Raw genomic sequence first — 57012 nt, 5'->3', positions numbered from 1 at the left:
GTGAGCGGCTGACCGTGCCGCCGGGTGCGCTGGGTCGGCTCGACGAGCTCGGTGAGTGGCTGTCGGCCGCGCAGGCCTCGGTCAAGGTGCGGGCGATCGAGCAGCCGAAGGTGGTGCTGTTCGCGGGCGATCACGGGGTGGCCTCGCTCGATGTGTCGGGGCGCCCGGCGGGCACCGCGCACGAGCTGGTGCGCGCGGTCCTGGACGGGGCGAGTCCGATCGCGGTGCTCGCCCGGTCGACGGACGTGCCGGTCCGGGTCGTGGACGCGGGCCTGGACTGCGACCCGGAGCTGCTGCCCGCCGAGGTGGTACGCCACCGGGTGCGGCGCGGCAGCGGCCGGATCGACGTCGAGAACGCGCTGACGGTCGAGGAGACCGAGGCGGCCGTCCGGCTCGGGATCGCGATCGCCGACGAGGAGGCGGACTCGGGCACCGATCTGGTGGTCCTCGGGGATCTGAGTGTCGGCGGGACGACGCCGGCCGCCACGCTGATCGCGGCCCTCTGCGGGACGGACGCCTCCGTGGTGACGGGCCGGGGTGGCGCCGGGATCGACGATCTGGCGTGGATGCGGAAGTGCGCGGCGATCCGGGACGCGCTGCGGCGGGCCCGGCCGGTCCTGGGCGATCAGCTGGAGCTGCTGGCGGCGGTCGGCGGGGCGGATCTGGCGGCGATGACCGGTTTCCTGCTCCAGGCGTCGGTGCGGCGGATGCCGGTGATCCTGGACGGGGTGGTGGGCGCGGCGTGCGCGCTGGTGGCGCAGCGGGCGGCGTTCCGGGCGCCGGACTGGTGGCTCGCGGGTCAGGTGAGCGGGGAGCCGGCGCAGGCGAAGGCCCTGGACAGGATGGCGCTCAACCCTCTGCTCGATCACGGCGTCCATGTGGGTGAGGGAACCGGGGCATTGCTCGCACTCCCCCTCGTCAAGGCCGCGGCGGCGTTCGCCGCGGAGCTGCCCGAACGTCCGGATCCGACCACTCCGGACGACGAGGGCGCTGCGGAGGCCTGAGAGCGGGGAGACGGGAACGATCGACTCCGAGGCGGTCACGCGCGACGCGCGCGTGGCCGTCTCCGGCGTCTCCGTGCGGCAAGGACTGCCCCATATGATCGCTTTTCATGGGAGAAGTCCGCTTGTCTGCCGAAGCAGCACCCCGGGGCACGACCGCCCGTTCACGGCGCAGCGCCGCGTTCGCCGTCTGGTACCTGCGCGTCGTCACGTTCATCAATTTCCTGAGCGCCGTCTGGGTCTCCTTCGGGCAGGACCTGCGCCGCCACAACGAGGACAACTACTTCACCCCGTACATGCTCACGGCGGGCTTCGCCTCGGGGGTCTTCACCCTCTTCCTGGCGATCACCATGCGACGGCGCAAGCGCGCGGCGTGGATCCTCAACCTGGTGCTCGGCGGTCTGTTCCTGCTGCTCTTCGCCCTGGTGATGTTCTTCCCGGAGATCCGGCAGCACGCCCAGAACTGGATCTCGCTGGTCCTGACCGCCGCGTTCGTGCTCGCGCTGCTGCTGGGCCGCAAGGAGTTCTACGCCAAGGGCGACCGCTCCAACCCGTGGCTCGCCGCGGTCGTCGCGGTCGGCGGACTGCTCGTCACCTCGCTGCTCGCTGCCGTCCTGGTCACCGTCACCAACACCTCCACCGCCCACTCCACCTTCCTGGAGCGCTGGCGGTACGGCGTGATGCGGCTGATCACCCTGGCCACCGACGACTCGCGGTTCGCCGGGATCACCACCCCCGGCTGGGTGGACGTCACCATCAACGTCCTGTCCACGCTGCTGCTGTTCGCGGTGCTGTTCGCCGCCTTCCGTTCCCGCCGGGCCACCGACCCGCTGACCGAGGAGGACGAGGAGCGGCTGCGGGCCCTGCTCGACAAGCAGGGGGACCGCGACTCGCTGGGCTATTTCGCGCTGCGCCGCGAGAAGAGCGTCGTGTGGTCGCCGAGCGAGAAGGCCGCCGTCACCTACCGGGTGGTCGGCGGGGTGTCGTTGGCCTCCGGCGACCCGATCGGCGACCCCGAGGCCTGGCCGGGTGCCATCGAACCCTGGCTGGCCGAGGCGCGCGAGCACGGCTGGATCCCGGCGGTGATGGGCGCGAGCGAGGAGGCCGGGGTCATCTACGCCCGGCACGGCCTGGACGCCCTGGAGCTGGGCGACGAGGCCATCGTGGAGACCGACGAGTTCACCCTGGACGGGCGGGCCATGCGGACGGTCCGGCAGGCCTTCAACCGGGTCAAGCGGGCCGGGTACGAGGTCAGGATCCGGCGCCACGAGGACATCCCGGCCGAGGAGATGGCCGAGCTGCTGCGGAAGGCCGACGACTGGCGGGACGGAGCGACCGAGCGCGGCTTCTCGATGGCGCTCGGGCGGCTCGGGGATCCGCGGGACGGACAGTGCGTGATGCTGGAGTGCACGGACGGGGACGGTGAGCTGCGGGCGGTGCTGTCCTTCGTCCCCTGGGGGCCGAAGGGGCTTTCGCTCGATCTGATGCGCCGGGACCGGGAGTCCGAGAACGGCCTGATGGAGTTCATGGTCATCGAACTCCTCCAGCGCGCCAAGGAGATCGGGATCACTCAGGTCTCGCTCAACTTCGCGATGTTCCGGTCCGTCTTCGAACGTGGCTCGAAGCTCGGGGCGGGACCCGTACTGCGCATGTGGCGTTCGCTGCTCAGCTTCTTCTCCCGCTGGTGGCAGATCGAGTCGCTGTACCGCGCCAACGCCAAGTACCGACCGATCTGGGAGCCCCGATTCATGCTCTTCGAGAAGAGTGCGGACCTGCTGCGCATCGGCCTCGCGGCCGGTCGCGCGGAGGGGTTCCTGGAGGCTCCGGGGCTCCCGAAGTGGCTGCACCGCAGGCATCTGGAGAGCGGCCGTTGAACCGCGCCCTCCGGGAGTTCGCCCGTCGCGAGTGGGGCCCGCTGTTCCTCACCGTACGGAGCGCGCTTCTCACGAAGAAGTGGCGGGCGGTCCCCATGACGCTCGCCGCCGTCTGTCTCACCGCCCTCTTCCAGCTGGTGCAGAACCAGGACTGGGGCTATCAGCCGGTCCAGAACATCGGCTCCGTACGGGCCGAGGACCCGTTCTGGCTGGCGCTGCTCCGGACTCCGCTCTCGCTGTTCGTGCCCGCGCTCGACCTGCCCGTGTGGGGCGCCCTCGCACAGGTCCTGCTGGTCTTCGGGATCGCCGAGACCTGTCTCGGGCGGTGGCGGACACTCGCCGTCGCCTATCTGGCCACCCTCTGCGGGACGTTGTACGCGCGCGTGGGCATCGCGCTCGGCCCGGACACCCCGCTCGGGCTGCCCGCCACCGACGCGCAGGTCGTCGACACCGGGCCGTCGGCGGCCGTGGTCGGCCTCGCCGTCTACGTCTGTTGGCGGTACGGGGCCCGGTGGACGGGCACGCTCGTGGTGGTGGCGATGGTCGTCGAGGTGATCATCAAGCCGAACCTGGCGGGCAAGGAGCATCTCGCGGCCATCGCCGGCGTCCTCGTCCTGATGGGGATCCAGGCCTGGCGCGAGCGCGGTCAGGAGGGCGTGGAACCCCGTCCGGGGACCCGCTCCTGGAAGCCGCCGATCAAGTCCTGAGTACGGCGCCGGATCCTGTTCCAGCGCTTGTCGTGGCGGTACGTACGGAGCCGGGAGCGGGCCCGTGCCCGGTGGCGGCGCCCGTAGAACCGGCGGGACCACCAGGAGCCGGGGCGGGCGAGCCGGACGGCGCCGACGATCGCCACGAACGGGATCAGGGTCCCCATCACCGCCATCCGGAACTTCCCCTTCACCAGCGTGATGAGGATGAAGAGGAAGTTCACCACCAGGGTGAGGATGAAGGTGGCCCGGTCCTGGCGTTCGTCGGCGGTCATGTCGTCGACACCGAGCGGCGAGAAACCGCTCAGGGTGAGCCCGACCAGGGCGGCGGTGAGGACGACCACCTCGACGCTCTTGCGGCCCTCGTCGCTCCAGTACACGTCGTCGAGATGGAGGATCAGCGCGAACTCGTCCAGGACGAGCCCCGCGCCGATCCCGAAGACGACGGCGAAGACGGCCCCGCCGATCCCGTGCCGGTCGCTGCCGACCGCACCGAAACCGCCGATGATCGTGAGGACCACGCCCGGCACGACGTGATGGATGTGGAGACCGCCGGAGGAGACGTTTCCGAACGGCCCCTTCCCCGCCCGGATGAGACGGACGATGGTCCGCGTGACCAGGAACGTCACGATGAACGAGGTCAGCGCGAGAAGCATCGGGAGCTTGCCCGGCTCGACGATGTTGCGGGAGAACCAGTGACCCATGCCACCCCGTTCCGATTTGCGCGATATGCGCAATCTACCGTCCGGAGGCGGCGATTACCCTGCCCCGATGGACGGCCTGCGTTTCGCCTTCGGCACCCTCACCGTGTTCCCCACCCGCATCACCCGTTGGGACCGGGACACGGCGCGCACCGGCATGCTCTGCGCCCCGCTGGCCGGTCTGGTCGTCGGACTCTTCGCCGCCGGGCTGGGCGGCGCGTTCCTCGCGCTCGGCTCGGGCCCGCTGCTCGCCGCCGTCGTCTCCACCGCCGTGCCCGCCGTCCTCACCCGCGGCCTCCACCTCGACGGCCTCGCCGACACCGCCGACGGGCTCGGCAGCGCCAAGCCCGCCGAGGACGCGCTGCGCATCATGAAGCAGTCGGACGTCGGCCCGTTCGGCGTCATCGTGCTGCTCCTCGTCCTGTTCGCCCAGGTCGCCGCGCTCTTCGAGCTGTACGGGGAGAGCTGGGCGCACGGCGCGGTCGGCGCCGTCCTCGCCGCGACCGTCGCCCGCCTCGCCCTCACCCACGCCTCCCGCCACGGCGTCCCCGCGGCCCGCCCCGAGGGCCTCGGCGCGATCGTCGCCGCGACCGTCCCGGTCCGGTCCGCGACGCTCTCGACGGCGGTCGTCCTGGTCCTCCTCGCGGCGACGGGCCTGCTGTTCTCCCCGTACGACGCGGTCCACTACGTCCTGGCGGCGGGCGCGGCGCTGGGGGCGGCGGCGGCGCTGCTGCGCCGGTGCGTACGGCGGTTCGGCGGGGTGACGGGGGACGTGTTCGGAGCGGTGGAGGAGACGGCGGCGACGACGGCGCTGGTGGCGCTCGCCCTGGGGTGAACGTCCCGTGCCCCCGCAGGCTCAGCGGGCCGGCTCCGGGAGGTGCGGGAGGGTGCCCCAGGGGTGCGCGCCCGTGCCGGGGACGGCACAGTGCACCGGGGTGACCGGGCGGACGCCGGGCGGAGCCGCGTACACGAGGTGGCAGTAGTGGGGGGCGACCGGCAGGTCCAGCGTCCGGTACGTGTCCCAGGGGCCCTCGAAGGTGACGAGGAGGTCCGCGAACTCCTCGTACCCCGGGTCCGGATGGGCGCCGTGGTTGAGCACCAGGGTCACGGCCCCCGCCGCCCGGGCCGCGACCGCGACCCTGCGGTAGTGGGCGAGGGCGGTGGGCGCGGTGGAGACCTGGTCGAGGAAGGCGCCGTCCGTGCCGTACCAGTCGCGGTGACGGAGCAGATCGGTGACGACCTCGGCGTGCGGGCGGCGCCCGTAGTCCGTGTCCACGTAGCCGAGGAGCCGGACCCCGGCCGCCCGTAGCCGGTCGGCGGCGTCGGCGAACGCCGGGTCGGGGGCGTCGCCCGCGCCGCTCGCCGGGTTGACGACTACGCCGTACAGGGACGGCGCCGCCTCGACGAGGGCCGACCAGGCCTCGGGCCGGTCGGCCGGGTGCTCGTAGAACGGCACCAGGAGGAAACGATTCACGGGCCCGGTCCCCTAGACGCGGTGGGCGGTCGGTCGTACCAGCAGGACGCAGGTGAGGACGGCGAGCACGGCCGCCGCTCCCCCGGCCGCCGCCGGGCCCGCCGCGGGTTCCAGCGTCTGCGCCGCCGCCGCGAGCAGACAGACGGCGGCCGCGCTGAGCACCGCCCCGAAGGCCTGGAGCAGCAGCCCCAGCCAGAGCACGGTCCCGATCAGGAGCAGCGTGACGAGGCGCGGGAGCGTCGGCCAGGGCGCCCCGGGCCAGGCCAGGGTCACGGCGACGGTGAGCGCGACGAGGACGCCGAGGTAGCCGCCGAGACAGAGCACGAGGGTGCCGGTGACCGCGCGGCGGAACTCGCGTGCGGTGCCCAGGGTCCGCAGCCGGGTGAGGCTCTCGCCCCGGAAGCGGTGCAGCAGCCACTCGGCGGGCCCCATGGAGAGCGTCAGCGCCACGACGGCCCCCGCGCCGCTCACCAGGGTGTCGCCGATGCCCGCCTGGAGCACGAGCAGACCGCTGCCGAGGCCGAAGAGGCCGTACGGGAGGGAGGCCGCGCGCGGGGGTCCGCCGCGTCCCGCCGCGCCCGGCCGGGCACCCGGCCGGAGGACGAGCCCGGCGAAGGTGACGCTCGCGGTGAGCGCGGTGAGGAGGAGGCCGGCGCGCAGCAGGTCGGGCAGGTCCCAGCGGAAGGCGGGGACGGCTCCGGCGAGCGGCATCAGGGCGCAGAGCAGGGCCCGTTCGCGGCCGAGGACGAGAGGCACGGTCGCGGCGGCGAGGTAGACCGCCTGCCCGGCGGCGAACAGGGCCGCCGGTGTCTCGCCGGGCGCGGCCGCCGCGAGGGCGACGACCGTACCGGCGAGGGCGCCCGCCGGGGCCCCGAGGAGCAGGGCGCGGACGGCGGCGGGCCGGTCGCCGAGGCCCAGCCAGGTGTACGCGCGGTGGGCGAGGGCCTGGTTCCAGACCCAGCCGGTGACGGCGCCCGCGAGCAGCGGAACCGTTCCGCCCGGGAGCCCGAACCGGCCCTGCTCCACGGCGAGCAGCGGCGCGGCGAGGACGTACGCGAGGCCGGGCAGCGCGAAGACGAGCCCGCGCAGGAGACAGCCCGCGAGCCCGGTGTGCCAGGCGCCGCCGGGCGGCACCTCCGGGGCGGGGTGGCGCCGCTCCACGCGCGCGTAGAGGTCCTCGGCGAGCTCGAAGGAGTCGGCGCGGCCGTAGGTGAGCCGGATGTGGTCGTCGGTCATGCCGTCGGACTCGAGGACGGCGGCGATCTCGTCGGGGTGCACGGCGACGGCGACGAACCCCCCGAGCCGCTCGGCGAGCTCGTCGAGCGGATCACCGGCGAGTTCGCCTCCGGCGGGGTGCGGGGAGCCTCCGGCGGGGTACGGGGAGCCTCCGGCGGGGTACGGGGAGCCTCCGGCGGCGTACGGGCGGATGCCGTGTGCGGCGGCCGGGCCGGGGGTGACCGGCGTGCCGACGGCGGTGGCGGGGCCGGGGGCGGCCGCTGTGCCGGGAGCGGCCACCACGCCCGAGGCAGCTACCACGCCCGAGGCGGCCACCCCGCCGGGAGCAGCCACCACGCCAGGGGCGGGCACCACCCCAGGCGCGGCCACCGCGGCAGTGGCCGTCGCCGGCCAGGCCGCCGTCGTCGGCACACCGGCCGCCGCCGTCCCCGGCCCGGTGGCCTCGGCCGTGATGCCGGAGGCCGGTCCGGTGGCCGGGGGCGCTGTGACGGGGGCCGGGGGCGCCGTGTCGGGGGGCTGGTTCCCCGGGCGGGTCGGGGTGTGTTCCCGGCGCGGGCGGGGGATCGCCGGGAGTGGGGTTTCGGTGGTCGGGGGTTTCAGCCACAGGGAGCCGCTCATGCCGGGGTGCCTCCCGCTACCAGGGTCGGGGTGATGCGGCGCGGGGCCGGGAGTCGGGCCGGCCAGGGCTTCGGCCGGACCTGGGGACGCGCCTCGGGGCGTACCCGGTCGCCCGCCAGTTCGCGGTAGATCTGGCGGAAGCCGTCCACCGAGCGGTGCAGGGTGAACCGGTCGATGACCCGCTGCCGGGCCCGTCGGCCGAGTTCGGCGCGACGGGCCCCGTCGCTGAGGAGGGCGGTGACGGCGGCGGCCATCACGGCCGGTTCGCGGGGCGGGACGACGATCCCGGTGTCGCCGACGGCCTCCCGTACCCCTCCGACGTCGGTGGAGACGGTGGCGCGGCCGCAGGACATGGCCTCGATGAGGGAGAACGGGAAGCCCTCGCTGATGGAGGAGAGCATCACGACGCTGCCGGCCGCGTACGCGCTGGGCACGTCGGAGATCCGGCCCTCGAAGGTGATCCCGTCGGTGACGCCGAGTTCGGCGGCGAGCTTCTCCAGGCGGGTGAGGTAGTCCTCGTTCCCGGCGGGGACCGGGCCGAACAACCGGAGCCGCAGCGCGGGAAGTTCGGCGCGGCAGATGGCGTACGCCCTGATCAGGGTTTCGAGGTCCTTGATGGGGTCGACGCGGCCGCACCAGCTGAGCGTGGGGGTCTCGGGCTCGGGGCCGGCCTCGGGGAAGAGGGCCGGGTCGACGCCGTTGTAGACGGTGCGGATGCGGTCGGCGGGGGCGCCGCCGCGCTCCTCCCAGCGCCGGTTGTACTGGTTGCAGGGGGTGATGAGGTCGGCCTTGCGGTAGCCGAGGGTGTTGAGCTCACGGTAGAAGCCGAGCATGAGGGCCTTGACGGGCCAGCGTTGTGCCTCGGTGCGGTAGCCGAGATAGCGCTCGCGGAGGTAGATGCCGTGTTCGGTGAGCAGGAAGGGCACCCCTTCGAAGTGCTGTGCGGCGAGCGCCGGGAGGGTGGCGAGGCCGCTGGAGACGGCGTGGGCGACGCCGTCGGTGGATATCCGGGCGGCCAGCGGCCGCAGGGCGTGTTCGAGCAGGTCGGTGGCGGTGAGGGCGTCGTGGACGGTGGGCCGGGCCGCGAGCGTCGGCAGATGCGGCATGGTCCAGATCCACATCAGGGAGCGCAGGGCCGGCTCCGAGCGCAGGGCGGCGGTGAGCCGTCCCTGCCGGGCCAGTTCGGCGAGTTCGTACAGGCTGGTGCCGAAGTCGTAGCCCGCCTCCGGGTCGAGGAGGGCGAGCAGCAGGCGCTCGTAGGTGTCGAGGAAGCGGCGGCGCTCACGCCCCCGCAGGGGCCGGCGCGCTCCGGCGAACAGGCCGGGCGCGGTCGGACCCTGCGGGAGTCCCCAGAGGGCGTAGGCGGTGTGCCGGGTGACGTTGGACGGCAGCTCCCAGGTGACGGGTTCGCGGCCGCTGCCGGTGAGGGCGAGGATCTCGAAGTCGACCTCGGGCATGCCGCGGACGAGCTGGTCGCACCAGGTGCTGACGCCGCCGTGGACATGCGGGTAGGTGCCTTCGGTGAGCATGGTGACATGACGGCCACTGCTCGGCATGTGCGGTTCCCCCCAGAACGTGCTGGTCAGGCGGTCGGGAGCGTGAGTGTGACGCTGGTCTGGAGCGGTTCGGGCGCGGTCCAGGCGGAGCGGGTCCCGGCGTACGGCGCCCCGAAGGCGGCGGTGCCGAGGAGGAGGCGCTTGCGGGTGCCCTCGGGGGCGGTGACGGGCACGGTGACGCCGGCGGGGGCCTTGACGGTGACGGCGGTGCCGATGCGGTAGGCGGTGACCTTTCCGGCGGCGAGGGCCTGGTCCCAGGCCGCGCGGCGGGTCAGTTCGGTGCCGACGTCCCGCTGGGCCGGGTTCACCAGGGGCGCGCTGGGTGCGAACAGGCCCCGGTAGTCGGCGAGTACCCGGTCGAGGACGGGGTAGAGCAGGCGCTCCTCGGCGAGGTTCGACTGGTGCACGTAGTGCGGCCGGGGGTCGTTGCCGAGGACGTGGGAGAGGGCGATACGGGCTTCCTGCGGCACGATGTGGTCGGCGTAGCCGGTGGCCGTGGGGAGCGGGGCGGGCAGGCAGGTGGAGGCCGGGTTGGACTCGCAGATGCCGCTGCCGCCGTCGGCGCGGGAGGTGTAGACCCAGTTGTACTCGTCGGTCATCTCGGCGGCGGTGCCCACGTTGTAGTACACGTTCATGGGGTGGCGGGGCACGGTCTTCGCGGCGCCGGAGGCGGTGCCGAGCGCCCGTTGCTGCGGTTCGCGGGAGTTGTCGCTGGCCGTCCACTTGACGCCGTTGTCGGCGAGGGCGCCGGCCAGGTTCGGGTTGTCGACGGGCTGCTGGGGCAGGGTCTTGAGGCCGGAGTGCTCTCCGGTGACGAGTTCGGAGCGGTCGACGGAGATGCCCTTGCGGACGGCCCAGTTGTGGTTGTCGCGGATCTGGGCGGACAGCTCGGCGCGGCTGACCCAGAGGGTCTTGCCCGAGGCGTCCTTGGCGCACTGCCAGGGGACGACGGCGTTGTCCTGGACGCAGCCGAGGAAGGGATGGGTGTACGTGTGGTTGATCCACCGGTACTGGGCGCGGTCGGCGACGAGCCGGTCGGTGAGCGGGTCGGTGCCGCCGTGTTCGGCCTTCCACTGCTCGCCCTGGCCGCCGTTGTAGACCATGTCGAGGGTGAAGCCGGAGGACTTCTGCCAGGCGGCGGCGTACTGGGCGTCGGCGACCGTCATCCGGATCGGGTCGGCGCCCTCTCCGTCGTCGCCGACGCAGTCGAAGTCGCCGGGGGTGCAGTCGAGTCCGGTGTCCCAGCGGGCGTCGGGGGCGAAGACGTCGTCGACGTGCACGGAGAGGTAGTTGCGGCTCTGGCCGAGGTGGACGCCCTGGGTGAGCCATTCGACGATGCCGCGGGCGAGGGCCCGGAACTGCCGCTGGTACTGGTTGTAGGCGAAGGTGACGACCAGTTCGCGGCGCCCGTCGGCGGTGTACTCGCCGACGAGGCTGGCCCGGCCACCCCCGTCGACGGGCACGTCGACGTAGCTGGTGAAGCCGGCCCGGGGGCGGCCCGCGTAGCCGTAGCTCTCGGCGATCGAGGGGTCGTTGTCCTCGAAGGTGAGCGCCCCGGCCAGGTACCGGAAGGGGCCCGCCTTCCCTGCGGCGGTGATGCCGGCGGTGGTGCCGTCGAGGACGCCGGACCAGCCGCCCTCGTTCGTGTAGTCGAGGCCGACGCCGGGGTGCGACCACGTGTAGGCGTCGACCTGTGGGACGCCGAAGGTCCGCTCGTACGCCTGGAGGGCGGTGTGCTCGGCCGAGTCGGGGCCGAACGCGGTCTCGTGGGGCAGGACCACGCCCTGGTACTTGGCGCGGGGGCGGCCGTCGAGCGTGTCGCTGAGGAAGGCGGTGTCGAGGACCGGCCGGTTCGGGTCGTTCAGGTCGATCCTGCGGTACGGGACGCCGGCGCCCTTCAGTTCGGCGGTGATCGCACCGACCGCGCTGCCGCCGTCGTCGACGACGAGGACGGTGAGGTCGACCCGGGGCACGGGGGCCGCTACGGCCTGCGCGGACGGGACGACGGTGGCGAGCAGCGCGGCGGCGGCGAGTGCCGCGACGCGGGCGGTACGCGGAGCCGTACGGGGCGCGGTGCGGGCGCCGCCACGGGTGCGGGGCGCGCTTCTGGGCGTACGGATTCGGCCGGAGTCCATCAGGTGGTGTCCCCCCTCGGCAGGTCCCCGCGCACCGGGGGCCGGGGCGGCGAACCTGTGGAGATGATGCAGATGGTGCGAAGACGAGTGGGTCGTCCTTGCGTGACTGAGGCGAGTGTGAACGAGCACTCCGAGCCAGAACGGTAAACATGAAAGAGACACCACGGATGAGTGAATCGGCGCCGCCGTGAGCGAACCCGTTGAGCGAGCGTAGGCTCGTTCTCGGCGCTCTCCGGGCCGAAATACGATGCGGCGGGCACGGTCGGCCCATCCCTCGACCGCCACAGAACTCAATGGAAGCGAGATTTCACCACCGTGACTGCTCTCACTCTCAGCACTGCCGGCGCGGCGACGCTCCGCGCCGACGCCCTCGTCATCGGCGTCGCGAAGTCCGGGAAGACGCTCGTCGTCGCCCCGGGCGCCGAGGCCGTCGACAAGGCCTTCGACGGCCGGCTCGCCGCCGTCCTGGAGACGCTGGGCGCCTCGGGTGCCGAGGGTGAGGCGACCAAGCTGCCCGCCCCGGCCGGCCTCAAGGCCCCCGTCGTCCTGGCCGTCGGTCTGGGCTCCGCCCCCGAGGACGGCGCGTCCTACGGCGCGGAGACCCTCCGCCGGGCCGCCGGTGTCGCCGCCCGCACCCTGAACGGCTCGAAGAAGGCCGCGTTCGCGCTGCCGATCGACGCCGCCGAGGACGCCGCCGCCATCGCGGAGGGCGCCCTGCTCGGCGCGTACGCCTTCACGCAGTACCAGGAGAACGGCAAGGACGCGAAGAAGCCGCTGGGCGAGGTCGCCCTGCTCGGCGCCAAGCCGCGCGACAAGGCCCACAAGGCCGCCGCCGAGCGTGCCCTGGCCGTCGCCGAGGAGATCAACCGCGCCCGCGACCTGATCAACATGCCGCCGAACGACCTGACCCCGGCCGCCTTCGCCGCCGCCGCCCAGGCCGCCGGCAAGGAGCACGGCCTCAAGGTCCAGGTCCTCGACGAGAAGGCGCTCGCCAAGGGCGGCTTCGGCGGCATCCTCGGTGTCGGCGTCGGCTCGCAGAACCCGCCGCGCCTGGTCCGCATCGGCTACACCCACCCGAAGGCGGAGAAGACCCTCGCCCTGGTCGGCAAGGGCATCACCTACGACTCGGGCGGCATCTCCCTGAAGCCGGCCGGCCACAACGAGACGATGAAGTGCGACATGAGCGGCGCGGCCGCCGTGTTCTCGTCCGTCGTCGCCGCGGCCCGCCTCGGCCTGGAGGTCAACGTCACGGGCTGGCTCGCCCTCGCCGAGAACATGCCGTCCGGCTCCGCCACCCGCCCGGGTGACGTGCTGCGCATGTACAGCGGCAAGACCGTCGAGGTCCTGAACACCGACGCCGAGGGCCGGCTCGTCCTCGCCGACGCGCTGACCCGGGCCTCCGAGGAGCACCCGGACGCGATCGTCGACGTGGCGACCCTGACCGGCGCGATGGTCCTGGCGCTCGGCAACCGCACCTTCGGCATCATGGCCAACGACGACGACTACCGCTCCGCGATCCACGAGATCGCGGAGGAGGTCGGCGAGGCGTCCTGGCCGATGCCGCTCCCCGCGGACCTGCGCAAGGGCATGGACTCCCCCACCGCCGACATCGCCAACATGGGTGAGCGGATGGGCGGCGGCCTGGTCGCCGGTCTCTTCCTCCAGGAGTTCGTGGGCGAGGGCATCACCTGGGCCCACCTGGACATCGCGGGCCCGGCCTTCCACGAGGGCGCCCCGTACGGCTACACCCCCAAGGGCGGCACCGGCTCCTCGGTCCGCACCCTGGTGAAGCTGGCCGAGCGCACGGCGGCCGGCGAGCTCTGAGCGGGCACGTGACGGCGACGGCCCCGGGCTGCGTGCCCGGGGCCGTCGCTGTTCGCCCGCGACGAAATCCGTAGGTTCGTACGCGCTGGTCCACCCGCCGTACGGACGATCGGCCGTCTCAGAGCACGGCCCCGCGTCCCGCCATCCGTCAACAAGTGCGAAGATGGGTTCTCGGCAGGACAGGGCCCCCACCACAGGGCCGAAAATAAGCGGCCGAACACCAGCCGCCGCCTGGTCATCGAGGACCGGCGACGAGCGCACATGCATGGAGGACGTGACGTGGCGAACGACGCCAGCACCGTTTTCGACCTAGTGATCCTCGGCGGCGGTAGCGGCGGTTACGCCGCGGCGCTGCGCGGAGCGCAGCTGGGCCTGGACGTCGCACTGATCGAGAAGAACAAGCTCGGCGGCACCTGCCTGCACAACGGCTGCATCCCGACGAAGGCCCTGCTCCACGCCGGCGAGGTCGCCGACCAGACCCGCGAGGCGGAGCAGTTCGGTGTCAGGGCCTCTTTCGAGGGCATCGACATCAAGGCCGTGCACAAGTACAAGGACGACGTGATCTCGGGCCTGTACAAGGGTCTGCAGGGTCTCGTCGCCTCCCGCAAGGTGACCTACATCGAGGGCACCGGCCACCTGTCCTCCCCGACCTCCGTCGACGTCGACGGTCGTCGCGTCGAGGGCCGTCACGTCCTCCTGGCCACCGGTTCCGTGCCGAAGTCCCTCCCCGGGCTGGAGATCGACGGCAACCGGATCATCACCTCGGACCACGCGCTGACCCTGGACCGGGTCCCGGAGTCCGCGATCATCCTCGGCGGCGGTGTCATCGGCGTCGAGTTCGCCTCGGCGTGGAAGTCCTTCGGCACCGACGTCACGGTGATCGAGGGCATGAAGCACCTCGTCCCGGTCGAGGACGAGAACAGCTCGAAGCTTCTTGAGCGCGCGTTCCGCAAGCGCGGCATCAAGTTCAACCTCGGCACCTTCTTCCAGTCCGCCGAGTACACCGACAACGGCGTCAAGGTCACGCTGGCCGACGGCAAGACCTTCGAGGCCGAGGTGCTGCTGGTCGCCATCGGCCGCGGCCCGGTCTCCGCCGGTCTCGGTTACGAGGAGCAGGGCGTCGCGATGGACCGCGGCTACGTCCTGGTCGACGAGTACATGCGCACCAACGTGCCGACGGTCTCGGCCGTGGGCGACCTCGTCCCGACGCTCCAGCTCGCGCACGTCGGCTTCGCCGAGGGCATCCTCGTCGCGGAGCGCCTGGCCGGCCTGAAGGCCGTCCCGATCGACTACGACGGCGTGCCCCGGGTGACGTACTGCCACCCCGAGGTCGCCTCCGTCGGCATCACCGAGGCCAAGGCCAAGGAGATCTACGGCGCGGACAAGGTCGTCGCCCTGAAGTACAACCTGGCGGGCAACGGCAAGAGCAAGATCCTCAAGACCGCGGGCGAGATCAAGCTCGTCCAGGTCAAGGACGGTGCCGTGGTCGGCGTCCACATGGTCGGTGACCGCATGGGCGAGCAGGTCGGCGAAGCGCAGCTGATCTACAACTGGGAGGCGCTGCCGGCCGAGGTCGCGCAGCTCATCCACGCCCACCCGACGCAGAACGAGGCGCTCGGCGAGGCCCACCTGGCCCTGGCCGGCAAGCCTCTGCACTCCCACGACTGACGCTCACGTCATCACAGGGCGCGACGACCACTTCCCGCAATTCGTTAGGAGCAACTGAAACCATGTCGGTTTCCGTAACCCTGCCGGCGCTCGGCGAGAGCGTCACCGAGGGCACCGTCACCCGCTGGCTCAAGGCCGAGGGTGAGCGTGTCGAGGCCGACGAGCCGCTGCTCGAGGTCTCGACCGACAAGGTCGACACCGAGATCCCCGCCCCCGCCTCGGGCATCCTGGCCTCCATCAAGGTCGCCGAGGACGAGACGGTCGAGGTCGGCGCCGAGCTGGCCATCATCGACGACGGCACGGGCGCCCCCGCTGCGGCTCCGGCCGCCGAGGCCGCCCCGGCTCCGGCCGCCGAGCCCGCCGCGGCCGCTCCGGCGCCGGTCGCCGAGGCCCCGGCCGCTCCGGCCCCCGCGGCCGAGGCTCCGGCCGCCGCCGCACCTTCTCCCGCAGGGGTCGGCGCCACCGGCACCGACGTCGTGCTGCCCGCACTCGGCGAGTCCGTCACCGAGGGCACCGTCACCCGCTGGCTGAAGTCGGTCGGCGAGACCGTCGAGGCCGACGAGCCGCTGCTCGAGGTCTCCACGGACAAGGTCGACACCGAGATCCCCGCCCCGGCCTCCGGCGTTCTCCTGGAGATCGTCGTCGCCGAGGACGAGACCGCCGAGGTCGGCGCCAAGCTCGCCGTCATCGGTGCCGCGGGTGCGGCTCCGGCCGCCGCTCCGGCTCCGGCCGCCCCGGCCCCGGCCGCCGCTCCGGCTCCCGCCGCCGCTGCTCCGGCCCCGGCCGCTCCGGCTCCGGCCCCCGCTCCGGCCGCCCCGGCCGCGGCTCCGGCCCCGGTCGCCCAGGCCCCGTCGATCGCCCCGGCGGTCGTCACCCCGGTTCCGGCGACCCCCGCGGCCGCCCCCGCCGAGGACGGCGCGTACGTGACCCCGCTGGTCCGCAAGCTCGCCACCGAGAACGGTGTCGACCTGGCGGCCGTCAAGGGTTCGGGCGTCGGCGGTCGTATCCGCAAGCAGGACGTCCTCGCGGCCGCCGAGGCCAAGAAGGCCGCCGCCGCTGCCCCCGCCGCCGCTGCTCCGGCCGCCGCCAAGGCTCCGGCGCTCGAGGTCTCCCCGCTGCGCGGTCAGACCGTCAAGATGACCCGCATGCGCAAGGTCATCGGCGACAACATGATGAAGGCGCTGCACGGCCAGGCCCAGCTGACCTCGGTCGTCGAGGTCGACATCACCAAGCTGATGAAGCTGCGCGCCCGTGCCAAGGACGCCTTCGCCGCCCGTGAGGGCGTCAAGCTGTCCCCGATGCCGTTCTTCGTGAAGGCGGCGGCCCAGGCGCTGAAGGCCCACCCGGTCATCAACGCCCGGATCAACGAGGACGAGGGCACGATCACCTACTTCGACGCCGAGAACATCGGTATCGCGGTGGACTCCGAGAAGGGTCTGATGACCCCGGTCATCAAGGGTGCGGGCGACCTCAACATCGCCGGCATCTCGAAGAAGACCGCGGAGCTGGCCGGCGCCGTGCGCGCCAGCAAGATCACCCCGGACGACCTGGCCGGTGCGACCTTCACCATCTCCAACACCGGTTCGCGCGGCGCGCTGTTCGACACGATCATCGTGCCCCCGAACCAGGTCGCCATCCTGGGCATCGGCGCCACCGTGCGCCGTCCGGTCGTCATCAACCACCCGGACCTGGGTGAGACGATCGCGATCCGCGACATGACGTACGTCGCGCTGTCCTACGACCACCGTCTGGTGGACGGCGCCGACGCCGCCCGCTACCTGACCTCGGTCAAGGCGATCCTCGAGGCCGGCGAGTTCGAGAACGACCTCGGCCTGTAGGACGTACGCCGAAAGGCATACGCCGAGGCAACGTAACGAGCCTCACCTGCGGCGCCCCCGTCCGGAAGTGTTTCCGGACGGGGGCGCCGCCGTATTGTCTTTAGAGTCAACACTCCCCGAGGAGCCGCTTCATGACCGTCCCCGTCGTCCACTCGCTGCGCGAGCAGATCCGCGAGCACATCGTGGAGGGGATCGTCAGCGGCCGCTGGAAGCCGGGCGAGCGGATCGTGGAGCGCCGGATCGCGACCGAGCTCGAGGTCAGCCAGACGCCCGTGCGCGAGGCGCTGCGCGAGCTGGAGTCGCTGCGGCTGATCGAGTCGGCGCCGAACAAGGGCGTCCGGGTGCGCAATCTGACCGCCGCCGACCTGGAGGAGAGCTATCCCGTACGCGCCGGTCTGGAGCAGATCGCGGCCGAGCTGGCGGCCGGGCGGCTCGCGGCGGACTGCTCGGCCCTGGAGCCGCACGTGGCGGCCCTGTACGAGGCGGACGCGACCTCCGACGGCACGGCCCAGGTGCGGCACACGGTGGCCTTCCACCGGGAGCTGGTGAAGGCGGCGGGGAACGCCGTCCTGCTGCACACCTGGGAGACGCTCGGCATCGAGGTCTTCACGGCCCTGTCGATCCGCTGGCTGGGCACGGTCCAGAAGTCGTACGCGGAGGAGCACCAGGAGCTGGTGGAGGCCTTCCGGCGGGGCGATCCGAACATCGGCGCGCTGGTGAAGGCACACGTTCTGGGCTGCGCGCCGCGCGCCTGACCCCCTCTTTCGGCACGGACAGTTCACGGACAGTGAGCGGGCCCACCCTCCGGCGGGCCCGCTCCTTCATGCCCGCTCATTCGTGCGCGCACCCCCTCAGAAAGCGGCTCCTCCCCGCCCTCACCTGCGAAAACAAGGCACCGGGTGCCCCGTTTCGCGGCACCCTGTGCCGACTTTCTCGATCTGAAGAGGTTTTCCCCTTCAACCCTTTGATCGATCATCGATCGCCGGTTTACAGTCTTCGGCGGGCCGCTACCCGGCCCTTCGCCCTGTCCTGCCAGACAAGGCACCCCATCTCCACCCCCACCTGTCCGGAAGGCGGCGATCATGACCGATCCCGTAGGCAAGATTCCGAGCGAGCTCGACCAGCTCCCGGACCGTGACACCGAGGAGACCGCCGAGTGGGCGGCCTCCCTGGACGCCGTCACCAAGGCCGCCGGCCCCCACCGGGCCGCCTACCTGATGCGCCGTACGCTCCAGCACGCCGAGGGCGCGGGCCTGGCCCTGCCCAAGCTGCTGGAGACGGACTACGTCAACACCATCCCGACCTCCGCCGAGCCGACGGGCGCCGCCTTCGACGGCGACGAGGCCATGGAGCGCCGGATCACCGCCTGGAACCGCTGGAACGCGGCCGCGATGGTCACCCGCGGCTCGAAGTACGGCGTCGGCGGTCACATCGCCACGTTCGCGTCGGCCGCCTGGCTGTACGAGACCGGCTTCAACCACTTCTTCAAGGGCAAGGAAGCCGACGGTTCCGGCGACCAGCTCTACATCCAGGGTCACGCCGCCCCGGGCATCTACGCCCGCGCGTTCCTGGACGGGCGCCTGAACGAGGCCCACCTCGACAACTTCCGGCAGGAGTCCGGCGGCAACGGTCTGCCCTCCTACCCGCACCCGCGCCGCCTGCCCTGGCTGTGGGAGTTCCCGACCGTCTCCATGGGTCTGGGCCCGCTCTCCGCGATCTACCAGGCGCGCTTCAACCGCTACCTGACCAACCGCGCCATCAAGGACGTCTCCGCCTCGCACGTGTGGGCGTTCCTCGGTGACGGCGAGATGGACGAGCCCGAGTCGACCGCTGCCCTCGCCCTGGCCGCCCGCGAGGGTCTGGACAACCTGACCTTCGTCATCAACTGCAACCTGCAGCGCCTCGACGGCCCGGTCCGCGCCAACTTCAAGATCGTGCAGGAGCTGGAGGCCCAGTTCCGCGGCGCCGGCTGGAACGTCGTGAAGTCGCTGTGGGGCAACGCCTGGGACGAGCTGTTCGCGCTCGACACCACCGGCGCCCTCGTCCGCCGCCTCCGTGAGGTGCCGGACGCGCAGGTCCAGACGTACCAGACCCGCGACGCCGCCTACATCCGCCAGGACTTCTTCGGCAAGGACCCGGCGCTCGTCGCGATGGCGCAGCTGCTGAGCGACGACAAGATCCTGGAGTGCTTCCACCTCTCGCGCGGTGGCCACGAGCCGCGCAAGGTGTACGCCGCGTACAAGGCCGCCGTCGAGTTCAAGGGCGCGCCGACGGTCATCCTCGCGCAGACCGTCAAGGGCTTCACCCTCGGTGAGGGCTTCGCGTCGAAGAACGCGAACCACCAGATGAAGAAGCTCACGAACGACGAGTTCAAGAACATGCGTGACCTTCTTGAACTGCCCATCTCGGACGCGCAGTTCGCCGACGGCCAGGTGCCGTACGGCCACCCCGGCGCCGACTCCCCCGAGGTCCGCTACCTCCAGGAGCGCCGCGCGGCGCTCGGCGGTCCGGCCCCGGCCCGTCGTACCCACGCGATCGCCCCGCTGCCGGCCCCGGCCGAGAAGGCCTTCACCGCCTTCGACAAGGGCTCCGGCGCGCAGTCGATGGCGACCACGATGGCCTTCGTCCGCCTGGTCAAGGACCTCATCCGTGACAAGGAGACCGGCAAGCGCTGGGTCCCGATCGTCCCGGACGAGGCCCGTACCTTCGGTATGGAGTCGCTGTTCCCGTCGCTCGGCATCTACTCGCCGAAGGGCCAGACGTACGAGCCGGTCGACCGCGACCAGCTGATGTACTACAAGGAGGCCGTCAACGGCCAGATCCTCAACGAGGGGATCACCGAGGCCGGTTCGATGGCCGACTTCATCGCCGCTTCCACCGCGTACTCCACGCACGGCGAGGCGATGATCCCGTTCTACATCTTCTACTCGATGTTCGGCTGGCAGCGGACCGCCGACCAGATGTGGCAGCTCGGCGACCAGCTCGGCCGCGGCTTCCTCGTCGGTGCCACCGCGGGCCGTACGACCCTGACGGGTGAGGGTCTGCAGCACGCCGACGGCCACTCGCCGGTGATCGCGGCCACCAACCCGGCGGCGCTGACGTACGACCCGGCGTTCGCCTACGAGGTCGCGGCCATCGTCAAGGAGGGTCTGCGCCGGATGTACGGCGAGGCCGCCGAGGGCGAGGACCAGAACGTCTTCTACTACCTCACCGTCTACAACGAGCCGATGCCGCAGCCCGCCAAGCCGGCCGGCATCGACGAGGGCATCGTCAAGGGCCTCTACCGCTTCAACACGGCGGAGTCCGCGGGCCTCGACCTCCCCGCGAACGCCTCGCGCATCCAGCTCCTCTCCTCCGGTACGGCCATCCACTGGGCCCTGGAGGCGCAGAAGCTGCTCGCCGCCGAGTGGGGCGTGGGCGCCGACGTGTGGTCCGCGACCTCCTGGACGGAGCTGCGGCGCGACGCCCTGGAGGCGGACGCGGCGCTGCTGCGCGGCGAGGAGCAGGTGCCGTACATCCGCAAGGCGCTGGAAGGCATCGAGTCCCCGGTCCTCGCGGTCTCCGACTACATGCGTCAGGTCCCGGACCAGATCGCGCAGTGGGTCGAGCAGGACTGGTCCTCGCTGGGCGCCGATGGCTTCGGCCTCTCGGACACCCGTGACGCGGCCCGCCGCCACTTCGGTGTCGACGCCCAGTCGATCGTCGTCGCGGCCCTCGCGCAGCTCGCCCGCCGCGGCGAGGTCCCCGCCTCGGCCGTGAAGGAGGCGCGCGAGCGCTACGGCCTGTAGGCCCTTGCCCGGTTGTCGGTGCGGGCGCGCATGATGGGTTCATGCGCGCCGCCCGGCTGATCAAGATGGTCCTCCTGCTCCAGTCCCGTCCTTCGATGACGGCGGCCGAACTCGCCGCCGAGCTCGAGGTGTCGGAGCGCACCATCACCCGCGATGCCCTCGCCCTCTCGGAGGCGGGGGTTCCGGTGTATGCGGACCGGGGCAGGGCCGGTGGGTACCGGCTCGTCGGCGGCTACCGCACGCGGCTCACGGGCCTGGCGCGCGGCGAGGCCGAGGCGCTGTTCCTGTCCGGACTGCCCGGCGCGCTGCGGGACATGGGTCTGGAGGACGCGGCGTCGGCGGCCCGGCTGAAGGTCTCCGCGGCGCTGCTGCCCTCGCTGCGGGACGCCCCGGACTCGGTGGCGCAGCGCTTTCTGCTCGACGCGCCGGGCTGGTACCAGGAGCCGGAGACCCCGGAGATGCTGCCGCCGATCGCGCGGGCGGTCTGGGACGACCGGATGGTCTCGGCCCGCTACCGGCGCGGTGACCGTGAGGTGGACCGCGAGCTCGCCCCGTACGGCCTCGTCCTGAAGGCGGGCGTCTGGTACCTGTGCGCGCGGTCCGGTACGGCGTTCCGCACCTACCGGGTGGACCGCTTCGCGGCCGTCGCACTCTCCGCGGAGCGCTTCGTACGGGACGAGGAGTTCGCCCTGCCGGAGTTCTGGGCCGCGCGCGCGGCGGAGTTCGCCCGGTCGATCCTGCGCGCCGAGGTCGTCGTACGGCTCTCGGAGGCGGGGGCCCGGAGACTGCCGTACGTGACGGACCGCGCGGCCGCCGAGGAGGCGCTCGCGGCGGGGACGCGGGACCCGGACGGCCGGGTGACGGCGACGCTCCCGGTGGAGAGCGAGGAGGTCGCCTTCTCCCAGCTGCTCGCGCTCGGCGCGGAGGCCGAGGTGCTGGCCCCGGCCTCCCTGCGGGCCCGCTTCGAGGAGGCGGCCCGCGCGCTCGCCGGGCTCTACCGGTAGTCGGTCACGTCCGGCTTTCCCGTCTCGCCGGCGAGGATGAAGCCCCAGGCGTCCGGCCGCGAGCCGTCCGCGTCCGTGAAGCCGTACTCCCCCGCCAGCTGTCCGCTCGACAGCGACTGCCCGTTCCAGCGGTGCCGGTCGGGGTCGGCGGCGAGAGCGGCGACCGCCCGCCCCACGTACACCGGTGACTCGGCGATCGCGAAGTCCGGGATCTTCGCGACGGCGTCGCGCCAGTTCTCCTCGGTGACGCCGAACCCGGCGAGCATCTGCTCGGACCTGAGCCAGCCGGGGGTGACGGAGACCGCCGTGCCGCCGTACTCCTCCAGTTCCTTGCCGAGGCCGAAGGCCATCCGGATCGGGGCGTTCTTGGCGAGGTCGTAGAAGAGGTTCTCGCGGAAGCGGGTGCCGTTGTACTCGGACGTGCCGTCGGTGATCTCGACGACGAGGCCGCCCCTGTTCCGGATGAGCAGCGGGATCGCGGTGTGGGAGGTGATGGCGTGCGTCCGTACCCCGAGCTCCAGCATCCGCAGGCCGCCGGTGAGGTCGTTCTCCCAGGTCTTCTTGCCGAAGGCGAGGAGGTGCTCGCCGCCCCACACGTCGTTCACGAGGACGTCGAGCCGCCCGTGCTCCCGGTCGATCCGGTCGACCAGTGCCTTCACCTGCTCGACCTCCAGGTGGTCGGTGGGGACGGCGATGCCCTCGCCTCCGGCGGCCGTCACCAGTTCGGCGGTCTCCTCGATGGTCTCGGTGGACCGGCCGACCTCGCTGAGCTTCTCGCGGGTGGTCCGCCCGGTGACGTACACCGTCGCTCCGGCCGCGCCGAGCTGGACGGCGATGCCCCGTCCGGCGCCCCGGGTCGCCCCGGCGACCAGGCAGATCCGTCCGCGCAGGCTGTTCGTCTGGTTCGTCCCGTTCTTCTCCGTCGTCATGCGCATCAGACTCGCAGGAAAGTACGACATCTTCTGTCTGGATTCATTTCGGGTTTTCCGGGTGCGTCGCACCCCCCGAACCACGATGCTGGTCCCGTGATGGACGAGACGGAGTTCTGGGAGATCATCGATGCCAGCCGCGAGGACGCCGAGGGCGACCCCGAGGAACAGGCCGACCTGCTCGTGGAACGGCTGACCCGGCTGGACCCCGACTCCGTGCTCGACTACGCACGCCATTTCGAGGCCCGCTACAACCGCGCGTACCTCTGGGATCTGTGGGGCGCGGCGGCGGTGCTCTTCGACGGGGCCGGCGACGAGACCTTCGACTCGTTCCGCTGCTGGCTCATCGGCCAGGGCCGTGAGGTGTACGAGGGCGCGGTGCACGATCCCGACGCGCTCGCGGAACTGCTCGGCGACTTCGACCTGGAGATCGACGGGGACGGCGAGGAGATCGGTTTCGCGGCGGACGAGGCGTACGAGCAGCTGACCGGCGCCGAGACCCCGGACCTGGGCATTCCGATGCCGGGCGGGGAGCCGCTGGGAGCCCCGTTCGACCTGGAGGACGACAAGGTCCTCGCGGCCCGCTTCCCCCGGCTCTGGGAGCGCTTCGGGACGACGTAGCGCGCGATCCCGGGGGAAGGGCGCGCTCGTCAGAAGTGCGTGCCGCCGTCGATGCGGACCTCGGTGCCGGTGATGAACTTCCCGTCCTCGGACGCCAGCATCGCGACGACGCCCGCGACGGTCTCGGGGCCCGCGAAACCCTGCCCGAGGGCGGGGGCGAGCTTCGCGAAGAGGGACCAGTCGGCGTCCTCGGGGAGGCCGGGGCCGACGCTCTGGCGGCTGGCGCCGGTGCCGTCGGTCATTCCGGAGGAGATGGAGCCGGGCTGGACGGCGGTGAAGCGGATGCCCTGCTTGGCGTACTCGGCGGCGAGCGCGTGGGTCATGGACTGGATGCCGCCCTTGCTGGCCGCGTAGGCCGCCATGTAGGGGTGCGCGAACATCGCGGAGGTGGAGGAGAAGTTCACGACGGCGGAGCCGTTGCCCTCCAGAAGCGCGGGGACCGCCTCGCGGATCATCAGGAACGTGCCCGTGAGGTTGATCCGTATCACCTGCTCGAAGGAGTCGAGGCTCGTCTCGTGGGTGTGCGAGGAACGCAGGATGCCGGCGGCGTTGACCAGGACGTCCAGGCCGCCGAGCGCCTCGACGGCGGCGGCGACGCCGGCGCGCACGGAGGCCTCGTCGGCGACGTTCAGGACGACGGTGGTCAGGCGGTCTGCGGCGTCGCCGGCCTTGGCGACGGTGTCCTTGAGGCCTTCCTCGCTGATGTCGGCGGCGACGACCCGGCCGCCCTCGGCGAGCACGCGCAGGACGGTGGCCTGGCCGATGCCGGAGCCGCCGCCGGTGATGAGGGCACGGCGTCCTTCGTAACGGGTCAGCTGGTTCATGGCGGCAACCTCTCGATGTCGAGCTTCCGGGAATCCTGCTTCCGGGACGTCTGCGGTTCCCGGGGAATGTCGCCACCGTACGCCCAAGTGGCACGTTTTGCCATAGCTGCACGAAATGCACCGAGGGCGGTCGCGGGCGTACGCTTCGTACGGTGAGCACCAAGCCCGAGGGCGCCACGCCCCCCACCCGGACGCTGACGGAGCGCCGCAAGGCCGCCACCCAGCTGGACATCGCGCGCGCCGCCGCCGAGCTCTTCACCGAGCACGGCCCCGACGGCACCACGGCCGAGGACATCGCCCTGCGGGCCGGGGTCGCGCTGCGCACCTTCTACCGGTACTTCCGCTCCAAGCAGGACGCCGTGGCCCCGCTCCTCGCGGGCGGCGGCGACCGCTGGCGCGAACTCCTCGCGGCGACGGCGACGGCGACGGCGGCGAGCTCCGCGACGGCCGGGGGCGCCGTGAGGGCCGCGGACGCCGTGACAGCCGGGGGCGCCGTGAGGGCCGGGGGCGCCGTGACAGCCGGGGGCGCCGTGAGGGCCGGGGGCGCCGTGACGGCCGGGGGCGCCGCAGATGCCACCGCGGAACCGGGCGCGGGGCTGCCCGAGGCCCTGGAACGCTCGATCGCCGCCTCGCTGACGCCCATGGACGCGGCGGCCGAGGAAGGGCTGCGCTGGACGCGCGGACTGCTGCGCGCGGCCGCCGAGGACCCGGCGCTGCGGGCCGTCTGGTACCGGGTCAACCAGGAGTCGGAGGAGCGGCTGCGCGAGGTCGTCGCCGGGCTCGCGGGGGCGGGCGCGGACCCGCTGGAGGTACGGCTCGCGGCGGCGGCTGCCACGGACGCGATCAGGATCGCGCTGGAGAGCTGGGCGGAGACGGACGCGCCGGCACGGGGCGAGGGCGCTCCGGCGGAGCTCGCGGTCCGGTGCCTGCGCGAACTGATGGGCGGGATGCGGCTGCTGAACCCGGAGGTCAGCCGAGGGTCAGCGACCGGCCCATGAGGACGTCGTCCACGTACTCCCCGGCCAGGAACATCTCCCCCGGCAGCACGCCCTCCACCGCGAAGCCCTCGGAGGCGTAGAGCGCGCGGGCCGGGGCGTTGTGGCCGAGCACCCGCAGCGTCATCCGGACGGCGCCGTCCGCCCGCGCCTTGTCCATCGCGGCCCGCAGCAGTGCCCGCGCCACGCCGTGCCCCCGCGCGGACTCGGCGACCGCGAGGCCCTGGATCTGCCGGACGTGGGCGGTGGCGGCGAGCCGGGTCGGCGGCACCGCCCGGATGTAGCCGACGATCACGCCCTCGCGCACGGCGACGAGGTAGTCCCCGGGCAGGTGGCGCTCGTCGAAGAAGGGCTCGTACGGCGGGACCGGGGCGGGCAGCACCGCGTGCAGGGGCGACCAGGTGACCCGGTCGAGCTCCGCGAGGGCGGCGTCGTCCTCTCGTTCGGCGGTACGTATCAGCGTCTGCGGCACGATCATGGCCACCACTGTGCCACGCGTCCGCGCGAGAGGGCAGGATGGCACCCATGCAGCGTTCCGCCACTCGCAAGCGTGTCGCCGTCACCGGCGCCTCCGGGCTCATCGGCTCCGCCCTCGTCCGCTCCCTGCGCGCCGACGGCCATGACGTCCTCCGGCTCGTCCGCCGCCCCGCTCTGACCGCCGACGAGGTCGAGTGGGACCCGAAGCGGCTGTACGTGGACGCCGCCGGGCTCGTCGGCGTGGACTCCGTCGTGCACCTGGCGGGCGCCGGGGTCGGCGAACGCCGCTGGAACGAGGCGTACAAGCAGGAGATCCGCGACAGCCGCGTCCTCGGCACGACGGCGATCTCCCAGGCCCTCGCCTCCCTCGCGGAGCCGCCGGAGAGCCTGGTGTGCGGCACGGCGCTCGGCTGGTACGGCGACACCGGCAGCCGCGCGGTCGACGAGAGTGCCCCGGCGGGTACGGGCTTCCTGCCCGAGGTCTGCGTGGAGTGGGAGGCCGCCGCGGCCCCCGCCGAGGAGGCCGGCATCCGGGTCACCTACGCCCGTACGGGCCTGGTGGTGGGGCGCGAGGGCGGGGCGTGGGGACGGCTCTTCCCGGTGTTCCGGGCCGGGCTCGGCGGGCGGATGGGCGACGGCCGCCAGTACTGGTCGTTCATCTCCCTCCACGACGAGGTGGCCGCCCTGCGCCATCTGATCGACACCCCGGCGCTCTCGGGCCCGGTGAACCTGACCGCCCCCGAACCGGTCACCAACCGCGAGGTGACGGCGGCGATGGGCCGGGTGCTGCGCCGGCCGACCCTCTTCATGGTGCCCGCGCCCGCGCTGCGGGTGGTCCTCGGGGACTTCGCGCAGGACGTGCTGGGGAGTCAGCGGGTGCTGCCGGGACGGCTGTTGGAGACCGGATTCGACTTCGCGTTCCCGACGATCGACGACTCGATCAGGGCGGCCGCGCGCTGACCTCCGCGCCCGCTCCCCCTCCCTCACTCCCCCTCCGTGCTCCCCCGTGCCGCACGCACCCCGGTGCGCGCTGCTGGCACCCGCGGGAGCGCTGCCTAGGCTCGACGAGAACGGCGAACTCGGGCATTCCGGAGGCTCGTTGGGGGCATAGGCCTCCCACCGGCCGCGCCGACCTGGGGAGGGGCACGTGCTCAACAGCGCAGACAGCGCCGACAGCGCAAGGACTGCACAGCGTACGGACGTCGACGGCACGCGAAGCGTCGACGTCGTCATCGTCGGAGCCGGGGTCGCGGGACTCGCCGCGGCCCGCCGGCTGACCGACGCCGGGCTCTCCGTGGCCGTCCTGGAGACGGAACCCCGCGTCGGGGGCCGGATGGCGACCGAGGCCGTCGACGGCTTCCTGCTCGACCGGGTCGGACCGCTGCTCACCCTGTCGTACGAGGAACTCCGGGCCGTTCCGGGGCTCGACGGACTGGTGCTGCGGCCGTTCGCCCCGGGGGTGCTCGTGCACAGCGACGGCCGGTACGCGCGATGGGGCGCCCCGCACCCGCGCCGGACGGCCGGCGGGCCGCGGACTCCGGGACACCGGAGCGTGGGGGGAGCGTTCAGCGTGGCGCGCGCCCTCGCGAGCGCCCCCCGGCATCCGGCCGCCTCGCTCGACCAGGCGCGGCTCGGCGCGTCCCTCGTCCGGCTCGCGGCGACCCCGGCGCAGCGGATCCTGGCCCGCCCCGAGCGCACCGCCCGCGAGGCGCTGACCGCGAGGCTGCCCGCCAGGACCGTCCAGGGCGTGCTGCGGCCGCTGCTCGCGGCGCTCCTCGGCGACCCGGACCTCGGCATGTCGAGCCGCCGCGCGGACCTGGCGCTGCGCGCCTTCGCCCGGGGCAGGCTCGCGGTGCCCGAGGGCGGGGCGGCGGCGCTCCCGGAACGGCTCGCGGCGGCGCTGCCGCCGGGCACGGTCCGGACGGGGGTCCGGGTCACGGAGGCGTCGGTCTCGCGGGTGACGACGGCGGAGCACGGGGTGTTCCGGTGCCGCTCGGTCGTCCTCGCGACGGGGGCGCGGACGGCGGCCGAGCTGCTGCCGGGGCTGCGGAGGCCGGCCTTCCACTCGGTGACGGTGCTGCACCACACGGCGCCGGTGGCGCCGGGGGCGCCGGGGGCGCCGACGGCGGACCCGACGCTGCTCCTGGAGGCCGACCCCGGCGGGCCGGTGGCCCACACGGCGGTGATGAGCGCGGTGGACCCGGGCCGGGCGCCGGAGGGCCGGACGCTGATCACCTCGACGGTGCTCGGGACGCCGCCGGACGACACGGAACGGCGGGTCCGCAAGCACCTCGCGACGCTGTACGGCACGTCGACGGACGAGTGGGAGCTGCTGGCCCTGCGTCACACGCCGGACGCGGTCCCCTCGATGCCGCCACCGCACGACGCGCGCCGCTCGGTCCGCCTGCTTGCGGGCCTGTACGTCTGCGGCGACCACCGCGCGACGAGCACGGTCCAGGGCGCGCTGGCCTCGGGCGCCCGAGCGGCCTCGGCCCTGTTGACGGACCTGGGGGTGGGGCGGGTGGACGGGCTGTCGACGGAGGAGCCGGGCGCGGCGTAACCCGCCACGGTTCCACGACCCCCGTCGCGGGTGCGGCCCGTGGTGGACTGCCGCCCACGCCCCACTGCGAGCCGGCCCGCACCCGCCCGTCGCGGGCTGCGGCCCGCGCACCACGTTGTGGGCATTCGTTCCGCTGGGGCGGAACGGGTGGGCACAACGGACGACGCCCCCTGCCGGGCCTAGGCTCCCGCGCCTGAACCCGCACCGGGTGCGCGCTGCGCTGGTGGTGCGGGTCCAGGCACAAGGGGCGGAGGCGCCGCCAGAGGGCGCCGTCCCGTGTTCCCACCCGTCCCGCCCTGCGGGACGAATGCCCACACGGCGGGTGGGTACGGGCGCGGGCGCGGCCCACACGGCGGGTGGCGAGGGCGCGGGCGCAGCCCACACGGCGGGTGGCGGGGGCCGCCGGCGCGGCCCACACGGCGGGTGGGTACGGGCGCGGCCCCGGTGGCGAGGCGGCGCGGCCCACACGGCGGGTGGGTGGCGGCCTGGGCCCGCCCACACGGGCGGTGGGGCGGGCACAGCGCGCACGGGGCGGGGCGGGTGCAGCCCGCACCGGGCCGGGCGGGTGCAGCCCGGCCGGGCGGGGCCGTGGGGTCAGCCGAGGGCGGCTACTCGGTCGCGGTAGGTGCGGGCCGCCGCCGCGTCCCGGTACGGCTCCAGCCGGCGTTCGAAGTCGCGTACGTACTCCGTCGCCCGCGCCGACCTCATCTCCGACGCCTGTTGCGCCGCCTCCGCTCCCAGCGCGCACGCCTGGTCCAGTTCCCCCAGGGCCAGGCGCGACGTCGCCAGGACCACCCGGCAGAAGAGGCGGCTGCGGGCGAAGCCGGGGGCGCGGAGCTGGAGGGCGCGTTCGGCGTGCTGGGCCGCCGGCCGGTACTGCTGGAGGTCGCGGTGGCAGTGCCCGAGCTCGTCGGCGAGTTGGGCCTCGTCGAACATCCGGGCCCAGTACGGCACCTCGTCGCCGGGCCGCGCCGCCTCCAGGGCCCGCTCGGCCCGTACCAGCGAGGCGCTGCACACCCGCGCCTCGCCGAGCACCGCGTGCCCCCGCGCCTCGACCGCGTGCAGCATCGCCTGAACGACCGGTGGCGCGGTCGGCCCGACGCCCTGCTGGGCGACCCGGGCGAGCTGCACCGCCTCACGGCCGTGGCCGAGGTAGACGGCCTGGCAGCTCATGGTGAGGAGCACGTACGAGCCGTACGCCCGGTCCCCGGCGGCCTGGGCGAGCCGCAGCGCCTGGACGAAGTAGCGCTGGGCGAGGCCGTGCGCGGCGATGTCGTACGACGTCCAGCCGGCCAGCCGGGTGAGGTCGGCGGCCGCGGCGAAGAGGCGGCGGCCCACGGACTCCCCGTACGTGCCGCGCAGCATCGGCTCGGCCTCGTGCTCCAGGTAGCGGACGAGGGCCTGCCGGGCGTGCCCGCCGCCGTAGGCGTGGTCGAGCGTACGGAACAGCTCGCCGACGGAGCGCAGGGCCGCGATGTCCCCGCTGGAGACCCGCTGGCCGGGCCCCCTGTCCGTACCGCGCTGCCTGGGCACGGAGAAGCGGCCCTGGGGCGGCACCCGGGGATCGTGCGTCGCGAGTCGGGGGTCATGGGCCGGGCGCGGCTCATGCGCCGGGCGCGAGTCGTGCGCCGGGCGCGGCTCGTGCGCCAGGCGGGCCTCGGCCGTGACCTTGGCCGCGGCCGGGGCGGCCGCCGACGCGGCCCGAGGGCCCGGCGCGTCCCCCCGGGCCACCCGGTCGTCCGCATGGCCGATCAGCCAGTCGCGGCTGGGCACGACCAGACCCGCCGGAGTGAAGGCGATCTTGCGGAGTTCGGCGTGGCTGCCGGAGTCCTTCCGCCAGAGCCCGCTGACGATGTCGACCGCCTCCTCGGGGGTCGCCGCGAACTCCAGGCCCGCGTAGACCGGCGCGCAGGCGTCGAGGCCGAGGTCCTGGGCGGAGAGCCGGCGGCCGAGGCGACGGGTGAAGACCTCGGCGATCAGCGCGGGCGTGGTGCCGCGTGGCTGCTGGCCGCGGAGCCAGCGGGTCACCGAGGTCTTGTCGTACCGCAGATCGAGACCGTGTTCCAGGCCGAGCTGGTCCACCCGTCTCGCCAGGCCCGCATGGGAGAACCCGGCTTCGGCGATGAGCGCGGCGAGCTGGCGGTTCGGGATGCGCTGCGGTGGTCGTTCCGTCATCAGCTGTGCGGTCTCCTGCCTTCCGGGTCCGGACGGCAGCCCCGTCGGACCCTCATGGAACGGCGCGAATTTAGCGGTCCTCACGGCCCGTACCGCCACCTTCGCCCCACATTCATCCGATCGTGTGAGGATTGACGGCATCGCTGACGTAGGTGCCCTCGTCCACCCGCCGCACGGTGGCCCCGTCCACCTGCCGGAGGGGTGTCCCCGGCACCGCCGTACAGTGGCATGGGCGCGAATGACGCATGGTGCCGCACCGGCCCGGGATGATCCCCGGATTCCGGAGCCCGGCACCCAGGAGGAGGCATGGCCGTGAGTGAGCTGCGATTCGTCCGCCTTGGTTTCGGCGTGGAAGCCGTCGACTACCAGGTGGCCTGGGACAAGCAGCGCGAGGTGCACGCCGCGCGGTTCACCGACGAGATCGACGACACCTGTCTGCTCCTCGAACACCCGCCGGTCTACACGGCCGGCCGGCGTACGGCGGAGAGCGAGCGCCCGCTCGACGGGACGCCCGTGGTGGACGTCGACCGCGGCGGCAAGATCACCTGGCACGGCCCCGGCCAGCTCGTCGGCTACCCGATCATGAAGCTGCCCCGGCCCGTGGACGTCGTCGCGCACGTCCGCCGCCTGGAGGAGGCGCTGATCCTCACCGCCGCCGAGTTCGGCGTGGAGACCAGCCGGGTCGAGGGCCGCAGCGGGGTCTGGGTGCTCGGTGATCCGGTGGAGCAGCGGCCGGCCCTCGGCGGGCTCTCCCTCGACTTCGACCCCCGTCTGAACGACGAGGAGTTCGACCCGCGGATGAACGGCCCCGAGTACGCCCCGTCCAACGCCGGCCAGCGCCGCGAGGACCGCAAGCTCGCCGCGATCGGCATCCGGGTCGCCAAGGGCGTCACCATGCACGGCTTCGCCCTGAACGTGAACCCGGACAACGCCTGGTTCGACCGGATCATCCCGTGCGGCATCCGCGACGCGGGCGTCACCTCGCTCGCCAACGAACTGGGCCGCGACGTCACGATCGAGGAGGTGCTGCCGGTGGTGGAGAAGCACCTGCGGGCGGTCCTGGAGCAGGCGGAGCTGAAGCCGCGCGAGATCGAGCGTCCGGTGGAGACGTCCTCGGTCTGAGGAGTGCCCGCAGGAATGCGGGGCGCTGGCCAGAGGTTGGCCAGACGTAGTAAGGCATGGGAAGCAACGGCGTACCCTGGTGTGCGCCGAAGAATCGAAGCTACAGGAGCCGATGTGTCCGCAGTCGCACCCGACGGACGCAAGATGCTGCGCCTGGAGGTCCGGAACGCCCAGACCCCCATCGAGCGCAAGCCCGAGTGGATCAAGACCCGGGCGAAGATGGGGCCCGAGTACACGAAGATGCAGAGCCTCGTGAAGAGCGAGGGGCTGCACACGGTCTGCCAGGAGGCGGGCTGTCCCAACATCTTCGAGTGCTGGGAGGACCGCGAGGCGACCTTCCTCATCGGCGGTGACCAGTGCACCCGACGCTGTGACTTCTGCCAGATCGACACGGGCAAGCCCGAAGCCCTTGACCGGGACGAGCCGCGCCGCGTGGGCGAGTCGGTCGTCACGATGGACCTGAACTACGCCACGATCACCGGCGTCGCGCGCGACGACCTGGAGGACGGCGGCGCCTGGCTGTACGCCGAGACCGTGCGCCAGATCCACCAGCAGACGGCGGAGCGCGCCGAGGGCCGCACCAAGGTCGAGCTGCTCGCGCCCGACTTCAACGCCGTGCCGGAGCTCCTGGCGGAGGTCTTCGCCTCGCGCCCCGAGGTCTTCGCGCACAACGTGGAGACGGTGCCGCGGATCTTCAAGCGGATCCGTCCGGGCTTCCGTTACGAGCGTTCGCTCGACGTCATCACGCAGGCCCGTGACTACGGTCTGGTCACGAAGTCGAACCTGATCCTCGGCATGGGCGAGACCCGTGAGGAGATCAGCGAGGCGCTCCAGCAGCTGCACGACGCGGGCTGTGAGCTGATCACGATCACGCAGTACCTGCGCCCCTCCGTCCGCCACCACCCCGTGGAGCGCTGGGTGAAGCCGCAGGAGTTCGTGGAGCTGAAGGAGGAGGCCGACGAGATCGGCTTCTCCGGTGTGATGTCGGGCCCGCTGGTCCGTTCCTCGTACCGCGCCGGGCGTCTCTTCCAGCAGGCGATGGAGAAGCGCAGCCGAGCCGGAGCGTAGGTTGCGGGTCCGCCCGAGGAACGAGGGCGGGCACGCGGCCGGAGCGGGTGGCAAGGCGGAGCTCGACCGACAGCACAGAGAAGCGTGGTGCTGTCGACAACGCCACGCAGGCTGTGTGAATCGGAGCACAAGCGGTTACTGGTCAGTAATGGCCGGATTCGACGCGGCCCGTACGGCCCCGCAGCTCAGCGGGGATGTACGGGCCGCGTCCGCGCTTCCCGGGCCCGCCACATGGCCGCATCAACGTTTCATCAGTGTTTGACCACCGGGTCACGCCCTGGTAACACCAGTCTGTGAGCCTGGTTTCACTCACCGCCACGACTCGCTCACACCCCCCGCCTCGTCTCATCCGCAATCGAGGGAGGACCCCGACATGCCGGCCGCATCGACGCACGTCCGCGTCACCGCGATCCCGTCCGTCACCGACGCCCTGAAGGCCGTGGAGGCACTGCTCCTCGGCGCCGGGCAGCGCACCGCCCGGCGCAACGCCTGGAACTCCGTCCTGGAGGACCGCCGCCGCGCCAAGGACCGGGTCGAGGCCCAGCACGTGATGGAGGTCGCGTCGGGCCGGACTTCCCGGGCCACGTAAACTTCAGGACATGGCGAGGAAGGCAAACACGGGCAGCGCTGACGCTGCGAACCAGGGGCGGCTCAAGCAGATCGCCCTCACGTACAAGATGACCCGAAAGGCTGACCCGAAGGTCGGACTTGTCGTCGCAGGCGTGGGCATCGTCGTACTCGGTGTCCTCCTCGCGATCGGCTTCCTGATCGGTCACCCGGTCTACCTGGGCATCCTGGGCTTCGTCCTGGCGCTCCTGGCGGCGGCCATCGTGTTCGGGCGGCGCGCCGAGCGCGCGGCCTTCGGGCAGATGGAGGGCCAGCCGGGCGCAGCCGCGGCGGTGCTGCAGAACGTCGGGCGCGGCTGGACGACGACCCCCGCGGTCGCGATGAACCGCAGCCAGGACGTCGTGCACCGGGCGGTCGGCCGGGCCGGCATCGTGCTGGTGGCCGAGGGCAACCCGAACCGGGTGAAGACCCTGCTCGCGGCCGAGAAGAAGCGCATGAACCGCGTCGTGGTGGACGTGCCGGTAACCGACATCATCGTCGGCGACGGCGAGGGCCAGGTGCCGCTCAAGAAGGTCCGCACGACCATGCTCAAGCTGCCTCGGGTGCTCTCCGGCCCGCAGGTGACGGCGGCCAACGACCGGCTGCGGGCGATGGGCGACCTGATGAGCAACATGCCGCTGCCGAAGGGTCCGATGCCGAAGGGCATGCGGATGCCGCGGGGCGGAAAGATGCGCTGACGCGCCCGACCGGAAACATCGTTTCCAGAACTGCTTCGACCGCTTCATGAGGAAGGCCCCGGACCGTGTCACGGTCCGGGGCCTTCCTCATGTGTTTCCCGGGTCAGATGCGGACCTGTACGGCGCCGGAGAGGCGGTCGTGGAGGCCGCGGCCGTCGCGGTCCCAGATGAGGGCCGGGAGCGCCAGGCAGACGAGGAGGGAGCGGAGCGCCACGCGCGGGAGGCCGAGGCGGCCGCCGTTCACGGAGACGACCCCGAGGCCGAAGAGGCGCTTGCCGGGGGTCGAGCCGATGGTGCCGACGGTCAGCACGCTCAGGACGAGCAGGATGACGAGGGCCCAGTTGCCGGTGGCCTGGTTGTAGCCGTCGGTGATCAGGCCGTATGCGATCAGCGTGCAGAGGGCCCAGTCGACGGCGAGGGCGCCGAGACGCCGCCCGGGGCGGGCGACCGAACCGGGGCCCTCCTCGGGCAGCCCCAGCTGCTGACCGCGGTAGCCGAAGTCGACGCCTGCGTCCTCGGCCGCCGCGCGGGGGCCGGAGAGCCAAGATCCGAGTGCTTGCCTGTTGTCCACCCGACCACGGTACTGCGCCCGTTTTTGATCACTTCGGCCCGGGTCGGCGAAGGGTGTCGACAGGCGGGGGGACACCCACCCCGGTTAACTTCGACGAAACAATTGGGTCATGCTTGAGAAATCCCGTCTGCCTATGGTCGGGTCCAGCGTGTGCCACCGCACTGGCCGCACGAACCAGCTGCAAACCCCGCCCCTCCCCGGGCCGGGAGTAGGAGGAGTGGGATGTCCGAGACGCACGGGTTCCAGAACGCCGACGAGGTCAAGAAGTTCATCCAGGACAACGACGTCAAGATGGTCGACGTCCGCTTCTGCGACCTCCCGGGCGTGATGCAGCACTTCACGATCCCGGCGACGGCGTTCGACCCGTCGGAGGAGCTCGCCTTCGACGGTTCGTCGATCCGCGGCTTCCAGGCGATCCACGAGTCCGACATGGCGCTCCGCGCCGACCTGTCGACGGCCCGCGTGGACCCCTTCCGCCGCGACAAGACGCTGAACATCAACTTCTTCATCCACGACCCGATCACGGGCGAGCAGTACAGCCGTGACCCGCGGAACATCGCGAAGAAGGCCGAGGCGTACCTCGCGTCCACCGGCATCGCCGACACCGCGTACTTCGGCCCCGAGGCCGAGTTCTACGTGTTCGACTCGGTGCGCTTCGAGACCTCCGCGAACCAGGGCTTCTACCACATCGACTCCGAGGCCGGCGCCTGGAACACCGGTGCGGAGGAGAACAACCGCGGCTACAAGGTCCGCTACAAGGGCGGCTACTTCCCGGCCCCGCCGGTCGACCACTTCGCCGACCTGCGCTCGGAGATCTCCCTGGAGCTGGAGAACGTCGGCCTGCAGGTCGAGCGCCAGCACCACGAGGTCGGCACCGCCGGCCAGGCCGAGATCAACTACAAGTTCAACACGCTGCTCGCCGCGGCCGACGACCTGATGCTCTTCAAGTACATCGTGAAGAACGTCGCCTGGCGCAACGGCAAGACCGCGACCTTCATGCCGAAGCCGATCTTCGGCGACAACGGCTCGGGCATGCACGTCCACCAGTCGCTGTGGGCGAACGGCGACCCGCTGTTCTACGACGAGACGGGCTACGCGGGCCTCTCGGACACCGCCCGCTACTACATCGGCGGCATCCTCAAGCACGCCCCGTCGCTGCTCGCCTTCACCAACCCGACGGTGAACTCGTACCACCGCCTGGTCCCGGGCTTCGAGGCGCCGGTCAACATGGTGTACTCGCAGCGCAACCGCTCCGCCGCCATGCGCATCCCGATCACGGGCTCGAACCCGAAGGCCAAGCGCGTCGAGTTCCGCGCGCCGGACCCGTCCTCGAACCCGTACCTCGCCTTCTCGGCGCTGCTGCTCGCGGGCCTCGACGGCATCAAGAACAAGATCGAGCCGATGGAGCCGATCGACAAGGACCTGTACGAGCTGGCTCCCGAGGAGCACGCCAACGTCCCGCAGGTCCCGACCAACCTCGAGGCCGTCCTCACCGCCCTGGAGGAGGACAACGAGTACCTCCAGGCCGGCGGTGTCTTCACCTCCGACCTGATCGAGACCTGGATCGACTACAAGCGCACGAACGAGATCGCGCCGATCCAGCTGCGCCCGCACCCGCACGAGTTCGAGCTCTACTTCGACCTCTAGGCCGTACCGCGCGCGAGCGAGGTTCTTCCGAGGCCCGTCGTCCCCTTCCGGGGGCGGCGGGCCTCGCCGTTTCCGGCCAAGATCACAAGAAGGCGAACAGGTGACGAACTCTCGTACGTACCTACGAGTAGGGGGTTCACGCTCCGCGACTGATCGATAGCGTGTCGTCGTCGCCGCCGCCACACCCGGAGCACAGGGCTCCGCTGGGACTAGCTGGCGCGATGAGGACTGCCGACGTGACTCAGGCGGCTTTCGCCCCTGCAGAGACGCTCCGACTCCAGCCGTACACCGATCACTGCCGCGTCATCGCCGACGAGGGCGCGCACGTGGTCATCGGCGTCTCCCCAGGAAACAGTTATTTCACCGCCCAGCGGCTGCGCGAGCTGACGCGCTGGGGTTTGGACCACTTCGATCAGGTCGATCTCGTCTACACCGATCTGCATGTCGCCGACATGTACGAGTCGCTGGGGTACGGGGCCGACGAGGCGCGGCGGAAGGCCGTCAAGAACCTGCGGGGGGTACGGGCCAAGGTCGCGGCCGCCGTGGCGGAGGCCGATCCCACGGGGGTACGGGTCAGGGCCCGGGGCATGTCGGAGTTCCAGGCCCTGCCCGCGTACCAGGAGCTGCACCGCCAGGTCGTGGCGGCCGTCGACGGGGATCCCGTGGTGCGGGAGACCTGCGACGCGCTCACCGGGATCTTCCTGGCCGGGAAGCTGACGCCGGGGCAGGAGGCGAGCACGCTCCAGAAGGAGGTGTGCCGGGCGTACATCAGCGCCGAGGTGCCGCTGTTCCTGGACACCCCCGCGATCCTCGGGGTGCCGTCCTCGCTCAACTGCTACCACCAGGCCCTGCCCCTGGCCGATCTGCTCTACGCCCGGGGTACCGGGCTGCGTGCGTCCCGCAACCAGGGGCACGGCATCCTCACGCCTGTCGAAGGAGATTCGCGATGACCGTGGTCATGACGAACGAACTGCCCGCGTTCCCCTTCGACTGGGACGGGACCCGGCTGCCCGCGGAGGTCGAGGCGCTCCGCGCCGAGCCCGTACGGCGGGTACGGACGATCGCCGGGGACGAGGCCTGGCTGGTCTCCTCGTACGCACTGTGCCGGCAGGTCCTGGAGGACCCGCGGTTCAGCCTCAAGGACACCTCGGCGCCGGGCGCCCCGCGCCAGTACGCGCTGACGATCCCGCCGCACGTGGTGAACAACATGGGCAACATCACCGGGGCGGGACTGCGCAAGGCCGTCATGAAGGCGATCAACCCGAAGGCGCCCGGCCTGGAGGAGTGGCTGCGGGCGCGGGCCGGGGCCCTCGTGGACGCGCTGGTCGACGGCGCGGCGCCCGGGGACCTGCGGAGCGGGTTCGCCGACCCCTACTCGTCCGGGCTGCACTGCCGGATGCTCGGCATACCGGAGGAGGACGGCCCGCGGCTGCTGCGGAGCCTGGACGTGGCGTTCATGAACGCGCCGCGCGAGATCGAGGCCGCGCGGCTCCACTGGGACCGGGACATCGCCTACATGGTCGAGCGGCTCGACGACCCGGCGACGGGCGGGCTCATGGCCGAGCTCGCGGCGCTGCGGGACGAGCCCGAGTACGCGCATCTCACCGACGAGATGCTCGCGACGGTCGGCGTGACGCTCTTCGGAGCCGGGGTCATCTCCACCGCCGGCTTCCTGACGATGGCACTGGTGTCGGTGCTGACCCGCCCCGACGTCCGGGAGTCCCTCGCCTCGGGCGGCGGGGTCGTCGGGGCGATGGACGAGCTGCTGCGGGTCAACCTGTCCATCGGCGACGGGCTGCCGCGCCTCGCCCTTGAGGACGTCCACCTCGGTGATGTGCTCGTACGGGCGGGAGAGCTGGTGCTCGTCCTCGTGGAGGCGGCCAACCACGACGCGGACCACTTCCCCGATCCGCTGGTCTTCCGGCCCGAGCGGGAGAACGCCTCCGACCACCTCTCCTTCGGAGGCGGCCGGCACTACTGCCCGGCCACCGCGCTCGGCAAGCGGCACGCCGAGATCGCCCTGGAGACGGTGCTCGAACGGCTGCCGGGGCTGCGGCTCGCGGTGCCGGTCGAACAGCTGGTGTGGCGCACCAACTTCATGAAGCGGCTCCCCGAGCGGCTGCCGACGGCCTGGTAGCGGGCAGGATCCGACGAAGGCGCTGCCCGGCCCCCCGGCCGGGCAGCGCCGCTCGGGTATCAGCGCCCCTCGGGTATCAGCGCCCCTCGGGTATCAGCGGCCGTAGCGGATCATGGCGCGGACCATGCGGCAGGTGGTGTCCGAGGGCGGGTGGATGCCGATGTGCTCGGCCGTGCTGCGTATCGTCGCGTTCGTGGCCTTCGACGGGACGTAGACGCCGGCGTCGAGGAGGGCGATCGCGAGGCGCATGGCCTTCAGACGGCGGTTGTGCGTCACGTACCACTCGCGGGGGCGGCCCGCGGGGAGCGGCTTCTTCCGGAGCGGCTTCCAGGGTTCGAGGGACGGTGTCCGGATCACGGCGAGAGCCATGGGCTACCTCCTGGCGAACGGCGGGGTGCGGGCCCTCCCCGGGACCCTCACCTTCACCCCCTATTTTAGTGGCCCCCACTGACAATCGCCCCTGGCCAGAGGGGGTTTGGGGGGTGGTGGAGCGGGCTCTGGGGGGTACCGTGGGGGCATGGAGATCTGGATCAATCCCGCCTGTTCCAAGTGCCGCAGCGCCCTCACCCTTCTCGACGCCGAGGGCGCCGACTACACCGTGCGCCGCTACCTGGAGGACGTGCCCTCGCCGGACGAGATCCGGCAGGTGCTCGACCGGCTCGGGCTCGAACCGTGGGACATCACGCGGACGCAGGAGGCGGTCGCCAAGGAGCTCGGGCTGAAGGACTGGCCCCGGGACGCCGAGAACCGCGACCGGTGGATCGAGGCGCTCTCCGGGCATCCCAAGCTCATCCAGCGGCCGATCATCACCGCCGAGGACGGCACGGCCGTCGTCGGCCGGTCCGAGGAGGCCGTACGGGACGCGCTCTCCCGTTGAGCCGGGAGGACGCGGTGGCCGGGTCACCCGAGATGCCGACCGCACAGGACACCCACGGGCCCGGGGTCGATCTGCACCTGGAGCTGAGCGCCGTGGGCGGGCGGCGGGCCGTGCTCATCGAGGCCCTGCGCGCGGCCGTCCGCGACGGACGGCTCGCCCCCGGCACCCGGCTGCCGCCCTACCGGTCGCTCGCCGCCGACCTCGGCATCGCCCGGAACACCGTCGCCGACGCGTACGCCGAACTCGTCGCCGAGGGCTGGCTCACCTCCCGCCAGGGCTCCGGGACCCGCGTCGCCGACCGGGTCGCCGCGCCCGCCCCCCGGCCCGTACACCCGACCGCGCCGCCCCCGCTCCCGTACGACCTCGTCCAGGGCAAGCCGGACCCCGGCTCCTTCCCCCGCGCCGCCTGGCTGGCGGCGGCCCGGCGGGCCCTGACGGCCGCGCCGCACGAGGCCTTCGGGATCGGCGACCCGCACGGCCGGATCGAACTGCGCCTCGCGCTCGCCGAGTACCTCGCGCGCGTACGGGGCGTCCGCACCACCCCGGACCGGATCGTGGTCTGCTCGGGCGCCGCGCACGCGCTACGGCTCCTCGCGCGCGTGCTCGGCCCCGCGGCCCCGTGGGCGGTCGAGGCGTACGGGCTGCCGTTCCACCGCGGGCTCCTCGCCGAGGCCGGGGTCGGCACGGTGCCGGTCGCCGTCGACGAGGACGGGGCGCGGGTCGCCGAGATCCCGCGCCACGCGCGCGCGGTGGTGCTGACCCCCGCCCACCAGTTCCCCACCGGCGGGCCACTGCACCCCGAGCGCCGGGCCGGGGTCCTGGAGTGGGCGCGGGACTCCGGCGGTCTGGTGATCGAGGACGACTACGACGGGGAGTTCCGCTACGACCGGCGGCCCGTGGGCGCCGTCCAGGGCCTCGACCCCGAACGGACCGTCCTCGTCGGCTCCGTCAGCAAGAGCCTCTCCCCCACCCTGCGGATCGGCTGGATGTGCCTGCCGTCCGCGCTCGTGGACCCCGTCGTCGCGGCGAAGGGCCAACGCGAGCCGTACGCCTCCGCGACGGACCAGCTCACCCTCGCGGACCTCCTCGCCTCCGGCGCGTACGACCAGCACGTCCGGCGGATGCGCCAGCGGCACCGCGGGCGGCGCGACCGGCTGACGGCCGTGCTCGCCGAACGCGTGCCGGGGGTACGGGTGACGGGCATCGCCGCCGGGCTGCACGCCGTGGTGGAGCTGCCGCCGGGCACGGAGCGCTCCGCCCTCGCCGCGGCGGCCCGGCACGGCGTCACGGTGGAGGGCCTGGCCTCCTACCGCCACGCCGACGCCCGCGGCCCAGCCCACCCGGACGGCCTGGTCGTCGGTTACGCCACGCCGCCGGAGCGGCTGTACGGGGCGGCGCTCGACGCCCTGTGCGCCGCCCTCACCGATCGCCCCGCCGGGCGGGGCGCGGCCGCCGCGTCATGACCGGGACCGCGCGGGACGGACCGGCCGTCTTGGCACGGACCCGCGCCGTCCGGGGCGTTCACGGCCTCGCCCCGGCCCCGGCGGCCCCGCTCGCCGCGCCCTCGGCCGGTGCCGCCGCCGGGCTCTCCGCCTCCGCCGGGCTCTCCGCCACCGTCAGCCGCTCCGCCTCCGTCAGGATCTCCGTGAGGCGGAGGCCGAAGCGGGCGTCGCAGGCGTCGGGTTCGCCCGTGCGGGCCGAGCCGATCAGGGCGTCCACGGCCGCGCCGAACGCTCCCACCGCCCCGTCCCAGCGCGGCAGTTCGGCCCGGCCCCCGGTGCCGTACAGGGTGAGCGCCGCCTCCGCCGCCTCCGGCGGCGCGCTGAGGGTGAGGGTGGCGGTGCTGCTCGCGCCCGAGGTGTGCCGGAGCACCAGGTGGTGGGTGTCCGCCGGGCCCCGCGCCGCGGTGATCTCCGATACGTCGCCGAGGACCGGGAGGTAGACCGACAGGACGTGCGGGCCCACGTCCCACAGGCCGCCCTTCTCCCGGCGCCAGGGGGAGGCCGCGTACGCGCTGCTCGAACCGGTCCCGTAGAGCGAGCCCAGCCAGTGCGCCTCGCCCAGGAACCAGCCGCCGGCCGCCGTCTGTTCCTCGATCCAGCGGGCCGTCGGCTCCGCGAAGCGGAGCGTGCAGAAGACCACCGAGGCCACTCCGGCGGCCTCCACCGCCTCGGCCACCTCCCGCGCCCCGGCGACCGTCGTCGCGACCGGCTTGTCCAGGAGGACATGGCAGCCGGCTTCCGCCGCCCGGACCGCCAGCGGCGCCTGGACGTCCGGCGGGAGCGCGAGCGCGACGGCGTCGCTGGCCGCGAAGAGGGCGTCCACGTCCTCGTACGCGCGCGTGCCCGACGCGTCGGCCAGTGCGGCCGCCGCCTCCGGGCGTCTGCCCCACACCCCGCTGAACTCGATCCCCGGATGCCCCGCCAACGCGGGCGCGTGCGTGTGGCCGGCCCAGGGGCCGGTGCCGAGGAGTCCGATACGGGGCTTCGCGCCCAGCTGCTTCGCCATGCCCCCAGTCTGCCGGGTGGCTCCGACACCGGTTCCCCGCCCGTAATCCGCTCGCGTCCCTCCCCCCGCCCGGTGTTAGCGTTTCCGGGCCGGCCGCGGGACTTCGGTGCGACTTCCGGAACCTGCCTCTGAAGCAACGTCTTCGCTGTTCGTGCCCTCATTCCCCGGCCGGCACCCACGCGGTTCGAGAAGGAGAGAGCCTTGTCCGAGCTCGTCGCCGCCGAGGACGTGCTCCTCTTCGTCAACGCCGCCGTGACCGCCACCGGCCAGCGCGAGTTCCGTTCCTCCGCAGCCGAGCAGCGGTTCTCGCTCCGCTTCGTCCACGAGTACGTGCGGGTCAACTACCGGCCCGTGTACGCCGCGGCCCTCGCGCTCGACATCAACCACCACAACGCCGCCCTCGTCGTCGAGCAGCTCCTGCGCACCGCGGACGAGGCCGGCGGGCCGGAGGAGAAGCGGGCCGAGGGGCGGCTGATCGCGGCGCGGCTCGCGCTGCTGCCGCCGCAGCGGGTCTACCGGCTGTTCCGTACGCTGCGCGCCGCCGGGGTCAACAACCGGCGTACGCGCGCGATCGTGCGCGCGTGGCTCGCGGCGCGCCCCGATCCCGCCCTGGACGCGGTGAAGTACCGGAGCGGCCTGAAGGCCACCCTCCGGCACGTCCACGGGCGGCTGCCCGACCCCGAGACCGGGGACTTCCTCTTCGCGCCGGGCCGTCGCGTCCGGTACGAGAACGCGACGCTCGACGCCTTCCGCCGCGCCCGGTACGAGCAGGGCGCCCTGTACGAGCTGCCGTTCACCGTCGCCGAGGGGTTCGCCGCCAAGCACGGCGTCCCGCGCGCGGTGTTCCTGGAGCGGATCGCGCCCCGGATGACCCGGCTCGAACAGCTCAGGACCGAGCGGGCCGCCGACCTGTCCGTGATGCCGCTGACCCGGCTCGCCCTGTACGTCCTCTCGCTGCCGTTCGGCGCGCGCGTGGAGCGGCGGGCCGAGCTGACGGGAGCGCTGCGGGCGGCGGCCCGGCGCGCGGCGGGGCCGTACGCGGGGAGCTGGGGGCGGGTCACGGCCGTGCTCGACGACAGCTTCTCGTCCTCGGGTTCGGCGGTGAAGCGGCGCCGCCCGCTGGCCGTCGCGCTCGGCTGCCACTTCCTCCTGGAGGCCCTCGCGGCGCCGGGTGCGTACACCCCGCTCTGGACCTCGGGCGGCCACGACCCGCTGCTCGTCCGGCCGTACGGGCCGACCCCGCTGGGCCTGCGGATCCTGGACGGTCTGGAGACCGGCCCGGACCGGCTCGTGATCGTCTCGGACGGCTGGGACAACGCCCCGCCGGGGCTCGCGGGCGAGGTGCTGCGGGTGTGGCGGTCGCGGCTGGATCCGGAGCGCCTGACGAGTGTGGTGCACCTGAACCCCGTATACGACGCGCAGGGTTTCGACGTACGCCGGCTGGCCCCGAGCGTGCCGGCCGCCGGCATCCGCGACGCGGAGGATCTGGCGGCGCTTGTGGAGATCGCGCAGTTCGCCGAGGGGCGGACGGGGTTCGCGGAGCTGCGGGCCTATCTGGACCGGCGGGTGGAGCTGTTCCTGGCGTCGGCGGGCGAGGGGGAGGTGGGCGGGCGATGACCCGGATCGATCTGACGGGGCTGGACGTCCGGCCCTCGCAGGTGTGGGGCGGGGTGCGGCTGGTGCCGCTCGTCCGGGCCGAGCCGGTCCCCGGGCTGCGGCTGCACCGGGAGGTGTACGGCGGTTTCGGCGCGGTGGACCTGCCGGACCGGACGACGTACACCTCGTACGTCCCGCACGGCTTCGTCGCCGACTGGACGGGGAGCGGTTCCGCCCCGGTGCCGGGGGCGGGCAGGGAGTCCGCCGCGTTCGGCACCCGGCTCGGCGGCAGGGGCGACGACGAGCCGCCGGACTGCGTGCCCGTGCGCCGGATCCACCGGATGGCCAAGCGGCGACGGGACAAGGACGGGCGAGCGGAGGCGCGGCTCCGTTTCCTGCCGCTGCACCTCGCCCTGGAGGGCTATCTCGCGCTGCACTTCGGCGGGCCCTCGATCGTCTGGGACGAGTGGTCCCGCGAGGCGGTCCGGCACGGCCTCTCGCCGCGTGCCGAGGCGGCGTACGCGGGGTGGAGCGTACCCGGGCTCACGGAGGCGCTGCGGATCTTCGAGGTCCACCCGGGCCAGTGCGGGCTGCTCCTGTACGTGGCCGACGCGCTCGCCGCGGCCTTCGTGGTGCCGCACCCGGACGACTACCGGCTTCTGCATCCGACGCTCGTCGAGGACCTGTACGGGGAGCTGGTCCACCAGTACGCGTACTACGGCGGTCCGGTGCCCGAGTTCACGGCGCGGATCCGGGACGGGGCCGGTGGCATCCGTACCCTCGCGGACCTGCGGGCGGCGGCGCGGGAGCAGGAGCGGGCCTGGGCGGTGGCGCACGACGGGCTGATGGCCCGGGATCTGCTGGAGACCTCGTACGCCTTCGAGCGGGTGCAGCGGACGGGGCCGTTCGATCTGCACCGGTTCCTGCCGCCGTTCGAGCGGGGCGGGGCGGAACAGCACATCGGGGAGCTGATCACCGACCGCAAGGGCCGGACGGCCTATCTGAAGACCTTCCGGCTCTCGGAGAACCAGATCCGGAAGGGGTACCTGCTGCGGCGGCTCGCCGACTGCGACTGGCACCTGGGGCGGACCGCGGAGGCCCTCGGGACCTCGTACACGGAGGTCGTACGGCGTGTCCGGAGCGCGGGTCTCGGTCCGCTCCTGAACGCCCACGTCGTCGCACAGCGGCTCCGCGAAGATCGGGAAAGCTGAGTAACACGGGGTTCACATTCGGGCAACCGACGGGAAATCCCGTGTTGCGAAGCTGCGACCGGACACAGACACCGCAGCTTCTCGCAGCGCCGCGAGCCGCCGCGACACCCGCAGCAGCACGCCCAAAGGATGAGGCCCGTGACCTTCAAGGCTGAGTACATCTGGATCGACGGCACCGAGCCGACCGCGAAGCTTCGTTCGAAGACGAAGATCATCGTGGGCGGGGGCGCCACGCTCGGCGAGCTGCCGATCTGGGGCTTCGACGGTTCCAGCACGAACCAGGCCAAGGGCCACGCCTCGGACCGTGTCCTCAAGCCGGTCTTCGTCTGCCCGGACCCGATCCGCGGTGGCGAGGACGTCCTGGTGCTGTGCGAGGTCCTCAACACGGACATGACGCCGCACGAGTCCAACACGCGTGCCGCGCTGGCCGAGGTCGCCGCGAAGTACGCCGCGCAGGAGCCGATCTTCGGCATCGAGCAGGAGTACACCTTCTTCGAGGGCACCCGCCCGCTCGGCTTCCCGGTCAACGGCTTCCCGGCCGCTCAGGGTGGCTACTACTGCGGTGTCGGCGCGGACGAGATCTTCGGCCGCCCGATCGTCGAGGCGCACCTGGAGAACTGCCTCAAGGCCGGTCTCGGCATCTCCGGCATCAACGCCGAGGTCATGCCGGGCCAGTGGGAGTTCCAGGTCGGCCCGCTGGCGCCGCTGGAGGTCTCGGACCAGCTGTGGATCGCCCGCTGGCTGCTGTACCGCACGGCCGAGGACTTCAACGTCTCCGCGACGCTGGACCCGAAGCCGGTGAAGGGCGACTGGAACGGCGCGGGCGCGCACACCAACTTCTCGACGAAGGCGATGCGCGAGGGCTACGACGCGATCATCACCGCCGCCGAGTCCCTCGGCGAGGGCTCGAAGCCGCTCGACCACGTCAAGAACTACGGCGCCGGCATCGACGACCGTCTGACGGGCCTGCACGAGACCGCCCCGTGGGACCAGTACTCCTACGGTGTCTCGGACCGCGGCGCCTCGGTCCGCATCCCGTGGCAGGTCGAGCAGGACCAGAAGGGCTACATCGAGGACCGCCGCCCGAACGCGAACGTGGACCCGTACACGGTGACCCGCCTCCTGGTGGACACCTGCTGCGAGGCCCTCGCGAAGGCCGGCCAGGTCTGATCCCGCACCTCTTCGGAAGGGGCGTCCACCGTGATCGGTGGACGCCCCTTCGGCATGCCCGGCGTGATCGGTGGGCGGCGCCCCTTCCGCATGCCCGGACAGGCCGCCCCTCCCGGCATGTGGGAAGGACGAGACGGGGTTTGGCCGGTGAAGGGGTCGTCGGGGGCATTCCCTTCTGGTTGAATAGGGATATGGCCATCACTCAGAACGACAGCGCGACGGGTCGTCACGACCTCGAGCCGTTCTGGCCTTCCCGGCAGCATCACGACTTCGACCGGGTGTGTTGCCGCGCGAGGAACGCGTCGGCCCTCTAAAGCCCCGATCGGTACGGTCCGATCCACGGCCTTCGGCCGACGCGCACGACGTTCGACGTACGACTCCTGTCCGTCCGTTCCTCCGCGCGAAAGAGCTGACTTCCCATGGCCCAGACCGCTCACAGCACCCCCGCCGCCGTTCGTCCCGGCCGTCATCGACTGCGTGCCGTCGATCCCCACGAGGTCGTCGACTTCGCGCAGGTCGCGGACTTCCTGCCGCCCGGCGCCACGCTGCTGCCCGCTCCCCCGCACACCCTGCCGACGCTTCCGGGCCGGCCGCCGATGGTCGGGTACCTCGTGCTCGTACCGGCCGATCAGCAGCCGCGGCTGCCCGTCGCCGCACCCGCTCCCGCGCCCGCGCCCGTCGCCGCCGTGGTGGAGGACCAGGGGCCCGTGGCCATCGACGGCGTCCGGCGGGTCGCCGTCGTGGACGGGCAGGCGCTCGACCTGACGTATCTCGAGTTCGAGTTGCTCGCCCATCTGGTGGCGCACCCCCACCGGGTCCACACCCGCGACCAGTTGGTCACCACCGTGTGGGGGTACGGCCACGTCGGCGACGGGCGTACGGTCGACGTGCACGTGGCCCGGCTGCGGCGGAAGCTGGGCGCCGAGCACCGCCACACGATCCAGACCGTGCGGCGGGTCGGCTACAAGTACACGCCCTGACCGGGTAGTCCGGTCAGCCTGCCGTCGTCTTCCTCCTCGCCCTGGACACCAGTCCCAGGGCGAGGTCCACGGTCAGGAACAGCACCAGGCTGATGCCGAGCAGCGGCACGAACCACGCCACGACGGCCGTCACCGCGAGGAGCGGGAGCAGCATCGTCACCGGGACCTTCCGCCAGGCCCCGCGGGCCACCGGGCGACCCGGGCGGCGCAGCCACCACATGCGGTAGCCCCAGAGGATCAGCAGGATCAGGGCGAGCGCCAGGGCGGCGAGGGCCAGCTGGTTGAACAGGCCCAGGAACACACCCGTGTGCGCGTCGATGCCTATCCGGGTGAGCTTCGCGAGGAGCGGGTAGTCGGCGAAGCGGAGCTGGTCGATGACCGCGCCGTCCGCCGGGTTCACCGCCACCGAGTCCAGCTGGAGCGGGAACTGCGTGTCCGTCTCCTTGACCACGTAGCCCTTGCCCTCGCTCGGCAGGACCACCGAGATCCTCGGGCTGTCGATGCCGGCCGCGCGGGCCGACTCCAGCACCTTGTCGAGGCCGATGTCCGGGCCCTGGGCGGTGGTGCCGCCGGTGTGGCCGCCGCCGTGGCCCTCGTGTTCCGAGGAGCCGTCGGCCGCGCCGCCGACGGTCGCCGTGAGCGTGGGCGTCGCGCCGCCGAGACCGTCCTGGACGGCGCCGATGTTCTCGCCCGCGTACCGCGACCAGGTCAGTCCCGTCGCCGACAGCAGGACGAGTCCGGTCACCGCCCACAGGCCGACCGAGCCGTGCCAGGAGAGCGTGCGGCGGCGGGACTTCGCGCCCCCCTCGGGGACGAACAGTGCGCGGCGGTTCTTCCTGCGGCGGCCGAGCCAGAGCAGCAGACCGCCGAGGGCGATCACCCACAGCCAGCTGGCGGCCAGCTCGCTGTAGTTGCGGCCGATCTCGCCCAGGTGCAGATCGGCGTGGAGGCCGTCGATCCAGGTGCGCAGCGGGAGGGCGCCGGAGCTGCCGAAGCTGGGCAGCTGTCCGCGTACGTCCCCGGTGTACGGGTCCACGAAGACGGCCAGCGAGGTGTCCTCGGGGACGTCCGGGTCGGCCATCAGGACGCGGGTGGTCGCGCCGGGTTCGGCGCCGGGCCAGACGGCGGTGACGGTGCCGTTCGGGTTGACCTTGCGGGCGATGTTCACCTGCTGGGAGAGCGGGAGGGTCGTCTCGCCGACGGGGACCTCCAGCTCGTGCGCGTACACGACCTTCTCGGCCTGGAAGGAGAGCGCGTAGAGCAGACCGCTCGCGGCGGCCACGAGGAGGAACGGGGCGACGAGTACGCCCGCGTAGAAGTGGAGGCGGAGGACGAGGGGGCGGAGGGCGCTCCAGGTGCCCGCCTTCTGCTTCTGCGGGGTGGTGGGCGTGGCCGGGGTGGTGGGCGTGGCCGGGGCGGTGTCCGACGGTGGCGCCTCGGGAGTTTCCGGGCGTGCGGGATCGTCGATGGTCATGGCTGTCCTAGGAGTTCGGTGCAGACAGGGGGAAGGGACCCCCGGGTCAGACGTGTGCTCCGAGGGCCTTGGCGCGGGATACGGACAGCCGGGGCGGGCCGCGCCGGGAGAGCGTGTGCGCGAGGACGACGGTGTGCGGCCGGTGGGCGGCGCGGCGCGCCCTGCGGATGGTCCGGCGCGGGACGTCGGGGACCCGCACGCGCGCGAGGATCAGTCGCAGGGGGGTGAAGGCGTACGCGAGGGCGGCTCGGGCGAGGGTGAGGAACGCGGCCTCGCCGTGGGCCAGCCAGAGGCCGCAGAGGAGCGCGGCGAGGAGGTGGGCGGCGAGCATGCCGCTGCTCATGTCCATGGACATCGCCGTGCCGGGGGCGCTGCTCATGTGGTGCGTGCCGGTCATGCCGACCGCGCCGTCGGCGGCCGTCGTCCCGTGCATCGCGTGGGTGCCAGTCATGCGGCTCGGGGCCGCCGCCGTCGGGTGCCCCGTGTCCCCGGCGTGCGCACCGGCCATCGAGAAGAGCAGGTGGAGTGCGCCCTGGAGGACGAACAGCGCGCCCGCGATCGTCGGGGCGCCCCGGCGCCGGCCCGCGGCGGCCCATGCGGCGGCGGCCGTCACGGCGAAGGCGCCGAGCAGCGCGAGCGCCGGAAGCTGGTGCGCGGACATGAACGAATGCCCCACGGCAGCCAAGGTCACGCACACCACCGCGAACAGGGCGGCTCGCAAGGCGCGCAGGGGCGACCGGGCATTCGTCATCGCCCGTCATGGTGTCACCCCCGCATTTCGGCCACGAGACCCCCTCCCGAACCGATGACCTTCCTCCCGAGCCCGATGACCTTCCTCCCGAACCGATGACGTTCCTCCCGTGGCGGAATCCCCTCGGAGCGAAAGCCCTGGTCCCGTGCGGTGCGCAGCGGGCACTCTCGGATCATGAAACTGCTGATGCTCGGAGGTACGGAATTCGTCGGCCGCGCGGTCGTCGAGGCGGCGCTCGACCGGGGCTGGGAGGTGACCGTCTTCCATCGCGGCCGGCACCCCGCGCCCGCCGGGGTCACCTCGCTGATCGGTGACCGCACGACCGGCCCGGAGGGTCTCGCCGCCCTCGCGACGGGTTCCTGGGACGCCGTCGTGGACACCTGGTCGGCCGCACCGTCCGCGGTGCGGGACGTGGCGCGGCTGCTCGCCGACCGGGTCGGGCGGTACGCGTATGTGTCGAGCCGTTCGGTGTACGCGTGGCCGGCGGCGGCCGGGCTCGCCGAGGACGGCCCGCTGGTGGAGGGTTCGGCCGACGACGGGGACGTGCCGTACGCCGAGGCCAAGCGGGGCGGCGAGCTCGCCGCCACCGCCGCGTTCGGTGCGGACCGGACGCTGCTCGTCCGGGCGGGCCTCATCCTCGGCCCGTACGAGAACGTGGGCCGGCTTCCCTGGTGGCTGGGCCGGATCGCGCGCGGCGGCCCGGTCCTCGCCCCCGGGCCCGCCGCGCTGTCGGTCCAGTACATCGACGTCCGCGACCTGGCCGAGTGGACGCTCGACGCGGTGGCCGCGGGGCTCTCGGGGCCGTACAACCTCGTCTCGCCGCCCGGGCACGTGACCATGGGCGACCTGCTCGACGCGTGCGTCCAGGTCACCGGCTCCGCCGCCGAACTCCGCTGGACCGACTCGGAGGCGCTGGTCAAGGCCGGGGTCGCGCCGTGGTCGGAGCTGCCGGTGTGGCTGCCGCCGGGCGAGATGTACGACGCGATGCACGCCGCCGACGTCTCCCGCGCCCTCGCGACGGGGCTGCGCTGCCGGTCGGCGGCGGAGACGGTCGCGGACACGTGGGCGTGGCTGGAATCGATCGGGGGCGCGGCGCCCCAGCGCCCGGACCGGCCGCAGGTCGGGCTCTCGCCCGAGCGGGAGGCGGAGGTGTTGGCGGCGCTCGCGGAGGGGTGAGACGGGGGAGGTGGGTCGGGGTGGGTCGGGGTGGCCGGGGCGCCGTCGCGAAGAGTGGCTGAAACTGCCTATATCGAGGCGATCCACTACGGTCGACACGAACGTGTACGTACCGGAGGAGTCGACGTCATGCCCGCCATCCCCGCCACCTCCGTCGCCAACCTCCGTGACCTGGGCGGTCTGCCGCTCGCCGCCGGGCGTTCCGTCCGTCCCGGCCTCGTCCTGCGTTCCGCCCAGCTCGACCGGCTCGACCCGGCCGAGCCCACCGTGGCCGCGCTGGGCATCCGTACGGTCGTCGACTTCCGTACGGAGACCGAGCGCGCCGACCGGCCCGACCGGCTCCCCACGGGTGCCCACGGCCTCGTCGCGGACGTGCTCGCCGACCATCTGGCCACCAGTGGGCTGCCGCCCGCCGCCCGCCTGAAGGCGCTGCTCACCGACCCGGCGCTCGCCGAGGAGCTCCTCGGCGGGGGCCAGGTCCGGGCGGCCTTCGCCCGGACGTACCGGGCCTTCGTCTCCGGCGAGTCCGCCCGGCTCGCCTACCGCACCCTCCTCACCGAGCTGGGCGCTCGGGACGCCGGTCCGCTGCTCTTCCACTGTTCGGCGGGCAAGGACCGGACGGGGTGGGCGGCGACGGTCGTCCTGTTGCTGCTCGGCGCGGACGAGGAGACCGTGCGGGAGGAGTATCTGTCGGTCAACACGGCCGTACGGCAGGCGTTCGCGCCGATGATCGAGGGGTTCACGGCCCAGGGCGGCGACCCGGACCTGGCGCTCGATCTGATCGGGGTGCTGCCGCAGTACCTGGACGCGGCGCTCGACGAAGTGGCGGTCCGGCACGGGTCGATGGAGCGGTACGTACGGGAGGGGCTCGGGGTCGCGGACGAGGTGACGGAGCGGATCCGTGAGCGGCTGACGGTTCGCGCGGGGTGAGGCGGGTGGGGCGTCCGCGTCGCGGGGCTCCTTCTGACCAGCGGGCGGCCGGGGGGCGGGGGTGCCAGGATGCCGGGGCCGCCGGGGTGGCGGGTCGCCGGGTCGCCGGGGTGGCGGGTCGCCCGGGCCGCCGGGCCGCCGGGGTGACCATCGGAAGAATCGCTCGTTCTGCTGAACGTGAGCACCAAGGATCTCGTTCCCTCCTCGCCCGTGGGCCCCGTCGACGTCGAGCAGGCCGAGGCCGCGCTCGTCGAGCACTATCCGCGTCTCGTCCGCATCGCCTACCTCGTGCTGCCGCCGTCGCTCGGCCGCAACCGCCGGGTGCTGACCGCGCACGCGCTCGTCCAGCGTTCGCTGCCGCGCCGCCGGGTCGTGGGCCCGGCCGTGCCGGAGCCCCGGCTCGCCGAGGACGCGGTCGACCCCGGTTACGCGTACGTACGGGGTGAGGTGCTGCGGCAGGCACTCGTCGCGGGGCTGCCGTTGCGGCGCCTCGCGCTGCCGCGCCGGGCGCAGTTCCCGCCGTTGCTGCCGCACGTGTGGGGGCTGCGGTTGTTCCCCCGGGTGGGGGGCGCGGACGAACTCGCCCTGGACCAGCGGCTGTCCCGGCTGTCCGGCCCGGGCCGCGCGGCCTGCGTCCTGCGGGGCCTGGAACGCCAGGGCGACGCGGAGGTCCTGCGGGTGCTCGCGGCAGCGGGGGTGGCGGACCCGGCGTCGGCGCTGGCGGAGGCGGACGCGCTGGACGAACTGGAGATCGGGCCGACGGGTGGACCTGAGGGGTACGGGACCGACCCGGCCGCCGCGCGGGCCGGGGGCGGGGCCGGCCCCGCGGTCAGGGTCGGCGAACAGGGCGGACCGGGCGGGGCCGGAGCCGCGGGCGACCGGACGGGGCCCGGCGCATCCGGCCGTGCGGGCCGAACGGGCCGCAGTGGCGGCGCCCTGCTCGAGTCCGACGAGTTCGATCCCTGTGCGCTGCAGGCGCGGCCCACCGATCTGTTACGGCGGCGGCAGCACGCGCGGGCCGGGGTCGTCGCCGTCGCCGCGTTGCTCGTGTGCGGGGCGCTGCTCGGGCTGCCCGGGGACGGCTGGGGCAGAAACGGTGCTGCTGCGCCCTCGTACGCCCGTAACCCCGCCGCCGAGGCCGCTCTCGACCCCGGGGCCCTCAAGCGCGTCGCCCCGGAGGTCTGGCCCGGTTCCACCCGGCAGGACTTCTCCGTGTGGCCCGCGCGGGGGGCGCTCACCGGGGACCGCGCGCTGCTGCGGCGGGCGCTCGCCGTGTGGGCGCGGCCCGGCGCGACCGTGCGGTCCTCCGCCACGCCGGGGACACCGGTCGGCCCGCCCATGGGCCCGCCCCAGTTGCTCTTCGCCGGGGTGGTCGACGGGGCCCGGGTGGTGCTCCTCCACGACGGGCTGCGGGCCGTGCGGTACGCGGAGCCGGTCGGGGGTACGGCCGGGACCGCGCTCGACTTCGCGCGGACCGACGGGGCCGACGCCGTCGGCTCGGCCGCGCTGGTCCTGTCCCGCGCCGCCGGCAACGTCCGTTATCTGACGGCCCCTTGGGTGCGGGAGACCGCCGTACGGGATCTTCTCGCGCCCGGCGCGGACGCGAGGCCGCTGGGGCGTGACGCCGGTGGGGTGACCGAGCCGATGACCAGTCCCGCGCTCGCGAGGGGCTGCACCCGCTGGAACACCCTTCAGGTGCGGGACGGTTCCGGGCTCCGGCTGCTCGCCGATCTCGGCGAGCTCGCGCCCGCCCGGCTCCTCTGGGGGCCGCCCGCCGCACCGGCCGACGCCACGAGCCCCGAGGCGCGCGAGGCCTGGGCGCGGACCGCCTGCCAGCTGGCGGCGGTACGGGCGCACGGCGTCCGGTCCGTGAACGCCTGGCGGTTCGCCCGACAGCCCCTGCCCGAGGGCGCCGGGACCGGCACCTGGCTGTGCACCCGCGCGGAGACCTGGCGTGGCGCCGGCAGCCGGGTCCTCGCCCAGTTCCTGGTTCCGTCTCCGACCGTGCCCGCCGCGCTCGCGGCCCGTTCCGAGGGGTCGCCCGCCTGCGGCGTGCGCGATCCCCGGGTCCTGGCCGGGGTGCTCTGGCAGGCTCCCGGAGGTGGCTGGTACGTGCTGGCCGCCGGGAGTCCGGACTTCACCGCCCTGGAGACCTCCGGCGGGGTGAAGGGGCGGTCCGACGGCCCCCTGCTGGCCGTGAAGGCCGCGGCCGGGGCCCGCGCCGACCTCGACGGCACCTTGCGGGACGGGACCCGGACGGGCGCCCTGAGGTGAGTGGCGAGTGGGAGGCGAGTGGGAGGCGAGGGAGAGGCAGGGGAGAGAGGCGGGGCGGCCTGGGCGTCCCCTCCCCCACCGGCCGAAAAGACCGTGCACGCCCCTGTTGCCACCGCAGTACCCCTCAGTACATTGACGCCATGTCTAATACGCAGCCTGCACCGGTGGCGTCGGAGCACGTCGAGCTCAAGGCCCGAAAGGTCCGCTTCGACTGGGAGGAGACTCCGCTCCACTGGGTACCCGGCGATCCCTTCACCACGCACACCATCAACGTGCTGCACCTGCTGCTCCCGGCCGGCGAACGCTGGTTCGTGCACGTCTACAAGCAGGCGCTGCCGTACATCACCGACGACCGGCTGCGCGCGGACGTCATCGGCTTCATCGGCCAGGAGGCCATCCACTCCCAGGCCCACGACGACGTCCTGCCCCACCTCCGCGAGCAGGGCCTCGACCCGACCCCGTACACCGCGCAGGTCGACTGGTTCTTCGAGAAGCTCCTCGGGGACCGGACCCTGCCGCCGGGCCGGCCGCGCCGCTGGTGGCTGATGGAGCGGGTCGCGATGATCGCCGCGATCGAGCACTACACCGCCTTCCTCGGCAACTGGGTGCTCAACGCCGACGAGCTCGACCGGGTCGGCGCCGACCCCACCATGCTCGACCTGCTGCGCTGGCACGGCGCCGAGGAGGTCGAGCACCGCTCGGTCGCCTTCGAACTGTTCATGCACCTCGACGGCGGATACCGGCGCCGCGCCCGCACCTGGGCGCTCGCGTTCTCCGCGCTCGTCTTCCTCTGGCAGCGGGGCGTCCGCTTCTTCATGGAGAACGACCCCACCCTGCTCGACGGCAAGGCCTCCTTCGGCCAGTTCGTCCGCAAGGGCCGACAGGGCGTGCTGCCCTCCACCCCGGACATGCTGCGCTCGATACCCCGCTACCTCAGCCGCGCCTACCACCCCTCCCAGGAGGGTGACACCGCACAGGCGATGGCCTACCTGGCGACCTCGCCCGGCGCCAACGGAGGCCACTGATGCCCCGGTTCACCACCGTCGCCCTCGTCGCCGGGGCCGCGCTGCTCGTCCGCCGCGCCGTCCGCAGCCGCATGACCACCGCCCCGCTGTGGCCGATGCCCGCCCTCGACGAGCCCGTGTCCGGATACGGCCGGGGCAGCACCGTCCCCCGGAAGGCCGTCGTCACCTCGCGCGCCACACCGGCCGACGGGGTCGTCGAACTGCGCCTGGCAGCACGGGGGTTGCCCGGCTGGCAGCCCGGCGCGCACATCGACCTCGTCCTGCCCTCCGGGCTCGTCCGGCAGTACTCGCTCTGCGGCGACCCGACCGACCCCACCACGTACACCGTGGCGACCCGGCTGATCGAGACCGGACAGGGCGGCCGGGGCGGCTCGCGCGAGGTCCACGAGCAGCTCCACGAGGGCGTCGAGATCGAGATCCGGGGACCGCGCAACCGCTTCCCGCTCGTCGACTCCCCCGCGTACGTCTTCGTCGCCGGCGGCATCGGCATCACCCCGGTCCTGCCGATGCTGCGCGCCGCCGAGGCGGCCGGGGCGGACTGGCGGCTCGTGTACTGCGGACGCAGCCGCGCCACCATGCCGTATCTGGCGGACATCGAGGCACTGGGCCGGGCCGGGAACCGGGTGACCGTCGTCGCCGAGGACGAGTCCGGCCTTCCCGACCTGGGGTTCCTCGCCGACGTGTCGGCCGAGACGCCCGTCTACTGCTGTGGTCCCGACGGGCTGATGGACGCCGTGACGGCGGCTGTGCCGGAGGGCCGGGCCCCGCGGCTCGAACGCTTCTCGGCCGCCGCGACGACCGGAGGCACGGCCTTCGAGGTCGAGCTCCGCCGCTCCGGGCGTACGGTGCGGGTGGCGGCGGACCAGTCGGTCCTCGCGGCGGTCCACGAGGAGGTCCCGGGCCTCATGTACTCCTGCCGGCAGGGCTTCTGCGGAACCTGCCGTCAGCGGGTCCTGGAGGGCGAGATCGACCACCGGGACGAGCTGCTCACCGACGCCGAGCGGGACGACTCGATGCTGATCTGCGTCTCGCGCTGTGCGGGAGAGCGGCTCGTACTCGATCTGTAGACGGGCCCTACGGCAGGACCAGCCAGTCGAGGGCCAGCGCGGCGAGGAGGCCTCCCACCAGGAGCCAGGTGCCCAGCCGCGTACGGCCGTTGCGGGACAGCTCGATCACGATCCCGCAGAGGATCATCGCGAGTCCGTACACACCGACGACCAGGACGGACGTCCGGCTCGCGAGGCGGATCACCAGGACGACGGCCATCGCGACGAGCAGCACGGAGGCGGCGGCGACGCGCAGTCGCCGCGCCTGCTTGGGCGTGAGGCCGTTCCCGGCGGCGGGGTCCTCGTCGTCGACGACCTCGGCGTCGTCCGCGGGCTCGTCGCCGTCGGCGGGCTCGTCGCCGTCGGCGGGCTCGTCGCCGTCGGCGGGCTCATCGTCGTCGGCGGGCTCGCTGTCGGCCTCGTCCGTCCCGTCGAGTTCGTCGCCCTCGTCCGTCTCGTCGAGCTCGGCGGCCTCTTCGGCCTCGGGGGCCTCCGGGGCCTCGGTGGCCTTGACGGCCTGGGTGTCCTGGTCGGAAGCGCTCATGGGGCAGGAGCGTATCGGACGACGTTAGGCTGTTCGTATGACGACCGGGGTGCGCCGCAGAATGGGCGTCGAGGAGCGCAAGCAGCAGTTGATCGGGGTTGCCCTCGAACTCTTCAGCCACCGCTCTCCCGACGAGGTCTCCATCGACGAGATCGCCGCGGCCGCGGGGATCTCGCGGCCGCTGGTCTACCACTACTTCCCCGGCAAGCAGAGCCTCTACGAGGCGGCCCTCCGGCGCGCGGCCGACGAGTTGGCGGCCAGGTTCGTGGAGCCGCCGCAGGGGCCGCTGGGGGCGCGGCTGTTGCGGGTGATGGGCCGGTTCTTCGACTTCGTCGACGACCACGGGCCGGGATTCGCGGCGTTGATGCGGGGCGGGCCCGCGGTGGGTTCCTCGACGACGAACGCGATGATCGACGAGGTGCGGCACGCCGCGTACGTGCAGATCCTCGCCCATCTCGGGGTCGAGAACCCCTCGGCCCGGCTGGAGTTGGTCGTCCGGTCCTGGGTGTCGCTCGCCGAGTCGACGGCGCTGATCTGGCTGGACGGGCGCCGGGTACCGCGCGCGGAGCTGGAGTTGCAGCTGGTGCACGACTTCGCGGCGCTCGCGGCGGTGAGTGCCGCGTACGACGCGGACATGGCGGAGATCCTGGTCGGCATCCTCGCGGACGAGCCGGCCGACGGCCCCTTCGGGGAGCTGGTGGCCCGGCTCGTCGCGCTCGTTCCGACGGTGTCGGGCGACCTGGCCTCCGTACCCGATCAGCGCTTGCGGTAGGACGGTTCGAGGTCGCGGACCTCGACGGAGAGGCGTACGCCGTCCGTGGTCCAGAGGTAGTGGGGCAGCAGGTCGAGCACGCCTTCCGCCAGCTGGGCCTTGAGTTCGTCCGAACGGCCGGGCAGCAGGGCGATCTCTACGTGCACGATGACGTCCCGGGGCGTTCCGTCGCCGACGAGGAATTCCTCGACCTCCCGGAAGCGGGTCTTGCAGGCGTCGAGCGTCGTGTCGACCGTCTTCACGACGAACGGGTGCAGGGCGGCTGCGAAGGCGCGGCGTTCGAGGGGTGCGGTGTAGTCGACGGTGATCTGCGGCATGAGGGTCACTCCCCGGTTCTACGGATGTCTGGCCACAGCCTTACGGTGATCGCCATGACGACACAAGTGACCTTCCGGCAGGCGGACGACGGCGACCTGGACCTTCTGGTGGGGCTGTTCGACGGGGCAGCCCGCTGGATGGCGCGGAACGGGATCGACCAGTGGAAGCCGGGCGGGAAGAGCGCGGAGCACTTCCGGGGACGCATCGCCGCCGGTGAGGTGTGGCTTGCCCGCCACGCGGGCCGCACGGTCGGCGCGTACGAGCTGTGGTGGGAGGACGAGCAGGCCTGGGGGCCGCAGCCGCCGGTCGCCGGCTATGTCCACCGGCTGATGACGGACCGGGGAGCGGCGCCCGCCGGGACCGGACGGGCGCTGCTCGCCCACGCGGAGGGACGGATCGCGGCCGGCGGGCGGGCGGTCGCCCGCCTCGACTGCGTGTCGAGCAACCCGCGGCTCCGTACGTACTACGAAGCCGCGGGCTACCGGGTCGTCGGCGAGGAGCCGGGG

The 57012-nt window shown here is 73.0% G+C and carries 50 protein-coding genes (2 of these 50 cut by a window edge); 34 read left to right on the top strand and 16 right to left on the bottom strand.

All coding sequences use genetic code 11. The features are described 5' to 3' along the window. From cobT to N5875_RS28015, 3 genes are all read left to right on the top strand, one after another. Positions 1-1004, top strand: the 3' portion of a protein-coding gene (gene cobT / locus N5875_RS28025; RefSeq protein WP_318211312.1) for a nicotinate-nucleotide--dimethylbenzimidazole phosphoribosyltransferase. It extends 73 nt beyond the left edge of the window; 1004 of the gene's 1077 nt are visible here — the last part of the coding sequence; the start codon falls outside the window, past its left edge; its stop codon occupies positions 1002-1004. Between the two features lie 107 nt (positions 1005-1111). Continuing rightward, the gene (locus N5875_RS28020; RefSeq protein ID WP_318211313.1) at positions 1112-2875 is read left to right on the top strand and encodes a phosphatidylglycerol lysyltransferase domain-containing protein; all 1764 of its coding nucleotides are present in this window, start codon (positions 1112-1114) and stop codon (positions 2873-2875) included. Beyond that, positions 2872-3582, top strand: a complete 711-nt coding sequence (locus tag N5875_RS28015) for a hypothetical protein (protein ID WP_338496916.1) — start codon at positions 2872-2874, stop codon at positions 3580-3582. Before N5875_RS28020 ends, N5875_RS28015 begins: the two co-directional genes overlap by 4 nt. Here the strand turns inward: N5875_RS28015 and N5875_RS28010 are convergent. Then, positions 3522-4286 carry a hypothetical protein gene (locus N5875_RS28010; protein ID WP_318211315.1) on the bottom strand — a complete coding sequence of 255 codons (765 nt, stop codon included), beginning with the start codon at positions 4284-4286 and terminating at the stop codon, positions 3522-3524. The genes N5875_RS28015 and N5875_RS28010 overlap by 61 nt on opposite strands. Positions 4287-4353: 67 nt before the next feature. Here N5875_RS28010 and N5875_RS28005 point away from each other — a divergent pair, with 67 nt between their 5' ends. After that, complete coding sequence (locus tag N5875_RS28005; protein WP_318211316.1) at positions 4354-5118, top strand: adenosylcobinamide-GDP ribazoletransferase; 765 nt, start codon at positions 4354-4356, stop codon at positions 5116-5118. Between the two features lie 21 nt (positions 5119-5139). On the opposite strand, the gene N5875_RS28000 is transcribed toward N5875_RS28005, so the two are convergent. The 4 genes from N5875_RS28000 to N5875_RS27985 are packed head-to-tail and all read right to left on the bottom strand — an operon-like array spanning position 5140 to position 11302. Beyond that, complete coding sequence (locus N5875_RS28000) at positions 5140-5757, bottom strand: spherulation-specific family 4 protein (protein ID WP_338496914.1); 618 nt, start codon at positions 5755-5757, stop codon at positions 5140-5142. 12 nt (positions 5758-5769) lie between these two features. Beyond that, positions 5770-7611, bottom strand: a complete 1842-nt coding sequence (locus N5875_RS27995; protein WP_338496911.1) for a hypothetical protein — start codon at positions 7609-7611, stop codon at positions 5770-5772. Then, on the bottom strand, positions 7608-9167 hold the full coding sequence (gene pelF / locus N5875_RS27990; RefSeq protein ID WP_318211319.1) for a GT4 family glycosyltransferase PelF: 1560 nt from the start codon (positions 9165-9167) through the stop codon (positions 7608-7610). The genes N5875_RS27995 and pelF overlap by 4 nt, the downstream gene beginning before the upstream one ends. Before the next feature lie 26 nt (positions 9168-9193). Then, the gene (locus N5875_RS27985; RefSeq protein WP_338496909.1) at positions 9194-11302 is read right to left on the bottom strand and encodes a hypothetical protein; all 2109 of its coding nucleotides are present in this window, start codon (positions 11300-11302) and stop codon (positions 9194-9196) included. Positions 11303-11617: 315 nt separating this feature from the next. Here N5875_RS27985 and N5875_RS27980 point away from each other — a divergent pair, with 315 nt between their 5' ends. The 6 genes from N5875_RS27980 (at position 11618) to N5875_RS27955 (ending at position 21424) form a co-directional block, all read left to right on the top strand. After that, positions 11618-13126: a leucyl aminopeptidase gene (locus N5875_RS27980; protein WP_318211321.1), complete on the top strand. Its 1509-nt coding sequence runs from the start codon at positions 11618-11620 to the stop codon at positions 13124-13126. Between the two features lie 279 nt (positions 13127-13405). Next, positions 13406-14794: a dihydrolipoyl dehydrogenase gene (lpdA, locus tag N5875_RS27975; protein ID WP_318211322.1), complete on the top strand. Its 1389-nt coding sequence runs from the start codon at positions 13406-13408 to the stop codon at positions 14792-14794. A gap of 62 nt (positions 14795-14856) precedes the next feature. Then, positions 14857-16632 (top strand): 2-oxoglutarate dehydrogenase, E2 component, dihydrolipoamide succinyltransferase, encoded by a 1776-nt coding sequence (sucB, locus tag N5875_RS27970; RefSeq protein ID WP_338496907.1) that lies wholly within the window; start codon positions 14857-14859, stop codon positions 16630-16632. 131 nt (positions 16633-16763) lie between these two features. Continuing rightward, positions 16764-17387, top strand: a complete 624-nt coding sequence (locus N5875_RS27965; RefSeq protein ID WP_030314321.1) for a GntR family transcriptional regulator — start codon at positions 16764-16766, stop codon at positions 17385-17387. 327 nt (positions 17388-17714) lie between these two features. Continuing rightward, entirely contained in the window at positions 17715-20420 is a 2706-nt protein-coding gene (aceE, locus tag N5875_RS27960) for a pyruvate dehydrogenase (acetyl-transferring), homodimeric type (protein ID WP_338496904.1), read from the top strand. Between the two features lie 41 nt (positions 20421-20461). Continuing rightward, the gene (locus N5875_RS27955) at positions 20462-21424 is read left to right on the top strand and encodes a WYL domain-containing protein (RefSeq protein WP_338496902.1); all 963 of its coding nucleotides are present in this window, start codon (positions 20462-20464) and stop codon (positions 21422-21424) included. On the opposite strand, the gene N5875_RS27950 is transcribed toward N5875_RS27955, so the two are convergent. Then, a complete protein-coding gene (locus tag N5875_RS27950) occupies positions 21415-22353 on the bottom strand; it encodes an SDR family oxidoreductase (protein WP_318211326.1) in 939 nt (312 codons plus the stop codon). The two genes, N5875_RS27955 and N5875_RS27950, sit on opposite strands and share 10 nt — an antisense overlap. 99 nt (positions 22354-22452) lie before the next feature. Between N5875_RS27950 and N5875_RS27945 the strand changes: the two genes are divergently transcribed. Beyond that, on the top strand, positions 22453-22974 hold the full coding sequence (locus tag N5875_RS27945; protein ID WP_318211443.1) for a DUF4240 domain-containing protein: 522 nt from the start codon (positions 22453-22455) through the stop codon (positions 22972-22974). A gap of 29 nt (positions 22975-23003) precedes the next feature. On the opposite strand, the gene N5875_RS27940 is transcribed toward N5875_RS27945, so the two are convergent. Continuing rightward, the gene (locus N5875_RS27940) at positions 23004-23798 is read right to left on the bottom strand and encodes an SDR family oxidoreductase (protein WP_318211327.1); all 795 of its coding nucleotides are present in this window, start codon (positions 23796-23798) and stop codon (positions 23004-23006) included. 152 nt (positions 23799-23950) lie between these two features. On the opposite strand from N5875_RS27940, the gene N5875_RS27935 reads away from it, so the two are divergent. Beyond that, on the top strand, positions 23951-24796 hold the full coding sequence (locus N5875_RS27935; protein ID WP_318211328.1) for a TetR family transcriptional regulator: 846 nt from the start codon (positions 23951-23953) through the stop codon (positions 24794-24796). Here the strand turns inward: N5875_RS27935 and N5875_RS27930 are convergent. Then, a complete protein-coding gene (locus N5875_RS27930; protein WP_318211329.1) occupies positions 24768-25271 on the bottom strand; it encodes a GNAT family N-acetyltransferase in 504 nt (167 codons plus the stop codon). The genes N5875_RS27935 and N5875_RS27930 overlap by 29 nt on opposite strands. Before the next feature lie 38 nt (positions 25272-25309). On the opposite strand from N5875_RS27930, the gene N5875_RS27925 reads away from it, so the two are divergent. Together N5875_RS27925 and N5875_RS27920 are read left to right on the top strand one after the other, a co-directional pair. Beyond that, positions 25310-26230 (top strand): TIGR01777 family oxidoreductase, encoded by a 921-nt coding sequence (locus N5875_RS27925; protein WP_338496899.1) that lies wholly within the window; start codon positions 25310-25312, stop codon positions 26228-26230. 271 nt (positions 26231-26501) lie between these two features. Next, a complete protein-coding gene (locus N5875_RS27920; protein WP_338499284.1) occupies positions 26502-27830 on the top strand; it encodes an NAD(P)/FAD-dependent oxidoreductase in 1329 nt (442 codons plus the stop codon). Positions 27831-28424: 594 nt separating this feature from the next. On the opposite strand, the gene N5875_RS27915 is transcribed toward N5875_RS27920, so the two are convergent. Continuing rightward, positions 28425-30005 carry a regulator gene (locus N5875_RS27915; RefSeq protein ID WP_318211331.1) on the bottom strand — a complete coding sequence of 527 codons (1581 nt, stop codon included), beginning with the start codon at positions 30003-30005 and terminating at the stop codon, positions 28425-28427. 312 nt (positions 30006-30317) lie between these two features. Between N5875_RS27915 and lipB the strand changes: the two genes are divergently transcribed. The 4 genes from lipB to N5875_RS27895 all read left to right on the top strand — a co-directional run bounded on the left by lipB (position 30318) and on the right by N5875_RS27895 (position 33499). Next, positions 30318-31127 (top strand): lipoyl(octanoyl) transferase LipB, encoded by an 810-nt coding sequence (gene lipB, locus N5875_RS27910; RefSeq protein ID WP_318211332.1) that lies wholly within the window; start codon positions 30318-30320, stop codon positions 31125-31127. A 114-nt stretch (positions 31128-31241) separates the two neighbouring features. Further along, positions 31242-32195 carry a lipoyl synthase gene (gene lipA / locus N5875_RS27905; protein ID WP_318211333.1) on the top strand — a complete coding sequence of 318 codons (954 nt, stop codon included), beginning with the start codon at positions 31242-31244 and terminating at the stop codon, positions 32193-32195. Positions 32196-32568: 373 nt separating this feature from the next. Then, complete coding sequence (locus N5875_RS27900) at positions 32569-32784, top strand: hypothetical protein (RefSeq protein WP_030208220.1); 216 nt, start codon at positions 32569-32571, stop codon at positions 32782-32784. A gap of 10 nt (positions 32785-32794) precedes the next feature. Beyond that, positions 32795-33499: a DUF4191 domain-containing protein gene (locus N5875_RS27895; protein ID WP_318211334.1), complete on the top strand. Its 705-nt coding sequence runs from the start codon at positions 32795-32797 to the stop codon at positions 33497-33499. Positions 33500-33602: 103 nt separating this feature from the next. Here the strand turns inward: N5875_RS27895 and N5875_RS27890 are convergent, their stop codons facing one another. Beyond that, complete coding sequence (locus N5875_RS27890; RefSeq protein ID WP_318211335.1) at positions 33603-34070, bottom strand: RDD family protein; 468 nt, start codon at positions 34068-34070, stop codon at positions 33603-33605. Positions 34071-34292: 222 nt separating this feature from the next. Between N5875_RS27890 and glnA the strand changes: the two genes are divergently transcribed. The 3 genes from glnA to N5875_RS27875 all read left to right on the top strand — a co-directional run bounded on the left by glnA (position 34293) and on the right by N5875_RS27875 (position 37854). After that, the gene (gene glnA / locus N5875_RS27885) at positions 34293-35717 is read left to right on the top strand and encodes a type I glutamate--ammonia ligase (RefSeq protein WP_318211336.1); all 1425 of its coding nucleotides are present in this window, start codon (positions 34293-34295) and stop codon (positions 35715-35717) included. Positions 35718-35953: 236 nt separating this feature from the next. Beyond that, a complete protein-coding gene (locus N5875_RS27880; RefSeq protein WP_338496890.1) occupies positions 35954-36667 on the top strand; it encodes a tRNA-dependent cyclodipeptide synthase in 714 nt (237 codons plus the stop codon). Further along, positions 36664-37854, top strand: coding sequence for a cytochrome P450 (locus N5875_RS27875; protein ID WP_338496887.1), 1191 nt, complete (start codon positions 36664-36666; stop codon positions 37852-37854). Before N5875_RS27880 ends, N5875_RS27875 begins: the two co-directional genes overlap by 4 nt. A gap of 93 nt (positions 37855-37947) precedes the next feature. Here the strand turns inward: N5875_RS27875 and N5875_RS27870 are convergent, their stop codons facing one another. Further along, on the bottom strand, positions 37948-38223 hold the full coding sequence (locus N5875_RS27870; protein WP_318211339.1) for a hypothetical protein: 276 nt from the start codon (positions 38221-38223) through the stop codon (positions 37948-37950). A 148-nt stretch (positions 38224-38371) separates the two neighbouring features. Between N5875_RS27870 and N5875_RS27865 the strand changes: the two genes are divergently transcribed. Both N5875_RS27865 and N5875_RS27860 read left to right on the top strand, forming a co-directional pair. Further along, positions 38372-38731, top strand: a complete 360-nt coding sequence (locus N5875_RS27865; protein ID WP_318211340.1) for an arsenate reductase family protein — start codon at positions 38372-38374, stop codon at positions 38729-38731. Positions 38732-38763: 32 nt separating this feature from the next. Continuing rightward, positions 38764-40194 carry a PLP-dependent aminotransferase family protein gene (locus N5875_RS27860; RefSeq protein ID WP_318211341.1) on the top strand — a complete coding sequence of 477 codons (1431 nt, stop codon included), beginning with the start codon at positions 38764-38766 and terminating at the stop codon, positions 40192-40194. A gap of 58 nt (positions 40195-40252) precedes the next feature. Here the strand turns inward: N5875_RS27860 and N5875_RS27855 are convergent, their stop codons facing one another. After that, positions 40253-41239, bottom strand: coding sequence for a Gfo/Idh/MocA family oxidoreductase (locus N5875_RS27855; protein WP_338496885.1), 987 nt, complete (start codon positions 41237-41239; stop codon positions 40253-40255). A gap of 201 nt (positions 41240-41440) precedes the next feature. Here N5875_RS27855 and N5875_RS27850 point away from each other — a divergent pair, with 201 nt between their 5' ends. From N5875_RS27850 to N5875_RS27835, 4 genes are all read left to right on the top strand, one after another. Beyond that, positions 41441-42856 (top strand): hypothetical protein, encoded by a 1416-nt coding sequence (locus tag N5875_RS27850; RefSeq protein WP_338496884.1) that lies wholly within the window; start codon positions 41441-41443, stop codon positions 42854-42856. Beyond that, complete coding sequence (locus tag N5875_RS27845) at positions 42853-44046, top strand: hypothetical protein (RefSeq protein WP_338496882.1); 1194 nt, start codon at positions 42853-42855, stop codon at positions 44044-44046. Before N5875_RS27850 ends, N5875_RS27845 begins: the two co-directional genes overlap by 4 nt. Before the next feature lie 138 nt (positions 44047-44184). After that, entirely contained in the window at positions 44185-45216 is a 1032-nt protein-coding gene (gene glnII / locus N5875_RS27840) for a glutamine synthetase (RefSeq protein ID WP_318211343.1), read from the top strand. Positions 45217-45635: 419 nt separating this feature from the next. After that, entirely contained in the window at positions 45636-46196 is a 561-nt protein-coding gene (locus N5875_RS27835; protein WP_318211344.1) for a winged helix-turn-helix domain-containing protein, read from the top strand. 13 nt (positions 46197-46209) lie between these two features. On the opposite strand, the gene N5875_RS27830 is transcribed toward N5875_RS27835, so the two are convergent. Together N5875_RS27830 and N5875_RS27825 are read right to left on the bottom strand one after the other, a co-directional pair. Further along, entirely contained in the window at positions 46210-47670 is a 1461-nt protein-coding gene (locus N5875_RS27830; protein WP_338496881.1) for a PepSY domain-containing protein, read from the bottom strand. Between the two features lie 46 nt (positions 47671-47716). After that, positions 47717-48421, bottom strand: a complete 705-nt coding sequence (locus N5875_RS27825) for a hypothetical protein (protein ID WP_338496880.1) — start codon at positions 48419-48421, stop codon at positions 47717-47719. 174 nt (positions 48422-48595) lie between these two features. Here N5875_RS27825 and N5875_RS27820 point away from each other — a divergent pair, with 174 nt between their 5' ends. The 5 genes from N5875_RS27820 to N5875_RS27800 all read left to right on the top strand — a co-directional run bounded on the left by N5875_RS27820 (position 48596) and on the right by N5875_RS27800 (position 54893). Then, entirely contained in the window at positions 48596-49597 is a 1002-nt protein-coding gene (locus N5875_RS27820) for an NAD-dependent epimerase/dehydratase family protein (RefSeq protein WP_318211347.1), read from the top strand. Between the two features lie 129 nt (positions 49598-49726). After that, positions 49727-50527 (top strand): tyrosine-protein phosphatase, encoded by an 801-nt coding sequence (locus N5875_RS27815; protein ID WP_338496879.1) that lies wholly within the window; start codon positions 49727-49729, stop codon positions 50525-50527. 177 nt (positions 50528-50704) lie between these two features. Then, on the top strand, positions 50705-52801 hold the full coding sequence (locus tag N5875_RS27810) for a hypothetical protein (RefSeq protein ID WP_338496877.1): 2097 nt from the start codon (positions 50705-50707) through the stop codon (positions 52799-52801). Between the two features lie 140 nt (positions 52802-52941). Then, positions 52942-53826 (top strand): metal-dependent hydrolase, encoded by an 885-nt coding sequence (locus N5875_RS27805; RefSeq protein WP_318211350.1) that lies wholly within the window; start codon positions 52942-52944, stop codon positions 53824-53826. After that, complete coding sequence (locus N5875_RS27800; RefSeq protein ID WP_318211351.1) at positions 53826-54893, top strand: PDR/VanB family oxidoreductase; 1068 nt, start codon at positions 53826-53828, stop codon at positions 54891-54893. Before N5875_RS27805 ends, N5875_RS27800 begins: the two co-directional genes overlap by 1 nt. Before the next feature lie 7 nt (positions 54894-54900). Here the strand turns inward: N5875_RS27800 and N5875_RS27795 are convergent, their stop codons facing one another. After that, a complete protein-coding gene (locus tag N5875_RS27795) occupies positions 54901-55416 on the bottom strand; it encodes a hypothetical protein (protein ID WP_338496874.1) in 516 nt (171 codons plus the stop codon). A gap of 37 nt (positions 55417-55453) precedes the next feature. Here N5875_RS27795 and N5875_RS27790 point away from each other — a divergent pair, with 37 nt between their 5' ends. Beyond that, positions 55454-56188 (top strand): TetR/AcrR family transcriptional regulator, encoded by a 735-nt coding sequence (locus tag N5875_RS27790; RefSeq protein WP_318211353.1) that lies wholly within the window; start codon positions 55454-55456, stop codon positions 56186-56188. Here N5875_RS27790 and N5875_RS27785 read toward each other — a convergent pair. Beyond that, on the bottom strand, positions 56173-56505 hold the full coding sequence (locus tag N5875_RS27785; protein WP_318211354.1) for an isomerase: 333 nt from the start codon (positions 56503-56505) through the stop codon (positions 56173-56175). The genes N5875_RS27790 and N5875_RS27785 overlap by 16 nt on opposite strands. Positions 56506-56559: 54 nt before the next feature. Here N5875_RS27785 and N5875_RS27780 point away from each other — a divergent pair, with 54 nt between their 5' ends. After that, positions 56560-57012 carry the 5' portion of a GNAT family N-acetyltransferase gene (locus tag N5875_RS27780; RefSeq protein WP_318211355.1) on the top strand. It continues 66 nt past the right edge of the window, so 453 of the gene's 519 nt are visible here — the first part of the coding sequence; its start codon is at positions 56560-56562; its stop codon lies off the right edge, out of view.

It is taken from the genome of Streptomyces sp. SJL17-4, from assembly GCF_036826855.1.
Lineage (GTDB): Bacteria > Actinomycetota > Actinomycetes > Streptomycetales > Streptomycetaceae > Streptomyces.
Note: the sequence above shows the minus strand (reverse complement) of the source record. Positions and strands in the feature narration are given on the sequence as shown.

What these genes read in the sequence shown, in the direction of transcription:
- N5875_RS27965 (WP_030314321.1), top strand. Translation starts at nt 16,764, where the DNA reads ATGACCGTCCCCGTCGTCCACTCGCTGCGCGAGCAGATCCGCGAGCAC.
- N5875_RS27875 (WP_338496887.1), top strand. Translation starts at nt 36,664, where the DNA reads ATGACCGTGGTCATGACGAACGAACTGCCCGCGTTCCCCTTCGACTGG.
- N5875_RS27955 (WP_338496902.1), top strand. Translation starts at nt 20,462, where the DNA reads ATGCGCGCCGCCCGGCTGATCAAGATGGTCCTCCTGCTCCAGTCCCGT.
- N5875_RS27830 (WP_338496881.1), bottom strand. Translation starts at nt 47,670, where the DNA reads ATGACCATCGACGATCCCGCACGCCCGGAAACTCCCGAGGCGCCACCG.
- N5875_RS27845 (WP_338496882.1), top strand. Translation starts at nt 42,853, where the DNA reads ATGACCCGGATCGATCTGACGGGGCTGGACGTCCGGCCCTCGCAGGTG.
- N5875_RS28020 (WP_318211313.1), top strand. Translation starts at nt 1,112, where the DNA reads ATGGGAGAAGTCCGCTTGTCTGCCGAAGCAGCACCCCGGGGCACGACC.
- N5875_RS27925 (WP_338496899.1), top strand. Translation starts at nt 25,310, where the DNA reads ATGGCACCCATGCAGCGTTCCGCCACTCGCAAGCGTGTCGCCGTCACC.
- N5875_RS27820 (WP_318211347.1), top strand. Translation starts at nt 48,596, where the DNA reads ATGAAACTGCTGATGCTCGGAGGTACGGAATTCGTCGGCCGCGCGGTC.
- N5875_RS27995 (WP_338496911.1), bottom strand. Translation starts at nt 7,611, where the DNA reads ATGAGCGGCTCCCTGTGGCTGAAACCCCCGACCACCGAAACCCCACTC.
- N5875_RS27945 (WP_318211443.1), top strand. Translation starts at nt 22,453, where the DNA reads ATGGACGAGACGGAGTTCTGGGAGATCATCGATGCCAGCCGCGAGGAC.
- N5875_RS27940 (WP_318211327.1), bottom strand. Translation starts at nt 23,798, where the DNA reads ATGAACCAGCTGACCCGTTACGAAGGACGCCGTGCCCTCATCACCGGC.
- N5875_RS27785 (WP_318211354.1), bottom strand. Translation starts at nt 56,505, where the DNA reads ATGCCGCAGATCACCGTCGACTACACCGCACCCCTCGAACGCCGCGCC.
- N5875_RS27915 (WP_318211331.1), bottom strand. Translation starts at nt 30,005, where the DNA reads ATGACGGAACGACCACCGCAGCGCATCCCGAACCGCCAGCTCGCCGCG.
- N5875_RS27805 (WP_318211350.1), top strand. Translation starts at nt 52,942, where the DNA reads ATGTCTAATACGCAGCCTGCACCGGTGGCGTCGGAGCACGTCGAGCTC.
- N5875_RS27895 (WP_318211334.1), top strand. Translation starts at nt 32,795, where the DNA reads ATGGCGAGGAAGGCAAACACGGGCAGCGCTGACGCTGCGAACCAGGGG.
- N5875_RS27855 (WP_338496885.1), bottom strand. Translation starts at nt 41,239, where the DNA reads ATGGCGAAGCAGCTGGGCGCGAAGCCCCGTATCGGACTCCTCGGCACC.
- N5875_RS27950 (WP_318211326.1), bottom strand. Translation starts at nt 22,353, where the DNA reads ATGACGACGGAGAAGAACGGGACGAACCAGACGAACAGCCTGCGCGGA.
- N5875_RS27865 (WP_318211340.1), top strand. Translation starts at nt 38,372, where the DNA reads ATGGAGATCTGGATCAATCCCGCCTGTTCCAAGTGCCGCAGCGCCCTC.
- glnA (WP_318211336.1), top strand. Translation starts at nt 34,293, where the DNA reads ATGTCCGAGACGCACGGGTTCCAGAACGCCGACGAGGTCAAGAAGTTC.
- N5875_RS27870 (WP_318211339.1), bottom strand. Translation starts at nt 38,223, where the DNA reads ATGGCTCTCGCCGTGATCCGGACACCGTCCCTCGAACCCTGGAAGCCG.
- pelF (WP_318211319.1), bottom strand. Translation starts at nt 9,167, where the DNA reads ATGCCGAGCAGTGGCCGTCATGTCACCATGCTCACCGAAGGCACCTAC.
- N5875_RS28005 (WP_318211316.1), top strand. Translation starts at nt 4,354, where the DNA reads ATGGACGGCCTGCGTTTCGCCTTCGGCACCCTCACCGTGTTCCCCACC.
- aceE (WP_338496904.1), top strand. Translation starts at nt 17,715, where the DNA reads ATGACCGATCCCGTAGGCAAGATTCCGAGCGAGCTCGACCAGCTCCCG.
- N5875_RS27900 (WP_030208220.1), top strand. Translation starts at nt 32,569, where the DNA reads ATGCCGGCCGCATCGACGCACGTCCGCGTCACCGCGATCCCGTCCGTC.
- sucB (WP_338496907.1), top strand. Translation starts at nt 14,857, where the DNA reads ATGTCGGTTTCCGTAACCCTGCCGGCGCTCGGCGAGAGCGTCACCGAG.
- N5875_RS27800 (WP_318211351.1), top strand. Translation starts at nt 53,826, where the DNA reads ATGCCCCGGTTCACCACCGTCGCCCTCGTCGCCGGGGCCGCGCTGCTC.
- N5875_RS27985 (WP_338496909.1), bottom strand. Translation starts at nt 11,302, where the DNA reads ATGGACTCCGGCCGAATCCGTACGCCCAGAAGCGCGCCCCGCACCCGT.
- N5875_RS27860 (WP_318211341.1), top strand. Translation starts at nt 38,764, where the DNA reads ATGCCGACCGCACAGGACACCCACGGGCCCGGGGTCGATCTGCACCTG.
- N5875_RS27815 (WP_338496879.1), top strand. Translation starts at nt 49,727, where the DNA reads ATGCCCGCCATCCCCGCCACCTCCGTCGCCAACCTCCGTGACCTGGGC.
- N5875_RS28010 (WP_318211315.1), bottom strand. Translation starts at nt 4,286, where the DNA reads ATGGGTCACTGGTTCTCCCGCAACATCGTCGAGCCGGGCAAGCTCCCG.
- N5875_RS27930 (WP_318211329.1), bottom strand. Translation starts at nt 25,271, where the DNA reads ATGATCGTGCCGCAGACGCTGATACGTACCGCCGAACGAGAGGACGAC.
- N5875_RS27835 (WP_318211344.1), top strand. Translation starts at nt 45,636, where the DNA reads ATGGCCCAGACCGCTCACAGCACCCCCGCCGCCGTTCGTCCCGGCCGT.
- N5875_RS27795 (WP_338496874.1), bottom strand. Translation starts at nt 55,416, where the DNA reads ATGAGCGCTTCCGACCAGGACACCCAGGCCGTCAAGGCCACCGAGGCC.
- N5875_RS27825 (WP_338496880.1), bottom strand. Translation starts at nt 48,421, where the DNA reads ATGACGAATGCCCGGTCGCCCCTGCGCGCCTTGCGAGCCGCCCTGTTC.
- N5875_RS27790 (WP_318211353.1), top strand. Translation starts at nt 55,454, where the DNA reads ATGACGACCGGGGTGCGCCGCAGAATGGGCGTCGAGGAGCGCAAGCAG.